Source organism: Mesorhizobium sp. PL10 (assembly GCF_053714315.1).
This window is the reverse complement of record NZ_JBSKBR010000001.1, coordinates 279138-333335: the sequence shown is the minus strand read 5'-3', so window position 1 is coordinate 333335 and position 54198 is coordinate 279138. Positions and strand designations below refer to the sequence as shown.

Genomic DNA, 54198 nt, shown 5'->3' with positions numbered 1-54198 from the left:
GAGCAGACCCGGTGAGCGAATTTTTCGGATTAAGGCCCTGGCCGATCCCCCACGGTCCGCGATGCGGTTGACTGGAGTCACTGAACCCGATGCCGCAAGAATTGAGGAGAGATTGCCAGGTGCCCCCATTGCTTGAGGGATTGCGAATTCTTGTCCTGGAGGATGAATTCCTGATCGCCATGGATGTCGAACAACTTTGCCGCGACCATGGCGCCGGCGACGTGGTGATCGCCCGCGACCTGGCAGAGATCGACGAGCAGTCGGTCGCCGACAAGTTCGACGGCGTTATCGTCGACCTGATGCTGAGTGGAACGTCGACGCTCGACTTCGCCGCGCAACTGCGCCAGGCGGGCATGCCCTTCGTCTTTGCCTCCGGCTATTCGGATGCCGACGAGATCAAGGCGTCTTTTCCCGGCGTCCGGCTGGTGACCAAGCCATATTCGGGCGACGATCTCGTCGAGGCGCTGGCGGTGGCCTGCGGCCGCGCGCCAGTCTGAAATGCCCTCCATCGGTACTTAGAGGGATTCCAGGAAAGTGTGTGCGGTTTTCCCCTTGGGAATTGCGCAAAAACAAAGAGATCGAGCCCGTGCCCGCAAACGGGTTCCACTGTCAGGCGGCGTTTGAGCCCGTGACCTGGGACGAGATGGCATCTGGCCCGTATTCGTCTTCGCCGGAGATTTTCAGGATCTCCTGCAACCGCGTACGGGCCCGGCTGACCCGGCTCTTGATCGTTCCGACCGCGCAGCCGCAGATCTCGGCGGCCTCCTCATAGGAAAAGCCGGAAGCGCCGATCAGGATGATGGCTTCGCGCTGGTCCTCGGGCAATTGCTCGAGCGCACCGCGAAAATCCTTGAGGTCGAGCTGGCCGTGCTGGGCCGGATGAACGGCGAGCCTGGCGGTCATGATGCCGTCGCTGTCCTGCACCTCGCGGCCGCGCTTGCGCATCTGCGAATAGAACTCATTGCGCAGGATGGTGAACAGCCATGCCTTGAGATTGGTGCCGGGCTGGAAGCTCTCATGCTTGTCCCAGGCCTTGACCAGCGTCTCCTGCACCAGGTCGTCGGCCTTGTCGGCATTCTGCGTCAGCGACACGGCAAAGGCCCTCAGGCTCGGGATCGAGCCGAGCAGATCGGTCTTGAACCCTTGTGAGACAGCTGCCATGCCTCAGTCCTTCTTCTGTGCGGGTTCGGCCTGTTCCAGTTGGCTGAGCAACTGGGCGAAGCGATCCGGCACATTGTCGGAGACCAGCTCGTCATAATATTGTTTGAGTTTGCGGCCGATTTCGGAATTCGCCCCAAGCGGGTCACCGGAATTGGCCCGGCGCCTGTCAGCGGCGCCAGCCAGTGTTGCTTTATCCATATCCTTCATTTCGCCCTTAATCCAGCGCCCCGAGCCGCCCTATTACACAACGCAAAGCGGCCCCCTCGTCTGGTTGCCCATCGCCCCACAAACGTGGCCCGTGGAGATTCGTTCCACAACCCTCGGAACTTTTTCACAAAACCCGCGTTTGTTTGCCGGGGCTTGCAATCAGCTTGACCTGGAATCTGCGCAATCACGTCATCTGAGGGAGACGTCTATCATGAGCCTTTCCGCAACCATTGCTCCGCACCTGCCGTTCCTGCGCCGCTTTTCGCGCGCCGTTTCGGGATCGCAGGAGAGCGGCGATGCGCTGGTCGCCGCGATGCTCGAAGCCATCATCGCCGACGTCGACATCTTCCCCGAATCGTCGAACGACCGCATCGCGATCTACAAGGTTTTCGCCAAGCTGTTCACCTCCATTGCCATCCGCGTTCCACAGGAACAGGCGCAATCGGCATGGGAGCAGCGCGCCGCCGCCAATCTCAACGCCATTGCGCCACGGCCACGCCAGGCCTTCCTGCTGGTTGCGGTCGAAGGCTTTAGCGAGGACGAGGCGGCTGAAATTCTCGATGTCGACGCCAACGAATTCTCCGAACTGCTTGCCCAGGCGAGCAACGAGATTTCCCGCCAGGTGGCGACCGACGTGCTGATCATCGAGGACGAGCCGCTGATCGCCATGGACATCGAGGAAATGGTCGAGAGCCTTGGTCACCGTGTTGTCGGCACCGCCCGCACCCATGCCGAGGCGGTGGCAATGTTTGGTAAGACAAGGCCGAAGATGGTGCTGGCCGACATCCAGCTTGCCGACGGCAGTTCTGGCATCGATGCGGTCAACGAGATCCTGTCGTCAACCTCGGTGCCCGTGATCTTCATCACCGCTTTCCCCGAGCGCCTGTTGACCGGCGAGCGGCCCGAACCCGCTTTCCTCGTCACCAAACCGTTCAACCCGGACATGGTCAAGGCGCTGATCAGCCAGGCGCTGTTCTTCGACCGGCAGGCCAAGGCCGCCGCCTGACATAGTCTCCAACGTTTCGCCGCCGCATCCCGCGGCGTTGCCAGTACTGGCGATCGTCACCCGGCGATCGCCAGTTGTCTTTGCCCATGCCGCCTTGCATGGCCGCGCTCGCGTGCCTGAATCAATTCGCGTCCGGGGCCCCTTCCAAAGGCTGTCTTTTTCGGCAAAGGGTGGAACAAACACCAACCACCAACGTTCTTATCCCAGCATCGGAAGGAGACAGATCATGCTTTACTGGGCGCTCGTATTTCTGGTCGTGGCGATCATCGCCGGCGCGCTTGGTTTCGGCGGCATCGCCGGCACCTCCGCCGGCATCGCGCAAATCCTGTTCTTCATCTTTCTCGCCTTCCTCGTCATCTCGCTTCTGGCCGGCCTGTTCAGAAGGGCGTCGTAAGACCCGTAGCGAGCCAACACTGGAAGCCGCACCCCTCAAACGGTTTCCAGCCACCGCCGGGCGGTGTCCTTTAACGGGACGCCGTCCGGCGGACCTGTTTTAGGGGCTTATTCAGGAACTGATTTCAGAGTGAGCCGTTCAGCTTGGGCGGTTGGACAGGTGACTGATGCGTTCCAAAAGCGGCGAGACAGGCGAAAACGGGCGGAGTGACGAAGTCATCGCCCTGCATCCCGCTGAAAGCGGCATGCAGCTCGGTCGCGCCTTGCTCCACGCGCTGCACAATGCCGGCATTTCCGTTCTCTACCAGGACCGCGAGATGAAGACCGTATGGGCGCGCAACATGCGTGAGCCATGGACTTCCGACACCGCGGACAGCAACGGCATACTGCCGCTGGCGCAGGCCGAGCACATCGATGCCGCCAAACGCCATGTCATCGCGTCCGGCAATCCCGAACGTCTCGAGCTCAGCGTTCCCACTGCCGAAGGCATCCGCTGGTTCCAGGTGTGGGTCGATGCCGATCACGGCGATGGCGGCGATGTTCAGGGCGTTGTCACCACAATGGTGGAGACAACCGAGCAGAAACGCCGCGAACAGACACTGAAGACGCTGTTGCGCGAGGTCAGCCACCGCTCGAAAAACCTGTTGGCCATCATCCAGAGCATCGCCACCCAGACTGGCCGCTATTCCGAGACATCGGACGATTTCCTGACGCGCTTTCGTGGCCGGCTGCAGTCACTGGCCTCCTCTCAGGATCTGGTCACGTCGTCGAACTGGCGGGGTGCTGCACTACGCGAGCTTGTCCGTGGCCAGGTCGTGCGCTACGGCGCCGATCCCGCACAGAGCCTGCGCTTCAATGGCGTCAATCCATATCTCAATCCCAACGCCGCGCTTCATATCGGCCTGGCCATGCACGAGCTCGCCGTCAATTCATTCAGTTACGGCGCCCTCGCGCGGCGGGATGGCTTTGTCGAGGTAACCGCAAATCTGTCCAGCATTACTGAGGCTGCTGACAAGCCGGCTTTGTCGCTGACCTGGGTCGAGGCCATTGTCGCCAATGATAACAGGCGCACTGAGAAACGCTTCGGCAGCGTTGCCCTCGAACGTGTCGTGCCGGCATCGCTGAACGGCACGGCGACACTGGAGATCACCGGCGACCGTCTCGAGTATCGGCTTGTCGTACCGCACGGCAATTTCGAAACCGAGTGAGCGGCCGGACTTGCCCTGAGCAATTCCAGGAAGTGGACGGTTTTTCCGGGAAAAGCGCGTAGCGCTCTCGTTGGGAATTGCGTCGAACCAGAGAACCAAAGCGCGGGATTCTTTAACCGGCTGTTCACCATAAAGTCCGATGCTGTGGTACCCAGAGATTGCTGGATCTTGACCGATTCAACCGACGTTTCGGCCGCAGCCTACACGCACCTATGGGAGGAATGATCTTGACGGTTGCCGATATGAACAGGCTGGAGCAGGCCGCCCGCGTGTCGATGAGCGGCTTTCAGGACCCTGATGCCTCCGCATCGCCTTTGCCGCACGCCTGGCATCCCTTGCTTCGCTTCGCCGCTGTCGCGTTCGTCGTCGCCATCGTGCTGATCGTGGCGTCGCAACTGGGCTGAGCCGGGATCGCTCCCGGTTCACGCTGCTCCAAAAATCAGGTTGAGCTGAGAGGACTGGTCTGGCTCCTGGCCATATCAACGCTCCCAACTTTCATCACAGGAACTTTGACGGGTGTCGACCGTTCTTATGGCGAGAGGATCTTTCGCCGTGGAACACATTGCCGCTTTGCTTCTGGTTATCGGCTGTTCGAACAGCATGACCGAATGCCGCGAACTGCCGGTGCCGGTCAGCGTGTTCGAGACTGCAGAGGCATGCACCGCCGAGCGGCCTTTCGCCATGGGTGACGTGCAGGGTCAGGCCCAGCATGTCGTTGCCAAGTGTCTTGCCGTCGATCCCGCCTTGGAGGACGACTACGACCAGATCGTCTGGAACGTGCGCCCGGATGGTTCGCTCGACGCATCCTTGCAGATTTCAAACATCGTGGTTGCGTCGAATGGGACGCGCCCCGAAAAAGACTATCTTCACCAACAATAAGTTCGAGCGGGCAAAAGCCGGTATTTCATGCTAAATGGCGGCTGGAGCTTACTAAAGTGAGGACGAAAGTGAGGAGAGACTCAATGCGGAAAGTGATTATTGCCATGGTTGCAGTGGTCGCCGTCAGCGGCTGCAGCACGACCGAGCAGGACGTTGGTGTCGGAACGTTGGTTGGCGCCGGCGTCGGCGGCCTGGTTGGCGGTGGCAAGGGTGCGCTCATCGGCGCAGCCGTTGGTGCCGGTTCCGGTCTGCTGGTGCGCAACCTGCGCAATGGCTATTGCCAGTATCGCGACAATCGCGGCCGGCTCTACACCGCTCGCTGCTGATCCGCTTCAAAAGCGTCAAACAATCGAGACGGAGACCGGTCAGCCGGTCTCCGTTTGTTTGCCTGTATCAGGCGGCGGAATCCTGATTTCCACCGTAAGCCCGTCGGCGCGAAAATTCCGGCTGATCGTGCCGCGTAATTCGCGCGTGACATTGAGATCGATCAGCTTGGTGCCGAAGCCGGTCTTGGCCGGCGCTTCGAGTTGCTTCTGCCCGGCCTCGCGCCAATTCAGCACCAGCATTCTGTCGGCCCCACGCCCCTGGAACGACCAGTCGACCTTCAGCGCGCCAACCGAATTGCCGGCCTCGCCATATTTCAGCGCATTCGTCGCCAGTTCATGGAAGGTAAGGCCAAGCGCCTGCGTCGTCGTCTCGTCGAGCAGCACCTGAGGCCCTGACAATATCCCGTCGGGAAGCTCCTTGCCGAACACCTGGCCAAGCTCGATGCGCAAGAGGTCGCCAAGGTCGGCCTTCTGCCAGCGCGAGCGCGTCAGCATGTCCTGGGAAGCCGCCATTGCCTGCAGGCGGGCCGAGAACGAGGACGAGAACTCCTTTACGTCGGTGGCGTGCGCCGCCGTCTGGCGCGCGATCGCCAGCACCCGCGTGATCGAATTCTTGATCCGGTGCTTCATCTCCTGCAGCATCAGATCCTTTTCGAGCAGGCTCTTTTCCGTCGTCTCGTGCAACAACGACTTGGCGTCATAGGCGCGCTCCTGGTAGCGGGCCACCAGAGCGATGGCGCCGGCCAGGAGCAACCCGAACAGGCCGAGCATCACCGGAATGGCGCGGGAAGACGGCTGCGAGAAAGCGCTGGTCGGCCGAAACAACACCGTCCACGACCGGCCGGCGACGATGATCTTGCGCGTCACCAACAGCCTGTCGCCAAAGCTCGCAACCGGCGGCGTTTCCGACTGGAACAGAAGATTGCCGGCGTCGACCTTGCCGTCATAGACCTCGGTGTTGACCGGCAGCAGCGGTGTGCGGCTGAGCGCGGTCTGGAACAAGTCGCGCGCGCGGAAAGCGGCGTAGAGAAGGCCTGATGTCGACGACCTGGAGGCGTTGATGCCATCCGGAGCGGTTTCGACATTGAGCCTGACGAAGACCAGGAAGCCGGTAAAGGTCTGCGCCGCGCCGGTGCCCTGGCCGAGTTGAACCAGGCCGCTTGCATGCTGTGCGTCATCGGCCATCGCCTTTTCGATCGCTTCGCGCCGCACCGGTTCGGTAAACATGTCGTAGCCGATGGTCGACTCGTTGGCAGGATCGAGCGGCTCGAACAGCACGACGGGCGTGCGCCAGGACTGCGCCGTGTCTGGATAGACAGTGTGGGGCACGCCGCGGTCGCGCAACATGTCGCGCTCGACCGCCGCTTCATCGCCGGCTTTGGCCAGCCTGAGATAACCGATGCCGCGCATGCCGGCGAAATTGGTGTCGAGGTCGAGCGCGGTGAAGAAGGCCTTGAACTCACTTCGCGAAATCTCGCCATTGCGAGCGTCGAACAGGGCCTGGGTCGAGCGCAGCAGCGAAAGATGCAGGTCGATGCGGCTTTCGATACGGTTGAGCGCATCGTCGGCCGTCGCCTCGAATTTGATCCGCGCCGCCTCCTGGGTGGCGAAGTAGGCGAAGCCCGCCATCGTCAGGCTGATAAGCGCGACGGCAATGAAGGCGACGATCGGGAAAAGCTTCTTCAAAGGATGCTGCGGCCCATGTATCTGGAACCCTTATGGCATGTCACCGCGCCAACACAATGGCGAGGCCAAACCATCGTGACAGCTGGCACATCGCGTCCACATATTAGCCGGCTTATCGATCGCACATCGAGAAGATGACCGTCCGCCGATGATGGCGCATGTCTCAGGCGGCGATCTTCAGCGCGCCCGGCCCGGGAATGGCGCCGGGTGGGCATTTGCCGAGGATGATCATGCCGAGCACTTCGTCCTGGGTGACATCGGTGGTGTGCGCAGTGCCGACGACCTGGCCGTTCTTCATCACGCAGACACGGTCGGCAAGCTCGAACACGTCATGGATGTCGTGGCTGATCAGGAAGATGCCGATACCGTCGGATTTGAGCTGCTTGACTAGCTCGCCGACCTGCGCCGTTTCCTGCGGCCCAAGTGCCGCCGTCGGTTCATCCATGATCAGGATGCGGGCGTTGAAGAGGATGGCGCGCGCGATCGCCACCGACTGGCGCTGGCCGCCCGACAGCTTGATCACCGGCTCCTTGAAGCGCTGGAAACGCGGATTGAGCCGGCCCATCACCTTGCGCGCCTCGGCTTCCATGGCGACATCGTCGAGCGTGCCCCAGCCGGTCATCAGCTCACGGCCGAGGAAGAGGTTGGCGGCAGCGTCGACATTGTCGGCCAGCGCCAGCGTCTGGTAGATCGTCTCGATGCCGTATTTCTTGGCGTCGCGCGGGTTGGAGATCGCCGCCTCCTGGCCGTTGACGAAGATCTGGCCCGCGTCGCGCTTGTAGGCGCCCGACAGGATCTTGATCAGCGTCGACTTGCCGGCGCCGTTATGGCCGAGCAGCGCCACGACCTCGCCCGGGAAAAGATCGATGGATGCATCGTCGACGGCGCGGATGCCGCCGAAGGCGATCGAGATGTTGCGCATGTCGATCAGCGCTGTGCCGGTGTTTGCGGAGGCAGTCTTTTCCATGATCGTTCTCCTCCTAAACGCGCTTGCGGTAGACGGTGTCGAGAAACACCGCGACGACCAGCACTGCGCCGACGACGATACTCTGCAGCGGCGAGTCGACGCCGAGAAGCACCATGCCGGACTGCAGCGACTGCATCAAAAGCGCGCCCAGCATGGCGCCGATAACGGTTCCCGAACCGCCGGCCAGCGACGTGCCGCCGATGACGGCGGCGGCGATGACCAGCAACTCGTCCAGCGTGCCCAGTGCGTTGGTCGCGGAATTCAGCCTGGCCGACGAGATGGCAGCGGCGATCGTAGCCAGCACGCCCATGATCATGAACACCTTCATGGTGACCCAGCGTGTGTTGATGCCGGCGAGGTTGGCGGCTTCCGGGTTGCCGCCAATGGCAAAGACATAGCGGCCGAAACGCGTGCGTTTGGTGATGAAGGTCATGACGATGCCCACCATCACAGCCATCAGCACCGGAATGGCGATGCCATGGGCGATGAACAGCCCGCCTTCGGGAATGGCGATGTTGTTGGCCTCCGCATATCGCTTCACGATACCGACCGGCCATGGATAGGAATTGGCAACCCACACCGCGCCCAGGATGACTGCGCAGGTCACAGTGCCTATCAGCGTCTCGGCCCAGATCGGTCGCAGCGGAAAGCGGAAACGCTTGCGCTGTCGGCGCCCGTTGAACAGCGCGAACACCACGGCAAGGCAGGCGACGATGCCGACGACCCAGCTCCAGGTCGCGCCGATCGATCCGGCGGGACCGCCACCCATCAGCTGGAAGGTGGCATCGAGCGGGGCCACGGTCTGGCCGCTGGTCACCCACCAGGCCGCACCGCGCCAGACCAGCAGGCCGCCGAGCGTGACGATGAAGGCCGGCACTTCGAGATAGGCGATGATAAAACCCTGGAAGGCGCCGATGAGAAGGCCGAGCGCCAGGCCGATCGCCAGCGCCAGCACCCAGATCCAGGGATTGCCAAGCTCAAGCCCGACAAAACGCACCAGGAAATGCACCTGCGCGAAGCCCATGACCATGCCGATCACCCCTTCGGCCGATCCAACCGACAGATCGATGTTGCGCATGACGATGACCAGCACCATGCCGGAGGCCATGATGGCGACTGCTGATGTCTGCACCGACAGGTTCCACAGATTTCGCGGTGTCAGAAAAAGACCGCCCGACAGGATGTGCAGGCCGACCCAGATGACCACCAGCGCGCCGACCATGCCGAGCATGCGGGTGTCGATCTCCGTCGCCTTCAGGAAGCGCGCGACCGCGCCGAGTTCCGACGCGCGCGCGGTGTCGGCCTGCGAAGTCGAGGTCGTGTCGGTCATGATGTCCTCCCAGCGGCTTGCCGTCTGACGCGGATGCCGAACCACAGCCTAGAAGTTAGCCGCCCGCGGCGGAAACACAAATTGCCTTGAAAAAACGCCGCGGCCTGTCAGCCGCGGCGTTACTCTACTTGAAGTCGGCAGATCAGTTGCAGGCAGCGACGCTGCCGGCGGCGACACCCGCGCAGACTTCGTCCTTCTTGATCCAGCCGGCGTCGATGACGACGTTGAGGTTGTCCTTGGTAATGGCAACCGGGGTCAGGAACAGCGACTTGACGGTGTTGCCGCCAGGCGTGGTGAAGTCCTTGGCGCCGGCAATGTCGCCGGTCTTCTTGCCGTCGGCCAGCTGCGAAGCGATCTCGGCGGCGTTCTTGCCGAGTTCGCGCGCGTCCTTCCACACCGACACGGTCTGCGTGCCGAGGGCGATGCGGTTCAGCGCGGCATGGTCGCCGTCCTGGCCCGAGACCGGAACCGTTCCGGCCAGGCCCTGCGCCGTCAGCGCCGCGACGACGCCGCCGGCGGTGCCGTCATTGGCCGCGACCACAGCATCGACCTTGTTGTCGTTGGCGGTCAGGAACTGTTCCATGTTCTTCTGGGCGTTGGCCGGCAGCCAGCCATCCGTGTAGGCCTCGCCGACATTCTTGACCTTGCCGGAATCGATGGCTTCCTTGAGCACTTCCATCGAGCCCGAGAACAGGAAATCGGCATTCGGGTCGGAACCCGACCCCTTGATGAAGACGTAGTTGCCTTCAGGCTTCGCCTTGAACACTTCGCGGGCCTGCATGCGGCCGACTTCCTTGTTGTCGAAGGTCAGGTAGAAGACGTCCTTGTTCTCGATCAGGCGATCATAGCCGACGACCGGGATGCCTTCATCCAGCGCCTTCTGCACCGCCGGGCCGATGGCCGAGGCGTCCTGCGCCAGGATGATCAGCGAGTTGGCGCCCTGCGAGATCAGGCTTTCGACGTCGGTCAACTGCTTGCCGGGATTGGACTGCGCGTCGGCGGAAATGTACTTGTCGCCGGCCGCCTCGATCGCCGCCTTCATCGCCGCTTCGTCGGTCTTCCAGCGCTCTTCCTGGAAGTTCGACCACGACACGCCGATGACCTTGTCCTTCGCCTGCGCGACCGACACCAGCGTCAGCGACATGGCGACACCCGCCAGCATGGCGGCTGCAAATCTGTTCATGATAATCCTCCCTGCGCCGCGCGCGGCGCGACAAAACTGGCCCGAAGGCCGGCACACAGAGGCTCTATTTTTTCGAGCCTCGAAAAAATACTGGTCCAACGGCGAGACGCTGTCAACATCGATTCTGATGGAATCTGATGGCCTCAGCGAATTTTTTCGAGGCTCGCAATAAACAATGACAGCGCGGCCTGCTTCTGCCAATATTTGCTGGTGTCACCGACCGCCGTCACTATCATGAGGCGGGAGGAGGACCGGGAGGAAAAAAGAAAGATGTCGGTTGGAATCCGCCACGACGATCTGCGCCGTCGCAACCGCGCGATGGTGATTTCGGCCGTGCGCCGGGCCGGCCAACCGTCGCGGACCGAGATCGCGGCGACCACCGGCCTCAGCCATTCGACCATATCGGCAATCTCGTCCGACCTGATTGCGGAAGGCATCCTGGCCGAGAGCAAGCCAGGCGAGACCGGCGCGCTGAAACGCGGCCGGCCGCAAGTCGGCCTTGGCCTCAATCCGGAAGCGGCGGCGGTGATGACCGTGGTGCTGTCGCTTAATTTCCTTTCCGTCACCGTCATCGACTATGCCGGCCAGGTGGTCGCCGAGGAGCAGCGCCGGCTGGATACGCTGACCATGCCGCGCGACGAGCTGATCGGCGAATGCACGGCAATCGTGCGGCGGCGGCTCGAGGACCCCGACCTCGATGTCCAGAGCATCGCCCGCATTGCCATGGGCATCCAGGGCATCACCGATTCGCAGGCGCGCGCCATGCTGTGGTCGCCGATCACGCCGCTGACCGACATTGCCTTCGCCGACATACTGGAAGCGGAATTCGGGATTCCGGCCACCATGGAAAACGATTGCAACATGATGGCAGTGGCGCTGCAATGGCGCCAGCCTGAGCGCTACCGCGACAATTTCATCGCCATCCTGCTCTCGCACGGCATCGGCATGGGGCTGGTGCTGAAGGGCGAACTGTTTACCGGCACGCATTCCTCCGGCGGCGAGTTCGGCCACATGATCCATCGGCCCGGCGGCGCGCTGTGCCGCTGCGGGCGGCGCGGCTGCGTCGAGGCTTATGCCGGCAACTACGCCATCTGGCGCAGCGCCAAAATGATGAGCGAGGATGCCGAACCGGTCGATGTCGGCGACGCCGACATGCGGGCGTTGGCTGCACGTGCCCGCGAGACCGATGGGCCCGAGCGCGAAGCCTATCGCAAGGCCGGCGAGGCGCTTGGCTTCGGCCTCGGCAGCCTCTTCGCGCTGATCGATCCAGCACCGGTCGCCATGGTCGGCGTCAGCGCCGCCGCGTTCGATCTGATCGAACCGGCATTGCGCGAAGCGATTGCCCAGACCGCCGGCGGCCAGCACTCGAAGTCGATCTCCTTCGACACCGAGCCCAACGAGCTGCCGCTGATCCGCGAAGGCTGCGCCATGCGCGCGCTGACCTTTGTCGACCAGGAGATTTTCGCGCCGGGCGTGCAGGCGCGAGCGGGCGCTGGAAAGAGCGTTGCCTGATCAGTCTTCCCTGATCGCATACCCCGCGCCACGGATGGTGCGGATCACATCCGGCATGCGGCCATTGTTGACCGCCTTGCGCAGGCGCCCGACATGCACGTCGACCGTGCGCTCGTCGATATAGATCGTCTCGCCCCAGACATTGTCGAGCAACTGGCTGCGCGAGAACACACGGCCGGGATGGCGCATCATGAATTCGAGCAGCCGGAACTCCGTCGGCCCGAGCCGGATCTCGCTCTTCTTGCGGTAGACCCGGTGCGACTCGCGGTCGAGCACGATGTCGCCGACCTTGAGCACGCTGGACAGAACTTCCGGCTTGGCGCGGCGCAGCAGCGCCTTCACCCGCGCCATGAACTCCGGCGTCGAGAACGGCTTGACCAGATAGTCGTCGGCGCCGGTCGACAGGCCGCGCACCCGGTCGCTCTCTTCGCCGCGCGCGGTCAGCATGATGATCGGCAGCCGTTCCGTCTCGGGCCGCATTCTGAGCCGCCGGCACAGCTCGATGCCGGACACCGCCGGTACCATCCAGTCGAGCACCAGCAGGTCGGGAACATTTTCCTGCAGCCGGATTTCGGCCTCGTCGCCGCGTGTCACCACCTCGACCTGGTAGCCTTCGGATTCGAGGTTGTAGCGGAGCAGCACGCCCAGCGGCTCCTCATCCTCCACGACCATGATGCGTGGCGCAATCATCAGCAGTTCACCTTTATCAGGGCGATGTGGCCATCGCCGTTTCGTCCTGCTTCGGGCGATTGGCGGGCAATTGCTGGCCGGTCAGCACATAATACGCATTTTCGGCGATGTTGGTGACATGATCGCCGATGCGCTCCAGGTTCTTGGCGCAGAACAGGAGATGCGTGCAGGCCGTGATGTTGCGCGGGTCTTCCATCATGTAGGTCAAGAGCTCGCGGAACACCGAGGTGTATTTGACGTCGATGCGCTCGTCGTCATTCCTGAGCTTCGCCAGCGCTGCCGCATCTGCGGCAGCATATTCCTCGACCACGCCCTGCACCTGGATCAGCACCAGCTGCGCCATCGCATCGATGGAATGCGACAGGTCGCGCGGCGTGACGCTCAAGCCGACGGTGCCGACACGCTTGGCGATGTTCTTGGCGAGGTCGCCGATGCGTTCAAGGTCGCCTGCCATGCGGATCGAGCCGACCACGGCGCGCAGATCGTTGGCCATCGGCTGGCGTTTGGCGATCAGCGTGATGGCGCGGTCGTCGAGCTCCCGCTGGCGCGCGTCCATGATGGCGTCGTCGGAAACCACCCGCTGCGCCAGCGCATTGTCCGAAGTGAGCAGCGCCTTGGTCGAGCCGCTGACCATCGAGCCGGCCAGATCGCCCATGTCGCGGATCAGCTTGCTGATCTGCCCCAGTTCTTCATCGAAGGAGGCGACGGTATGTTCACCCATGATCCTGGTCCTCGTGCCTGAAAATTCAACCGCTGGACGACTCAGCCGAAGCGGCCGGTAATATAATCCTGGGTGCGCTTGTCGTCGGGGTTGGTGAACATCTTGTCGGTGGCGCCCTCCTCGACCAGGTAGCCGAGATGGAACATCGCCGTGCGCTGCGACACGCGCGCCGCCTGCTGCATCGAGTGTGTGACGATGACGATCGTGTAGTTCTGGCGCAGTTCGTCGATCAGTTCCTCGACGCGGGCGGTGGCGATCGGGTCGAGCGCCGAGCAGGGCTCATCCATTAGGATCACTTCCGGCGACACAGCGATGGCGCGCGCGATGCACAGACGCTGCTGCTGGCCGCCGGACAGGCCGGTGCCGGGCTCCTGCAGGCGGTCCTTGACCTCGTTCCAGATCGCCGCCTTCTTCAGGCTGGATTCGACGATCTGGTCCATGTCGGACTTGCGCTTGGCAAGCCCATGGATGCGCGGACCGTAGGCGACGTTTTCGTAGATCGACTTCGGGAACGGATTGGGCTTCTGGAACACCATGCCGACACGGGCGCGCAGTTCGACCACGTCGATGTTCTTGTCGTAGATGTCGTCCTCGTCGAGCGTGATCTTGCCCGTCACCCGCGCCGAATCGATGGTGTCGTTCATGCGGTTGAGGCAGCGAAGGAAGGTCGACTTGCCGCAGCCGGACGGGCCGATCAGCGCCGTCACCTGGTTCTGTCGGACGTCGAGATTGACGTCGAACAGCGCCTGCTTCTCGCCGTAGAACACGCCGACCTTGTCGCCGCGCATCTTGATGACTTCGTTCGACTTGGCGTTCATTTTGTCGCCCACTGCGTTTTCAAGGGACTGTTCGGTCATGATGTTCATACCAAATTGCCTTTTTTCTACCAGCGCCGCTCGAACCGGCGCCGAAGCACGATCGCGGTGATGTTCATGGCCATGAGGAAGACGAGCAGGATGATGATGGCGCCGGACATGCGCTCGACAAAAGCGCGTTCAGCCTCGTTTGCCCACATGTAGATCTGCACCGGCAGCGCGGTCGCCGGATCGAAAGGCGTCTTCGGATAGTCGGCGACGAAGGCGACCATGCCGATCAGAAGCAGCGGCGCTGTTTCGCCGAGCGCACGCGCCAGGCCGATGATGGTGCCGGTCAGGATGCCGGGAGCGGCAAGCGGCAGTATGTGCTGGAACACCATCTGCATCTTCGAGGCGCCAAGGCCGAGTGCGGCCGAGCGGATCGACGGCGGCACAGCGGCAAGGGCGGCGCGCGTCGCGATGATGATGGTCGGCAGCGTCATCAAGGTCAGCACCAGGCCGCCGACGAAGGCGGCCGAGCGCGGCATGCCGAGGAAGTTGATGAACACCGCGAGGCCGAGCAGGCCGAAAACGATCGACGGCACCGCCGCCAGATTGTTGATGTTGACTTCGATCAGGTCGGTGAAGCGGTTCTTCTTGGCGAATTCCTCGAGATAGATCGAGGCGGCGACGCCGATCGGCAGTGCCAGGAGAAGCACGATCACCATCATGTAGAACGAGCCGATGATCGCCACGCCCATGCCCGACGTCTCAGGTCGGCTGGAGGCGCCATAGGTGAACAGGCCGGTGTTGAAATGTTCGGCCATCGCGCCGTCGGTCTTGAGTTTGTTCATCCACTCGATCTGCTGGTCGGAGACCTTGCGGCGCGCCTCCTCGACGCCGAGATCGATCTGGCCCTTGAAGGCCGAGTCGAGATTGGCCGCCGCCAGTATATTGACGTCGCGCGTCGTGCCGATCACTGACGGATCGGCCATGACGATGTCGCGCAGCTGGACGCGGGCGCCTTCCGACAGGAAGCCCTTGAGCTTCAGCATCATCGGCTTGTTGGCCGGATCGATGCCGAGCTTGGCGACCAGCGCGCTGTCGGCAAGCTTGGGATAGTTCGCCTTGATCAGCACGCTCGGATCGGTGGCGCGCTTGTTCGACGGGTCGATGACCTTCTCGTCGAAAGTGATCGGCAGCGTCACCGTCGTCTGCCAGAAGGCCGTGTAGCCTTTCGAGACGATGGTGATCAGCATGATGGCCAGGAAGGCCAGGCCGACCGAGATCGCAATCATACCGTAGATGCGGAACCGGCGTTCGGCGGCATAGCGCGCCTTCAGCCCGATGTCGCGGCGCGGACGCGCAACCGCACCCGCCATCGTGTCCAGGGGAATGTCGGTCATTCGTATTGCTCCCGGTACTTGCGCACGATGTAGAGGGCGACGATGTTCATCACCAGCGTCAGCGCGAACAGCGTCAGGCCGAGCGCGAAGGCGACCAGCGTCTGCGGCGAGTTGAACTCGAGGTCGCCGGTCAACTGGTTGACGATCTTGACGGTGATGGTCGTCATCGCCTCGAATGGATTGGCGGTGAGATTGGCGGCAACGCCGGCCGCCAGCACGACAATCATCGTCTCACCGATGGCGCGCGACGCCGTCAACAGGATGGCGCCGACGATGCCCGGAAGTGCGGCCGGCAGGATCACCCGCTTGATCGTCTCGGAGCGCGTCGCGCCGAGGCCGAGCGAGCCGTCACGCATGGCGCGCGGCACCGCGGTGATGATGTCGTCGGAAAGCGAGGACACCACCGGGATCAGCATCACGCCCATCACCAGGCCGGCGGTGAAGATGCTCTGGCCCTGGATGAAGGGCGAACCGCCGGTGAGTGCAGCCGACAGGTCGCGCAGGAACGGTCCGAGCGTGACCACCGCGAAGATGCCGTAGACGATGGTCGGGATGCCGGCCAGCAGTTCCAGCGCCGGCTTGACCACCGAGCGCACGCTGCGCGAGGCATATTCGGACATGTAGACCGCCGACATCAGCCCGACAGGCACGGCCACCACCAGGGCGACGGCGGCAATGTAGAGCGTGCCGGCGAGCAGCGGGATAAGGCCGAACTGGCCCTGGCTGCCGCCGGAGCCGGCGGCGGCGAAACGCGGATCCCACACGGTGCCGAAGAAGAAGCTCATCGGCGACACGCTTTCGAAGAAGGTGATGGTCTGGAACAGCATCGACAGCACGATGCCGACCGTGGTCAGGATGGCGATGGTCGACGCCGCAAGCAGCCCCCACAGCATCAGCCTCTCGACATTGTTGCGCGCCCTGGCGCGCGGCGCGATCTGCCGCAGCGCATAGAAGGCGCCGGCGACCGACAACGCCAAGGTAACGACGGAGCCGAACAGGCCGAGCCTGTCCTGGACCGTGTTCGCATCGGCGGCGATCGGGATCATGTAATCCTGGGTATCGCTGGCCAGCGCCACGCCCTTGGCGATGAGCAGCGGCTGCAATTCAGCGAACGTGGCGGGAAGCGGCGTACCGGCATCGAGCCGGCGCAGGCCCTTGGCGAGGCTCTTCACCAGGCTGACGTCGAGCGCTTCGCTGGCGACCTTGGAGTCGACAGTGCGCTCGGGCAGGGCGGCGTGGATGTGCCGGTCAAGATAAAAGGACGAGCCGATGTCCCAGACAGCGAGCAGCAGCACGGCAGGCAGGACGGCGAGCAGAAAGGCCCACCAGCCGTGATAGTGGGCGCGCGAATGCGGCTTTACCTTGCCGGTATCCTGCGCCGCGGCGCGCTGGCGGCCGATCACGAAGGCGACCACGCCGATGACAACGACTATGGCGAGTACGAGCAAGGACGACATCACCCACCCCTGGGAAAATTCAGATCGCCGCCGCCGTTGCGGCAAGCGGCGAAATCAGGGCGCGGATTTGGTCCGCGCCCTGATCCGGTCAGTTGATTACATCGTCTTTCCGGCGGCGAAGGCGTCGCGCTGGCTCTGACGCTCGGCGTCGGGAGCCGAAACCAGACCGTACTGGGCGAGCGGGCTTTCCGGGCCGATCATCTGGTCGTCAAGGAAAAACTCGACATATTCCTTGAGGCCGGGAACGACACCGAGATGCGCCTTCTTGACGTAGAAGAACAGCGGGCGCGAAACCGGGTACTTGCCGGTTGCGATCGTCTCGGTCGAAGGCACGATGCCTTCCACGGTGGCGACCTTCAGCTTGTCGGCATTGTTCTCGTAGAAGGCGAGGCCGAACACGCCGACGCCGGTCTTGTTGGAGTCGATGCGGGCGAGCGTCTCGGTGTAGTCGCCGTCAATGTCGACAGCCTTGCCGTCCTTGCGGATGGCGATGCAGGTCTTGCCGATTTCCTTGTCGTCGGCGATGCCGGTGGCCTTCAGGGCGGCCTTGTCGCAGCCGGCGTCGAGCAGCTTGGTCTCGAACACTTCGCGGGTGCCGTGCTTTTCACCGGGGATGTAGGCGGCGATATCCCAGTCGGGCAGCTTCGGGTTGACCTGGTTCCACTTGGTGTTCGGATTGTCGACGAGCTTGCCGTCAACGACCAGCTTGGCGGCGAGCGCCTTGTAGATGTCGGCGGGAACCAGCGCCCAATCCGGGCCCTTGATGTCGGTGGCGAAGACGATGCCGTCATAGCCGATGCGGACTTCCTGGACTTCCTTCACGCCGGCGTCGGCGCAGGACTTCAGTTCGTCCTTCTTGATCGGACGCGAGGAGTTGGCGATGTCGATGGTGTCTTCGCCGACGCCCTTGCAGAATTCCTTGATGCCGGCACCGCTGCCGCCGGACTCGACCACCGGGGTCTTGAAGTTGGTGAAGGTTTCGCCGAACTGCTCGGCGACGATCTTGGCGTAGGGTAGCACGGTCGACGAACCGGCGACCTGGATCTGGTCGCGCGCGGCGGCGACACCCGACGATGCGGCGAGCGCAAGCGCCACGGCCGACGCCGTAACGAGGAATTTCTTCATGTGGCCTGCTCCTGTTCGGAATATGGTCTCTCGGCGCCCTCTTCAGCCGGCGCCCGCTGAGGCCAATAGCCTTCGATTATTACAGTCGCATGACAGTTTCGTGTCAGCCCGGTAACGTCGGATGGACGCACCGAAGGCTGCAGCCGGCCGGTCTCTTCGCGAGAGCCGCAGTTTGCCGCTGGAATCATAAGCTTGCGGGATTTTGCGCCGGCATTTGTCCCGGCAGATCGCAGGCTGCGATGCCGAGAAAGAAAAACCGGACGGGAGCGCGTTGCCCGTGGCCAGAGCGTATCTTGGCCGAGCCATCGCCAAAAACAGGTCCGTTGGGGTAGATTTCGACGCTGTTTCTTTGTCGGCGGTCGCTTGCTCCCGCCCGTAACTGAATGAGCGGTTTCGTTGCCGCCATTTTCCCGACTGGGCGCAAGCTTTGATATGGTGCGATCGCACCATATCCCAGACCGCTGTGGCGCCGCCGAATCCCCGGCGCCGAGATTAGCTAGCCGGCGTCTCGTTGGGCTTCGTTCGCGATGCCGACCCAGCGTTCGACCTTTTCGAGCAGAGCATTCGGGCTGATCGGCTTGGGCAGATAGTCATCCATGCCGGCTTCCAGGCAGCGTTCGCGATCGCCCTTCAAGGCATGCGCGGTGACGCCGACGATCGGGATATGCGTGCCGCTCTCCTCCTCCAGCCGGCGAATCGCGGCAGTGGCTTCGAGCCCATTCATCTCCGGCATCGAGACGTCCATCAGGATCATGCGCGGATTGAGCCGGCCAAACGCGTCGAGCGCCTTGCGGCCATTGCCGACGATCTCGAAGCTATAGCCGGTTTCACCGAGGATCTGGGTGAACACCATCTGGTTCACCTCATTGTCCTCGGCAACGAGGATGTCGAGCCCGCGTTCGTTGCCGCCCGCCCGGGCGCGGGCGCGCACCGGCGGCGGATGCAACTGCGCCCGCTCGGATGCGGCTCGTGCCGGCGGCGCCGACACCGGCTGTACCATCGCCTGGCCGGAGCTGTCGCTTGCTGCGTGTTCCTCACGGCCATCTGTGGTGCCGTGGCGATGGCGCTGGATGGTCGCGACCAGCGTCTCCAGCAGCACCGAGGAGCGCGCCGGCTTGATCAGCTGCGCGTCGATGCCGAGGTCGCGGTAGCCGGTGTTGGCGAGCGACTGGTCGACCGAGGTCAGCATGATGATCGGCGTGTCGGCCAGCCCTGCGGTGTTGCGAACGATGCGCGCCATTTCGGCGCCGCTCATCCCCGGCATCTGGTAGTCGAGCACGACGCAGTCGACCGGCACGCCATAGGCAGCCGCGGCGACCAGCACCTTCAGCCCTTCGGCGCCGCTTTCGGCGGCGCAAGAATCGAACGTCCACGACACCATCTGCTCGGTCAGGATCGAGCGGTTGACGGCATTATCGTCGACGATCAGCACCCGCGCGCCGGTGACGTCCACCGGCATGATGCGCTGCCCCGTCTGCTGGCCGGCCCTGGGCAGCGTAACGGTGAACCAGAAGGTCGAGCCCTTGCCCTCGGCACTCTCGACGCCGATCTCGCCGCCCATCAGCTCGACAAGCCGCGAGGTGATGGCAAGGCCTAGGCCGGTGCCCTCATGGCGCCTGGTCGACGAGGTATCGACCTGATTGAACTTTTCGAAGACGGCCTTCAGCTTGTCCTCCGGAATGCCGATGCCGGTATCGGTGACCGAGATGGTGAGCCTGGTTCCGGTCGCAACCCTTGTTCCCGTGACATCGACCAGCACATGGCCTTCGTCGGTGAACTTCACCGCATTGCCGAGCAGATTGGTGACGATCTGCCTGAAGCGGCCGACATCGCCGATGAACAGGCTTTCCAGGCCCGGCTCGACGCGCACGATCAGTTCGAGATCCTTCTCCTTGGCGCGTGTCGACACCAATGTCGCCACATCCTCGATCGCCTCGGGCAGGTTGAACGGCGCCGGGTCGAGCACGAGCTGGCCGGCATCGATCTTGGAGAAATCCAGGATGTCGTTGATGATGGTCAAAAGCGCGTTGCCCGACTTGACGATGATGTCGGTGAACGTCTTCTGCTTGGGGTCGAGGTCGGATTTGGCGAGCAGCTCGGCCATGCCCAGCACGCCGTTCATCGGCGTGCGGATCTCGTGGCTCATATTGGCCAGGAATTCCGACTTGGCGCGGTCGGCGAGCACGGCGCGCTGGCGTGCCTCGCGCAGTTCGGCCTCGCGCATCTTCAATTCGGTGATGTCGGTGGTCGATCCGATGAGATAGAGCGAACCGTCGGAGGCGATCATTGCGCCCTTGCGCGCAAACTGGTGGCGCAAACTGCCGTCGGCAAGCGTCACCGTCTCCTCGATCTCCTGCGTCTCGCCGGTGCGCAGCACGGCCATATCGCCGGCGACGAAGGCCTCACCGTCCGCGCCGAAGATCTCGACGTCGGTCTTGCCGATCGCCTCCTCCTTGCTCAGGCCGGTCAGGTCGCACCATCCCTTGTTGACGTAGAATTGGCGCAGGTCCGAGCGCTTGGCGTAGATCGACACCGGAACGTTGTCGATGAGATTGCGGAACACCTCGTTCTCGCGCAAGCTTTCTTCCAGCGCCTGCTCGCGCGCCTTGACCTCGGTGATGTCGGTGCTGGAGCCGACCAGATGCACCGACCCGTCGAGCGCCACCAGGCGGCTCTTGCGCGTCATCAATTGCCGCACCGTGCCGTCGCGGTGGGTAATGGGCTCCTCGATCTCCTTGACGCTGCCGGTGACAACGACCTCGGTGTCGTCATGGCTAGAGCTTTCGGCATCGTCGGCGCCGAACAGCTGACGATCGGTGCGGCCGATGGCATCTTCCTTGGCCAGACCCGTGATCGCGCACCAGGCCTTGTTGACGAATTCGATGCTGAGGTCCTGCGCCTTGATGAAGGCCGCGACCGGCAATTCGTCCATGACATGGCGGAACAGGTCGATCTGGCGCATCGAATCCTGCAGCGCCTTTTCGCGGCTCTTGATGTCGGAAATGTCGACGCGCACGCCGATGAAGGTGCCGTCCTCGGTCCGCATGTCGTAGACCTGGTACCAGCGGCCGTCCGGATTGCGCCGTTCGTAGGACGAAGTGTGCAAATGGTAGCGGGCCAGGATGCCGTCGAGCCAGCGATCCTCATCGGTATCGTAGAGTGCGTCGAGTTCGCTGTCGCCGCTGGTGCGGAAATAGCCCACCGAATGGCCGAGCTCAAGCGCTTCGCGGAAGCTGCAGCCCGGCTTCCATACCGGTTCGAGCGCCGGCAGGGTGTCCTGCATCTTGCGGTTGGCGAAAACGAACTTGTCGTCGCGATCGTAGATAATGACGGCCGCCGGTAGCGATTCCAGCACGGTGGCAAGCTGCTTGCGCGCATCCTCCGCTTCCGTCTCGCGGCGCTTCATGTCGGAAATGTCGAACAGGAAGCCGGCGACATAGTTGCGGCCGCTGGGCATGCCGACCCGGTTCTTGCGCACGATGCGCGAGCGCCTGGCGCCCTCGACCTCGAAATTCTCCTCGATCTCATAAGGCGTGCCGGTGACCAGCACGGCGCGTTCGCTGTCCTCGAACAGCGCGGCATCCTTCCCCGGCATGAAGTCGCCGCCAAGCCTGCCCAGCATCGCTTGCGGCGTCTGTCCGAACAGCGCGGAGAACGCCTCGTTGACGAAGACAAAGCGCAGATTGTCGTCCTTGACGAAGATCGGGTCTTCGACGGCGTTGATCACCGCTTCGGCCAGCCGCGATTTTTCCAGCGCCTCGGCAAGTTCGGCCTCGCGGTCTTTCATGTCGGTGACATCGACATAGGAGATCAGCCGCTGGCCGCCGGCTAGCGGCGCCGTCGATGCAATGAGCGTGCGCCCGTCGTTGCGCGGCAATTGCCTGGAGCCGGCCACGCCGGCCATGATTTCAGCCTCGCGCTCTGCCATGTGGCGCTGCCATGTCGCGTCGTCGGTGCCGTAGGGGTCCATGTCGCGGCTGGCCTGCATCAGCTCGCGGAAGCCGCAGCCGATACCGGCGCGGTGCGGATCGATTTTCCAGAAATCATAGAAGGCACGGTTGATCACCTCCGCGCGCATGTCCGCATCGAGGACAAGCACGCCGATCGGCATCTGGTCGACCATCGTGCGCAGATTGGCAAAGGTTTCGGCGGCCCTTGCGTTGGCGCTTTCGATTGCCGCATCGCGAAGCTTGAGCTCGGTGACGTCATAGTAGGTCAGGAGCCGCTTGCCGCCGGACAGCGCCGTCACCGAGAACATCATCGTGCGGCCGTTGGCGTGGGTGAACTCGCGCGGCGCAACCGAGCCGGCGCGGATCTCCTCGATGCGGGTGGCGAGGTAATGCAGCCACTGCTGTTCATCGAGATCGCCATAGATGCCGTTGCGGCGGTTGAGCTCCATCAGGAGGCTGAACGGCGCGCCGATGGTGATGGCGCCGTCGGGAATCCTCGAGAGACCGCGATAGGCCTTGTTGACGATGAGCGTGCCGAGCTTGGCGTCGAGCAGCACGACGCCCATATGCATGGCATCCATCGTCCGCTCGAGGTCGGCAAGATGCTGCGTGCTCTCACCCGCCGCCGGCGGCACCTGCCGAAGGTCGTCCAATGCACCGGCCAGCGCCGTGACGTTGCGGCCAATGCCGCGATAGCCGGTAAACTCGCCCTCGCCGTCGAAACGTGGGGAGCCGGTGATCGAAACCCAGCGGCAGTCGGGACGGCCGCCCTTCAATTCATAGACGAAGTCGCGAAACGGCCGATGCGCCTGCAGATCCTCCAGATGCGCGGCGGCGTGTCTGTTACCATGCACCATCTGCTTGAGGAAATCGAAGCGGAAGCGGCCAAGAATGCTGGCAGGGTCGATGCCGGTGGCGGCCTGGTAATTCTCTGAAAGCCAGGAAAAGCGCAGCTCGGCGTCGGTCTCCCAGACCCAGTCGGCGTCGGCCTCGACCAGTTCGCGCAGCGCTTCGGGAGCCCCGATGGACGTATCCTCGCCCGTCACAGCCCCTCTTCGGGAACCGCGTCCGCCGCGTGCTCCAACAGTCCCGTCAGCCATTCCGTTTCCACCCCGAAAGCCAAGGCCGAACACCCTTGGTGGTTCGCCGGCGGAATGTGCCCGAGAAGCATTAATGATCCGCTAACCATAACGCATCCAGACTGCGGCCAGAGCCCACATTGCCCTGCGGTATTCCGCCGGTTGTCGGCGCAACCCCGGCCGGGCTATAAGTCGGCAGGGGTGTTGCGGATGACTGGTTGGATCGTGCCTTGTTTCCTGTGCTTGGCGCTGCTTGCGAGCAGCGGCTGCGCGCGCAGCTATGACGGCACTGTGGTGATCCCGAAGCCGCTGGATATCAGGCGGGTCTGGGATCCCGATCCGTCGCAGACCGAGGCCAGCAAGATGCAGGCGGCAGCAGGCGTGTTTCCGACCCCGCCGCAAGAGCCGTACCGGCCGGCGGCACGCCGAAAGACGACAATTGTTGCGCCGAGACGGCATGTCAGGTCCAGCCCGCCCAGCATGGCTTCCGAACCGGCCAACCCGCTCACCTGCAAGAATGTCAGCCAACCCGGCAAACGCTACAAGATGGTCTGCGAATAGCCTGACGCATGTCGACGAAGAAGCCGGGCATCGACAATGGTCGGGGCGCCGCCATGATCAGTCCCGCCTTATCGGCCCTTGCGGTTGAAACCTTTCTCCGCTGTCTCGCGTTGTGTCGGACAAAAGGAGACCGAAGATGTCTATTCACTTCACTGTCTCTGGCCTGACCAGGAACCTGTTCCACTCGCTGGGGCTGGACCATCAATGGGCGCCGAGACCTCTCGACCCCGAGCACAGCCTGCTGCTGGAATGCTACCTTGCGGGCCAGATTCCCGAATCCGCCTGGGCCGACTACGTTTTCGAGACACCGGACCTGCAGCGGCATGTCGACATAAGGCGCCGGCACAACTGAGTGACGCTCACCTATTGCTTGGGCGAGGCGAACTGCATGGTGAAGACATTGCCCGCGACGCCTTGGACAAGCTTGGGCGAGAAGCTCAGCGGCAGACATTCCTGCAGAGCAGTGGTTGCGGCGTCGACAAACGCTTTCTTGGCATTGGCGTCACCATCGACCTTGATCGCCGTCGGTCGCGGCGGACCGATCAGCGTGCCGTCGCGCTTGAAGCTGAAGCTCAGGGTGACGCTGGCATTTCCAGCATCGGTCGGCGGCGTCCAGCACGCCTGGATCGCATTGCCGACCTCCGTCATGGTGTCGAGCGGCGCGGCATTGGACGGGTAGCCTCCGGCCAACACGACACCGGCAACTGCAAACAATGTCGCCACGCCTTTCATGGCAAAGCTCCTCGTACCTCGGCCGCCAAGCATGATGGTAGGGTCGACGCCGGCAATGGCAATATGCCTGATGTCAGAGTTTATTGTGGAGCGCGGGGACGCGTCTTGTGGCGCATCGGCGAAAAGCAAAAGGCCGGCATTGCGCCGACCTTTCCTTCCACTTCGGCGCCAGTACATCCGTGGTCGCGCGGTGGATTGCCCTCAATAGACAGGGCTTTGGTTAACGAATCCTTAGCTTTGCGCGCTGGCCTGTGATTTCACATAGGCGATATAGCCTCTGACATCGCCTGCCGGATCGGCATAGGCCTTGCCGAGTTTCTTCTCGATCGCCGCGACATACTCCTTCGCCCATTTGGGCAGCGGGTAGTCGATGACGGCCAGGAATTCGAGCGTCGATGCCAGGCGGATGTCGGCGATCGACGGATGCTTGCCGCCGATGAACGGCTTGCCGTCCCGGAAGAAGGAGTGAAACACCTCCAGCGGCTCGGCAATCGCGGCCACGGCTGCCTTCTGCGCCTCGGATTTCTTCTCCGGATGCGCGTCGCTGTGGCCGACCTCGCCGGCATATTGCGGGAAGCCGAGCGCCGGATAGGTCGCGCGCGCCACATAGGGGTAGAGCGTGCCGATGAGATAGAACATGGCGCTGTCGACCATCGCCCGCTTGGCCGGCGCCTTGGGATAGAATTTCTCCAGCCCGTGCTTGTTGGCAAGATACTGCATGATGGCGCAGCTTTCCCACAGCACGCCTCTGGGAAGCCCCCTGTCCTCGATCATCGGCGTCAGATGCGCCGGATTGCGCGCCATATATTCGGGCGAGCGCGTATGGCCCCAGGCATCGGTCTCGGCGGCGTCGAACCCGGCCGCGCGCGCAAACACACGGACCGTCATGTTGTTGACGCTCGGCTTCAGCATGCTGATCTTCAGTGCCGGCTTCTTCGCCGCCTGGGCCTTGGCGACCTTTTGCGCGGCCTTTTTGACCGCCGCCTTTGCCACTGCTTTTGCAGCCGGCTTCGCGGCCGCTTTTGCCGCAGGCTTGGCGGCGGCTTTCGGCGTTGCCTTGGCTGCTGATTTCCCAGCGCTCTTCACTGTCTTTGCCATGTTGTTCTCCCCTTGTTTTGCTGGCTGTCAGTATGGATTCTTTGGCGTCCGGTCGTCCGACAAGGTCGCGCGTGACCACTCGACCAGCGTCTGGATCGCATCGGCAAGATGCACTTCGGCGATGTTGTAGTCGCCGCGCGCGACGCGCAGCTTGTGCGCCTGCATCAACACGTCGGCATGGGTGAAGCCGGTCGGCGGTTCGAACCGGTAGGACGCCAGCTCGATCAAAAGGCCGAGCGGATCCTCGAAATAGATCGAATCCATGAAGCCGCGATCCTTGACGCCGCTGTGCTTGATGGCGCGCTCGTCGAGCCGGGCAACCGCCTGCAGGAAGGTGACACGCGACACGGCAAAGGCGATGTGGTGGACGCAGCCCGGCTCGGTCGGCGTGCGCCGCGCCACCGCCGTGCGGCTCTCGTCGGTGAAGATGGTAATCAGCCTTCCGTCGCCCGGATCGAAATAGAGGTGGCTTTCCTTGGGCTTGTCGAGATTGGGCTGCTCGAAGATGAACGGCATGCCGAGCACGCCCTCCCAGAAATCGATGGAGGTCTGGCGCCCGGCGCCGACCAGCGTGATGTGATGGACGCCCTGCGATTGCAGTTTCTGCATTGGTCTCCTCCTCGCCGGCCCTCGCCTTCCTCGCGAGGTTAGATCCTGCCACGTAACGCCATCGCCGAACGCCATGCGTGCGGCGGATTGCATGCCTGGCGGCTTTTCCCAATCTGTTCCCCGGCGTTCTGCGCGCCGTAACGAGCCCTTTGGCAAGGGCTTCGCACAATGATGCTAGTGCAATTGGCAGCGACGCGCCAGAAGCGCCGATGTCGACCGGCGCATGGTGGTGGAGATGAAAAGAGCCAAGCCTTCAAGGTTGCGGATATTCGCTAGGCGACAGCTCTGAACTCGGCTTCCCCCAATGTGCCCAGGCCCGCGCATTCGGCGCATGCCATGGTCTGCCCCGGGCAGCCGGCCCGATGCGTCCCTTGCGGGCAGCAATGCCCTTTCGACGCATACCATCTGGAGCAATCGAAAATCTTCCCGCTGCCGTGGCAATGCGGGCATGTCATTTTCACCGAGGTCATTACCCACTCTACCCGACCCAAATCCGCGTTGCCGCAGATGCTATCCCGGACCGCAAGTAACAGAGATTGCTACGCTTTCAAGCGTCGCGGCCTGACTTAAATTGGGTGTATCCGTGTGCACGGACTGGCTAGCTTTCGCTGATGCCGCCGGCCCTGGCGGTCGAACGCGATCCGCGTGGGTGCCTGTCTGAAATTGTGGAGGGAACAAACGGCCCAGCCGTTGTTTGGAATCGAACAACTGTTCCCACCCTGGCAGAGAAACACTGCACGCATCTGGTGCTCTCGTACGTCGCGGACACGATCGGGCAGCTGGCGCCGGACATCTGAACCAACAGACTGGCCGAAGCTTCACAGAATAGTCGCTCTCAAAGGTGGGAATGATCCGATGGCTGAAACTTCAATCGAATGGACGGACGCGACGTGCCGGGCGCGGGCATTCGTGCACATCCTCACGTGGCCTTCCACGACTGTCGTTGAAAGACAGTTAAAAGAAGGGCAATGAGAGGCACCGCCAAAGCTAGTGAGATTGGATGAGTCCTATGACGCAGAGTATTCTCGAAAAGACGTTGGCAGGCGCGCAGAAGGATCAGGAGACGGTTCGATCCGGCAAGCCGATTGCCAAGGTTCCCGATGGCCTGTCGTTCCACGACATGACCGCTCACCTCGACGACAGGGGAAGCGTAACCGAAATCTACGACACCCGCTGGAATTGGCACCCCGATCCGCTGGTCTTTTGCTACATGTTTACTATCCGACCGGGAACGGTGAAGGGTTGGGGGCTGCATAAGCTTCACGAGGATCGATACTTCGTAGTCGATGGCGAAATGGAGGTCGTCCTGTATGACCCAAGGCCCGAGTCGAGCACTTGCGGACAGGTATTTCGGATTGTTCTGTCTGCAGCCAGGCCACGCCTGATGAACATCCCCAGATTCGTCTGGCACGCGGACCACAACATCGGCACGAGGGACGTTAGAGCAATCAATTTTCCTACAATGCAATATGACCATGCCAATCCCGACAAATACCGGCTGCCGCTGGATACCGATTTGATCCCGGTCGACTTTGGCGGCCTCAAGGGATGGTAGACGCTCCGCCACTCTTCAGCGTCCTGATGCCGACCCATAATCGTCCCGACTCTCTTGCCTATGCCATCCAGTCGGTGCTGGCGCAGACGGAGCAATCGTTCGAGCTTCTGGTCGTTGGCGACGGCGCAGCACCCGAGACCGACGCGGTCGTGAAAAGCTTTTCCGACCCGCGCATTCGTTGGTTTGATTTCCCCAAGGCGCCTCACTTTGGCTATGCCAATCGAAATCTGGCGCTTCGATCGTCACGCGGGGAATTGATAGCCTTCGCCGCCGACGATGACCTGATGATGCCGGATCATCTTGCCCTCATGCGCGGCCAGTTCGTCGATCCGTCGGTGGCACTTGTCTACGGCCAGGTCCTCTGGGTCTCGACCGACGGCATTTGCGGTCCTGATCTTACCAACCTGTTTTTTCCCGAAGAGCGGCGTCAATTCATGGCGAGAGGGAACACGATAGCGGCCTCAGGCGTCGTATATCGCGCCAGCGCTCTTGCGGAGCGGACGGTGTGGCCAGAAGATGTGAACGGGGCGGGAGACTGGGAGATCTGGCGTCGCATCGTGCTCACCAAGGGCTTCGCCGCCGTGCGCTACCTTCGCCTTCCGACGTGCCTGCATTTCTCCGCCAAGTGGAAAAACCTCAGAGACTCCGGGAATCCGAGGCTGACGGGATTTATCAACGCGTGTGAGAAATCGATCTGGTATCCAGCGCCGCTGCGGGTCGCCATTCCGACAGGACACCTGGAACAAAAGGTCTTCTGGGACATCATGTCTGTCGATCCCGACGGCTGGACCGCAATCATTCGCGAAGCAGCAGCCGACGCCGTTAACCGACTTGCGGTCGACCGTCTCGAAAACCTGGTTAGACCCGACCCGCCGCCCACACCACCTCCGCCCGCTGCCCCAGATAACGGCCGAGCGGAGGCTCTTGCGGCAGAAATACAGGCTCTCGCGATAGAAAGGGACGCTTTGAAGGTGGAGATGGAGGCGCTCAAGCGCTCGAAGAGTTGGCGTTGGACTGCCCCTCTAAGGCAATTGCGAAGGCGTATCGGCCGATAGGGGCCGGCGCCAAAGGGCATGAGGCGGGGTATGAAGCGGCCGGATGATCCTATTCGTCCCCGTCGCCGAGGTACGCCTTCACACGTTCGAAATCGCGGTACATTCCGCCGTCCGGGTGTTTCTTCTCATGGCAGGTGATCGCCCAATAGCCGGTGTCCTGAAGACCTTCCATGACCAACACCCGATCGCGGTCGGCCGGGAAATGCTCCTTGAGAAGATCGTTGACGGCATTCAAACCGCCGTCCCGGTAGGCTTGTACATAGACATCGTCGTCCATCATATGTTTCCCCTTTTAGGGCTGCCCGCTGCACCGGCAGCAGCAGCTTTCGGTACTCGGCATGCCTACCGCTTTCACGGCTTCCTCAACCTCGCCCCGGCGCCGCCGCCGTTCTCGGGAATGAACTCGACACCGGCAGATTCGAAAGCCTTTTGAACGGCGGCGATTGAATGCCCCGCCGTTGTCGCCTCAGTCTCGATTCTCGTTACGGTATTCCTGTGCACGCCTGACTTCTCAGCAAGATCTCCGACTGTCCAATTGAGCAGCCCGCGAGCCGCCCTCACTTGTGCACTTGTCACAATGAAATGGCGGCAGTGCTCTGGGCTCGCCGACGCCATAGGGTCGGGGCTCAAGCCGGCATAGGCCTTGCTGGAACCCGTCCACGAAACTCTTTCAGGGCCGGGGCTGATCATTCCGTAGCCGAAACAATCAGCCCGCCGCGTCAGGGTGGCGGACCCCGCCGGCGACCGCAAGCCAAGTGCCGTCGAGCTTTGCAAACGGGCCGAACTCATACCCATTTAAGATGAGGACGGGAGGCGCCGGAGATGAGCCATGTCCGTCCCTGCTTTGCGGTTAACCCGAGTGCGGACTGAAGAAGGCTGACCAGGTGTTCCATTGCTGGGACTCATGTTGCGTTCGTGTCGCACGGCCGATAGTCGCAGGAACGCGGGCGAAATCAATCAGGTTGCGTTCATGCAAATTCGCGGGCGTTTATTCGTCCGACATTCGACGCAATATGGCAAAAGCCGCTAAGTGATTGAAATCCCTGGTACGCCCAAGGGGAATCGAACCCCTGTTCCCGCCGTGAGAGGGCGGTGTCCTGACCGCTAGACGATGGGCGCGTTCAAGAACCGGCGATATAGGCTGACACTTCGGAAAAAGCAACTGGGCTTGGAGCACTTCGGTCGTGTCGTGAAATTGTTCCCCTCAAGCCTGGCGTTTCGGCTCGATCAGGTCCCAGAGATTGCCGTAGAGATCGGCGAAAACCGCCACCGTGCCATAGGGCTCATGGCGCGGCGTCTCGCGAAAGTCGACGCCGTTTTCGAGCATCGCCGCATGGTCTTTGGCAAAATCATCGGTTTCGAGGAAGAAAGCCACCCGGCCGCCGGTCTGGTCGCCGATGCGGCTTTTCTGCAAATCGTCCGACGCTTCAGCCAGAAGCAGCCGCGGACCTTGCCCGGCCGTCGGCGTTACCGTCACCCAGCGCTTGCCGTCACCGAGATCGATGTCGTCGCAGAGCGCAAAGCCAAGCTTGCCGACATACCAGGCAATCGCCTCGTCATAGTTGGCGACCACGAGCGTGACGGTGGCAATGCGACGGCTTTCAGCAAACCCGGTCATATCAGCGGCAAACTTGTTTGTCCGCACGGCGAACGTGGTTGCTGCATCAGCCGGCTCATTTGTTGCGGATGGCGAAGCGGCCGATGATGCGGCGTTCGGCGATGTCGTAGATGAAAATGGCGCGGCTGCCGTCGCTGAGTTCGGCGTCGATCGAGATGCGATTGCCCGACAGCGCCTGGCTGATCACCTTGGCTCCCACCGGCAGCACGATGTCGGCCGCGAGCGGCTCGCCGGGCGGTACTGGAATGTCGTTGGCGAGCGGCGGGTTCGTGGGCGGCGCTTTGCGCGATTTGTAGACAATGGCCGCGATCACCACCATAAGGGCCAGCAATAGCAGGCCGAGATTGATGGCCATGAAGCGGATGAGCCTGCCGCGCACCTTTTCGATCTCGGGGTCGAGCGGCTTTTCCTGATCTTCGTCGTCGGCGGGCCGGGCCATGGCAGAACATTCCGGAACGGTTTCGATGAGCGCTCATAACGAAGAGACCAGACAATTCATAGAGGCGGAGCCAACCGTGCTCGAAGCCAGCGCGGAAGCGGCCGGCCAGCGCCTTGACCAGTGGCTGGCGACCGCCCTTGGCCCCGATATGTCGCGCAGCCGGGTGCAGATGCTGATCCGGCAGGGCGCTGTCACGATCGACGGCAAGCTGGTCGATGAGACCAAGCGCAAGATGTCAGCCGGCGAGCGCGTATCGATCGTCATGCCCGAGCCGGAACCGGCCGAGCCGCAAGGCGAGAACATCGCGCTCGACGTGCTCTATGAAGACGATGAGCTGATCGTCATCAACAAGCCGGCCGGCCTCGTCGTCCATCCCGGCGCCGGCAACTGGACCGGCACGCTGGTCAACGCCCTGATCCACCATTGCGGCGACAGTCTTTCCGGCATTGGCGGCGTCAGGCGCCCGGGCATCGTCCACCGCCTCGACAAGGAGACCAGCGGCGTCATGGTGGTGGCCAAGACCGACCGCGCCCATAAGGCGCTGTCGGAAGCCTTTGCCGACCACGGCCGCACCGGCGATCTCGAACGCGCCTATCTGGCGCTGGTCTGGGACATCCCGCCGCGGCCGACAGGAACGGTAGACGCGCCGCTCGGCCGCGCCGCCGACCGCGTTCGCCGCGCCGTGGTGCCGGAAGGCCGCGACGACGCCCGCCACGCCGTCACCCATTTCACCGTCAAGGAGCGTTTCGGCGAGGACCAGCAGGAGTTCGCCACCGCCAGCCTGGTCGAATGCCGGCTCGAGACCGGCCGTACCCACCAGATCCGCGTCCACATGGCCCATATCGGCCATCCCGTCATCGGCGACCCCGATTACGGCCAGGCCTTCCGCACCAAAGCCAACCGGCTGCCCGAACCGCTGAAAAGCCAGGTCAAGGCCTTTTCTCGCCAGGCTTTGCATGCCTGGCTCCTTGCATTTCGTCACCCGGCTACCCATCTATCGATGAGGTTCGAGGCGTCGATACCGGGGGACATGGAGGAACTCGTCGGCGGCTTTCGCAAGCTCTGAACCGGCCAGCTAAAACCTGAGCGGCATTGTTCACTTTAGCGTGACACACTGTTTCGTGTTGAACAAATGCCTGTCTTTTCTGGTTTTGTTCCTGTATAAAACACCTGTCGCGGGCGAGCCTTTTGGTGCTCGCGTCACATGCCCGCCGCGTTTCGGGGGCATCACTCCAATAGAGAGGGGGCGCTATCATGGCCCAGTCACTACCCAGTATCGTTTCCGGCGAAGGCGGCCTCAGCCGCTACCTGGAAGAAATCCGTCGCTTTCCCATGCTTCAGCCGCAGGAAGAGTACATGCTCGCCAAGCGTTACGCCGAGCATGAAGACACTTCCGCCGCGCACAAGCTCGTCACCAGCCACCTTCGGCTCGTCGCCAAGATCGCCATGGGCTATCGCGGCTACGGCCTGCCGATCGGCGAAGTGATCTCGGAAGGCAATGTCGGCCTGATGCAGGCCGTCAAGAAATTCGAACCCGAGCGTGGCTTCCGCCTCGCGACCTACGCCATGTGGTGGATCAAGGCCTCGATCCAGGAGTACATCCTGCGCTCGTGGAGCCTGGTCAAGATGGGCACGACCGCCAACCAGAAGCGCCTGTTCTTCAACCTGCGCAAGGTGAAGGGCAAGATCCAGGCGCTCGACGATGGCGATTTGAAGCCCGATCAGATCACCGAGATCGCCACTCGGTTGAACGTCTCCGAAGCCGAAGTCGTGTCGATGAACCGCCGCCTGTCGGGCGACGCTTCGCTCAACGCGCCGATCCGCGCCAGCGAAGGCGAATCCGGCGAATGGCAGGACTGGCTGGTCGACGACCACGAAAGCCAGGAAGACATGCTGATCGAGCAGGACGAGCTGGAAAACCGGCGCGGCATGCTGTCGGGCGCGCTTGCCGTGCTCAACGATCGTGAACGGCGCATCTTCGAGGCGCGTCGCCTCGCCGAAGAGCCGCTGACCCTGGAAGAGCTGTCGGCCGAGTTCGACATCAGCCGCGAGCGCGTGCGCCAGATCGAGGTGCGCGCCTTCGAGAAGGTGCAGGACGCGGTCAAGGCCGCCGCCAAACGCCAGATGCAGGCCCTGCGCACGATTGAAGCGCAGCCCGCGGCCTAAGGCCAGGTTCGGTTACGAAACAACAGGCGGCGTCGGGAAACTGGCGCCGCTTTTTTGTGTTCGGCCTTCGCGATTGGCGGTTCCCCGCCCCCGCAAAGCGGGCCTACTGCGTGGGGATAGGAACCAAGATTTGGATCCCTCAAAACCCATCCAGCGGAAACTTCAGATAGCGCCTGCCATTGGCTTCCGGCTCCGGCAGTCGCCCGCCATTCATGTTGACCTGCAGCGCATGCAGGATGAGCCGCGGCATCGGCAGGGTCCGGTCGCGCGCCTCGCGCAAGGCGACGAACTCGGCCTCGGTGCGCGCCGCAACCAGGTGGGTATTCTTCGCCTTCTGCTCCGCCACCGTACTCTCCCAACGCGGCTCGCGGCCACCCTCCTGGTAGTCGTGGCCAACGAAGACGCGCGTGTCGTCCGGTAATGCCAGGATGCCCTGGATCGAGCGCCACAGCCGCGCAGCACTGCCGCCGGGAAAATCTGCCCTTGCCGTGCCGCTATCGGGTATGAACAGCGTATCGTGGATGAAGGCGGCGTCACCTATGACATAGGTGATCGAAGCCAGCGTGTGGCCGGGCGAAAACAGCACCTTGACCGGAAGGCCGCCGATCCGAAAGGTATCGCCTTCGCCAAACAGCCGGTCCCACTGCGAGCCGTCGGCGGGAAAATCCGGCCAGTTGTAGATCGCCTTCCACAGTTTCTGGACCTCGACCACCCTGTCGCCGATCGCCGTCGGCGCGCCGGTCTTCTCATGAAGATGATGTGCCGCCGAGAAATGATCGGCATGCGGATGGGTATCGAGGATCCACTCGAGTTCCAGTCCGTTTGCCTGGATGAAGTCCAGCAAGGCATCGGCGCTTTTCGTCGCCGTCGCGCCGGACCTCTCGTCGAAATCGAGGATCGGGTCGATGATGGCGCAGCGCTTCGTCGCCGGATCGGCAACGACATACTGTATGGCTCCGGTCGGCTTGTCGTAAAAGCCGCTGACCAGCGGCTTGGCCAAAGCTGCGTCCAATTTCCGACCCCCTGCCCTGGCTCCGGCAGGAATGATTTTTTCTGCCGGAATGAACCAAGAGCATGGTCATCTAGCAAGGCACACTCGTCAAGCACGCCTTGCCAGAAACAGAACAAAAATCGAAAACCTAGGCGGACGGCTGCTTGGTCTTCCTGAGATAGGGCAGGATCGTGTCAAAAGCGCCGAAGCGCTTGATTGCATCCTCGTTGGAGACGGCGGCGGTGATGATCACGTCCTCGCCCTGCTTCCAGTTGGCCGGCGTTGCCACCTGGTGCTTGGCGGTGAGCTGCATGGAATCGACGGCGCGCAGGATCTCGTCGAAGTTGCGGCCGGTGGTCATCGGATAGGTCAGCACCAGCTTGATCTTCTTGTCCGGCCCGATGACATAGACCGAGCGCACCGTGGCGTTGTCGGCCGGCGTGCGGCCTTCCGACGTCTCACCGGCGCCGGCCGGCAGCATGTCATAGAGCTTGGCCACCTTGAGGTCCTTGTCGCCGATCAGCGGGTAGTTCACCGTCTGGCCGGTCGCCGTCTTGATGTCGGCCTGCCACTTGTCGTGGCTCGCAACCGGATCGACGGAAATGCCGATGACCTTGACGTTGCGCTTTTTGAACTCGCCCTCGAGCCCGGCCATCGTGCCAAGCTCGGTCGTGCAGACCGGAGTAAAATTCTTCGGATGGCTGAACAGGATCGCCCAGCCGTCGCCGATCCAGTCATGAAAATTGATCGTCCCTTGCGTCGTTTCGGCGGTGAAGTCCGGCGCGATGTCGTTGATACGAAGGCTCATGGCACATTTCCCCTGCAACAGATTTCGTAAGGAGCGGCACCAAGGCGGCAGCCACGCTCCGGCATTGCCACATCTTAACGCATAAATCGCGGCTGCGAGACAATAGGAAACTCTTGCCGGCGACGGAACGGGCACTTTCGTTCTAGGGACCCGGCATCGGCCCCGACAAATCTTTCGTTTCTACGGGAAAAGGCTGCGCTCAGGCCTTGTTGACCGCGAGCGACGTGGCCAGATCTTCCATGCGCTGGGCGAGCGCGCCGAGCGCGCTGGTCAACACCGTGTCGTTCTTGTCGGCCTTGGTCAACGCTTCGTCGCGCGTCTTGCGCAGCGTCTGCACCTCGGTTTCCATGCCCTTGACGCGCTTCTGCAGTTCCGACAGCTCGTCCATCACCATGATGCCGGCCATCACCGTCAGCCGCTGGTCGCCGATCTCGCCGAACGAATCCTTCAGATGCGAGACATAACGATCGAAGCGTTCGGCCAGATCGATCAGATGCTCTTCCTGGCCTTCGTCGCAGGCCATGCGGTACTGCTTGCCGTCGATGGAAACCGTGACCTGTGCCATGGCCTGCAGCTCCTATCTGTCCAGCACCGCGCGGATGGTTTCCATGGCGGTCACCAGGCGGCGCGACACTTCCTTGTTGGCATCTTCCAGCCGTTCGGCGCGGGCTTCGGAATTGTCGAGTTCCTGCGCCAGCCGGGAACGGTCAGCGTTCATCCGCTGCACTTCGGCCTCGGCTTCGGAGTAGTCGCGCTCATGCTCAAGCTTGGCCGCGACGGCATTTTCCAGGCCCTCGATGGCCTTGCCCAGCCTGTGGATGACTTCCTTGAGTGTGGTTTCCCCGGTCATGGCCTTCGTCCTGCCCTGCCCATCACCGAATCGCTCGCGTTCAGAACGCGTTATCCCGGAAACATTAGGCACCGGGTGAAGGCAACGTCAACAAAGCTCTCGCGACTGTCCCCCGCTAACGCTAATGCAGGCCTCCCCCCGCCATCACAAGACCGGCAAATGTGAAGCCGATTTGTTGACTAAAAGCCCGCGCCTGCTATGTGTCGCGCACCCTTTCCAGGGCTCTGCCAAGCCCGCAAATCCCCACCCCGGAGGTACCATGACGTCGCGTGAACAACATGACCGGATGGCCAATGCGATCCGTTTTCTCGCCATGGACGCTGTCGAAAAGGCCCAGTCCGGCCACCCCGGCCTGCCCATGGGCTGCGCCGACATCGCCACCGTGCTGTTCACGAAGTTCCTGAAATACGATCCGAAGAACCCCCATTGGCCCGACCGCGACCGTTTCATCCTGTCGGCCGGCCACGGCTCGATGCTGCTCTATTCGCTGCTGCACCTGACCGGCTACGAGGACATGACGATCGACCAGATCAAGCATTTCCGCCAGCTCGGTTCCAAGACCGCGGGCCATCCAGAATACGGCCATGCCACCGGCATCGAGACGACGACCGGCCCGCTCGGCCAGGGTCTTGCCAATTCAGTCGGCTTCGCGCTCGGCGAGCGCATCATGAACGCCGCCTTCGGCAACGACCTCGTCGACCACTACACCTATGTACTGGCCGGCGACGGCTGCCTGATGGAAGGCGTGTCGCAGGAAGCCATCGCGCTGGCTGGCCACCTCAAACTGAACAAGCTGATCGTCTTCTGGGACAACAACAACATCTCGATCGACGGCCCGGTCTCGCTCGCCGACAACACCGACCAGGTCGCCCGCTTCCAGGCCTCCGGCTGGAACGCCAGCCACATTGACGGCACCGATCCCGAAGCCATCGCCTACGCCATCGAGGCGGCGCGCCATTCCGACAAGCCGACGATGATTGCCTGCAAGACGACCATCGGCTTCGGCGCACCGACCAAGGCCGGCACCAACAAGGCGCACGGCTCGCCGCTCGGCGCCGACGAGATCGCCGGCGCGCGCAAGTTCTTCAAGTGGGACTCGCCGCCTTTCGAGATTCCGGCCGACATCCTCGACGCCTGGCGCACCGCGGGCAAGGCCGGCGCCAAGCCGCGCACCGACTGGGAAGGCCGCCTGGCCAAGGCCGACGCCAAGCTCAAGGCAGAGTTCGAGCGCCGCCTCGCCGGCAAGCTGCCCTCCAACTTCGATGCCGTCATCGCCGACTACAAGAAGAAGCTGTCGGCCGACAAGCCGAAGGTCGCCACCCGCAAGTCCTCGGAAATGGCGCTGGAAATCATCAACGGCGCCGTGCCCGAGACCATCGGCGGCTCGGCCGACCTGACCGGCTCCAACAACACCAAGACCAGCCAGACTAAGAACATCACGCCCGACGATTACGGCCAGCGTTATGTCCACTACGGCATCCGCGAGCATGGCATGGCCGCCGCGCTCAACGGCCTGACGCTGCATGGCGGCCTGATCGCCTATGGCGGCACCTTCATGTGCTTCTCCGACTATGCCCGCCCGTCGATGCGCCTGGCTTCGCTGATGGGCATCCGCTCGATCTTCGTCATGACCCATGATTCCATTGGTCTGGGCGAAGACGGCCCGACCCACCAGCCGGTCGAGCATCTGGCGGCCCTGCGCGCCATCCCGAACCACAATGTCTTCCGTCCGGCCGACGCGGTGGAAACCGCGGAATGCTGGCAGATCGCCATTGAGACGGAAAAGACGCCGTCGACCCTGGCGCTGACCCGCCAGAACCTGCCGACGGTGCGCACCGAATTCTCGGCCAAGAACCTGAGCAGCCAGGGCGCCTATGAACTGGCCGCGGCCAGCGGCGAGGCGGCGGTGACGATCTTCGCCACCGGCTCCGAGGTCGAGATCGCGCTCGGCGCCCGTGACCTGCTTGAAAAGCACGGCCACCCGACCCGCGTCGTGTCGGTGCCTTGCTTCGAGCTGTTCGACCAGCAGAGCGACGCCTATCGCAAGAAGACCATCGGCAGCGCGCCGATCAAGATGGCGATCGAAGCCGGCATCCGCCAGGGCTGGGATCACCTGATCGGCTCCGACGGCATCTTCATCGGCATGCACGGCTTCGGCGCCTCCGGCACCATCGAACAGCTCTACCCGCATTTCGGCATCACCGCCGATGCTGCGGCCAAGGCGGCGGAAGCCCGCCTGCATAGCAAGTAGTGTCAGGGTCAGTCCCGCGAACCGCTTAAGGCGATTTTGCGGGACTGGACCAACCTAATCGATTTAAATTCGGCCTTCTGCGGCTGGATTCTTGTGCCATCCGCCGCTATGAAGCTGCGGACCCATCTGCCGCCTTCCAGCTCCCAGGGAGAGTAAAATGACCGTCAGAGTTGCCATCAACGGATTTGGCCGCATCGGCCGCAACATCCTGCGCGCCATCCACGAATCCGGCCGCAAGGATATCGACGTCGTCGCTGTCAACGATCTCGGCCCGGTCGAGACCAACGCGCATCTGCTGCGCTATGACAGCGTGCACGGCCGCTTCCCGCATGAAGTCTCGGTGTCCGGCGACCAGATCACGGTCGGCAAGGAGACTTTCAAGGTCACCGCGATCAAGGACCCGACGCAGTTGCCGTGGAAGGAACTGGGCGTCGACATCGCGCTCGAATGCACCGGCATTTTCACCGCCCGCGATAAGGCCGCCGCGCACCTGACCGCCGGCGCCAAGCGCGTGCTGGTCTCGGCGCCTGCCGAAGGCGCCGACCTCACCGTCGTCTACGGCATCAACCACGACAAGTTGAACAAGGACCACATCGTCATCTCGAATGCGTCCTGCACCACCAACTGCCTTGCGCCGCTGGCTGCCGTGCTGCACGAGACCGTCGGCATCGAAAAGGGCATGATGACGACGATCCACTCTTACACGGGCGACCAGCCGACGCTGGACACCATGCACAAGGATCTCTACCGCGCCCGCGCCGCAGCACTCTCGCAGATCCCGACCTCGACCGGCGCCGCCAAGGCGATCGGCCTCGTCCTGCCCGATCTCAAGGGCAAGCTCGACGGCATCTCGATCCGCGTGCCGACGCCGAATGTCTCGGTCGTCGACTTCAAGTTCATCGCCAAGCGCGCCACCACCGTGCAGGAGATCAACGAAGCGGTGATCGCCGCCTCCAACGGCAAGCTCAAGGGCATTCTCGGCGTCACCCATCACCCGAATGTCTCGATCGACTTCAACCACGATCCGCGCTCCTCGATCATGGCGCTCGACCAGACCAAGGTCATGGACGGCAACTTCGTTTCGGTGCTGTCCTGGTACGACAATGAGTGGGGCTTCTCGAACCGCATGGGCGACACCGCGGTCGCCTTCGGCAAGACCATCGCCTGATTGCAGGCTCTGGTCTCTTAGCTTCAAACGCCCGGCCTTGTCCGGGCGTTTTTCGTCAGAGCGCCCGGCAAGGCCCACCGAGCCGCCAAATGCCGGAAAATCAGCGGCATAGGGCAAAAAGCCACCCTTGCGCCTTGCGCTGGCCATGCCTTCGCCCCACTCTCCCGTAAATCGGAAGAAGAGGAATTCGAGGGGAAAGATCACGGATGGAGCATGCGATCTATCTCGTCACGCTGGTCGGCACAGCGCTTGTTGTCGCCGCAGCGTTCTCGAGCCTGATCGCCTTCCGCTTCGGCGCTCCGCTGCTCCTCCTGTTCCTCTGCATCGGCCTCGCCGCCGGCGCCGACGGTCTCGGCATCGAATTCGACAATGCGCGCCTGGCTTATTTTGCCGGCTCATTGGCGCTGGCGGTCATCCTGTTCGATTCCGGTTTCGGCACACCGCTCAATGCATTGCGCCAGGCGGCCGGGCCGGCGCTGTCGCTGGCGACCTTCGGCGTGCTTTTGACCACCGGCCTGTTCGGCGCCGCCGCCTACTATCTGCTCGACCTCAGCTGGCTGGAATCCTTTCTGCTTGGTGCTGCCGTCGCCTCGACCGACGCGGCCGCGGTGTTCTTCCTGCTGCGCGCCGGCGAGATCAATCTGCGCGAGCGCGTGCGTGCGACACTCGAAGTCGAATCCGGCACCAACGACCCGATCGCCATCTTCCTGACCATCACGCTGGTCGAGATCATCGCGGCCCACGCCAATCCCGAGACCCATATGCTGGTCACCGACCTGATCCTCGGCTTCCTGCTCAATATGGGCCTCGGCGCCATTGTCGGCGTGCTTGGCGGCCTCGGCATAGTGCGCCTCGTCGACCGGCTCAATCTCGACCACGGCCTGCTGCCGATCTTCGTGCTGACCTTGTCCCTGATGGTGTTCGCCGCCGCCGGCGCCATCGGCGGGTCGGGTTTTCTGGCGGTCTATCTCGCTGGTCTGATTGCCGGCAATTCCGACATCCGCGCCGTCACCATCCTGAAGCGATTCCAGGACGGCATGTCATGGCTGGCGCAGATCATCATGTTCCTGATCTTGGGGCTGTTCGCGACGCCCTCGCAATTCCCGGCGATCCTGGTGCCGGCAGTGCTGCTTGGCCTGTTCCTGATCTTTGTCGCGCGGCCGGTCGCCGTCTGGCTCTGCCTGATCCCGTTCCGTCTGCCTCGCCCCGAGGTCGCTTTCGTGTCCTGGGTCGGCCTGCGCGGCGCGGTCTCCATCCTGCTTGCGATCACGCCGCTGCTCGGCGGACTGGAGAACGGCCGCGTCATCTTCAACACCGCCTTCATCATCGTGCTGGTGTCTCTGGTCGTTCAGGGTTGGACGGTCGGGCCACTGGCGCGCCGGCTCGGCCTGATCGTGCCGGCGAGGCTCGGGCCGCTGGACAAGGTCGAGCTCGAACTGCCGGGCTCGGCCCATCACGAGTTGCTCGCCTACCGTGTCGCACCCGGCAGCCCGGTGGCGCGCGGCGAGCGCATTCCGCGCTGGGCACGGCCCTCGCTGGTGCTGCGCGACGGCCGCTCGATGCGCTTCCAGGACATGGGCCGGCTCGCCGCCGGCGACCAGGTCTACATCTTCGTACCCGACCGCTATCCGCGCCTGCTCGACAAGCTGTTCGCCAGCCGTGCGGTGGTCGACCCCGAGGATGCCGATTTCTTCGGCGCCTTCGCCGTCGATCCTGCCCGTTCGGCCGAGGAACTGGAGGCCGCCTATGGGCCGGGCCTGAGCGAAGCCGAGCGCAGGCTGACTGTCGGCGCCCTGGTCACGGCGCGTCTCGGCGGCCATGCCGAATATGCCGACCGTGTGCTGATCGGCCCGATCGAGCTGATCGTCCGCGACGTCGACGACAAGGGCAAGATCACAGGCCTCGGCCTGTCCTTCGAGCCGACCGCCCCGGTGGCACGGGTGCCGGTGTTCCTCAGTGCCGGCGAGATCGGCGACCGTGTCGTTGCCTTCATCCGCAACTGGCGCAGGCCGATGGAGACGCATGTCGCGGAGGCTCCGGCTGAGGAGAAGCCGCCCTCGGAGCCTGCCGCGGAAAAGGCAGCGACCGAGAGCTGACCACGATCCGTCTGGCCGCCAACCAAAGCAAGTTCGTCGCCAGCATCACCGCTACCTTCGCCCTGACTTCAAAATTTAACGCGCGCCGCGGCTCAAGCCTTGCATCGTCATTGATGCGAGGTATGGTCCCGGCGATTTTCACGGAAAGGAACCAGCATGGCCGCCTTCAAGACACTCGACGATATCGGCAATATCAGCGGCAAGCGCGTGCTGGTGCGGGTCGACCTCAACGTGCCGGTCGCTGACGGCAAGGTCACCGACGCCACCCGCATCGAGCGCATCGCGCCGACCATCGCCGAGCTGTCCGGCAAGGGCGCCAAGGTCATCCTGCTCGCACATTTCGGCCGGCCGAAGGATGGCCCCTCGCCGGAATTCTCGCTGGAGCCGATCGCGAAAGCCACCGCCGAGGTGCTTGGCCGTCCCGTCGGCTTTGCCTCGGATTGCGTCGGCGATACGGCCGGAAGCGCCGTCGCCGGCATGAACAAGGGCGACGTGCTGCTGCTCGAAAACACCCGCTTCTACAAGACCGAGGAAAAGAACGATCCGGCCTTCACCGAAAGGCTCGCCGCCAATGGCGACATTTTCGTCAACGACGCCTTTTCCGCCGCCCACCGCGCCCACTCCTCGACCGAAGGCCTGGCGCGGCTGTTGCCGTCCTATGCCGGCCGCACCATGCAGGCTGAGCTCGAGGCGCTGGAGAAGGGGCTCGGCAATCCGCTTCGTCCTGTGGTTGCCATTGTCGGCGGCGCCAAGGTCTCGACCAAGATCGACCTTCTGATGAACCTCGTGAAGAAGGTCGACGCGCTGGTGATCGGCGGCGGCATGGCCAACACCTTCCTCGCCGCGCGCGGCACCGCTGTCGGCAAGTCGCTGTGCGAGCATGACCTTGCTCCGACCGCCAAGCAGATCATGATCGAGGCGGCCGAGGCCGGCTGCGCCATCGTGCTGCCGGTCGACGGCGTCGTCGCAAAAGAGTTCAAGGCGGGCGCCGCCTGCGAGACCGTCGCCATCTCGGACGTGCCCGCCGACGGCATGATCCTCGATGTCGGCGAAAAGACCGTGAAGGCGATCGGCGAGTGGATCGACCGCGCCGCGACGCTGGTCTGGAACGGCCCGCTCGGCGCCTTCGAGATCGAGCCTTTCGACCACGCCACGGTGGCAGCGGCCAGGCACGCGGCAGCCCGGACCAACGCCGGCAAGCTGGTCTCCGTCGCCGGTGGCGGCGATACGGTCGCCGCACTCAATCATGCAGGCGTCGCCGACGACTTCACCTATGTCTCGACTGCAGGCGGCGCTTTCCTGGAATGGATGGAAGGCAAGCCGCTGCCAGGCGTCGACGTACTGAAAAAGCAGGCCTGACGGGAACACCGGCGCCAAATGACGCGCCGGGAACTTTCAATCGATTCGAGCTTTCCGATGCCATTCCTTTGGCGGTAGACTTCCGTTAGAGCAATTCCAGGAAAAGTGTGAGCGGGTTTTCCGTCCGGAATTGCGTAAAAACAAAAGACATAGAGCGGCTCGCCGTTTCCGTGAAACGGTGAACCGCTCTGTGTGCGGAACAGACCCCTTCAGGAGAAGCAACAATGAGCGAACGTCTCGAAGATATTGCCGCCGCGATCGTGGGCGGCGGCAAGGGCCTGCTGGCCGCCGATGAAAGCTCCGGCACCATAAAGAAGCGCTTCGACGTCATCGGCGTCGAATCGACCGCCGACAGCCGCCGCGACTACCGCGAGATGATGTTTCGCGCCAAGGACGCGATGACGAAATACATTTCCGGCGTCATCCTCTATGACGAGACGATCCGCCAGAAGGCCGCCGACGGCACGCCGCTGGTCGACATCATCAAGGCAGCGGGCGCCATTCCCGGCATCAAGGTCGATGCCGGCGCCAAGCCGCTGGCCGGCTTTCCCGGCGACACCATTACCGAGGGGCTCGATGGCCTGCGCGAACGCCTTGCCGACTATTACAAGCTCGGTGCCCGCTTCGCCAAATGGCGCGCGGTGATCGACATCGACACCGGCAAGGGCGTGCCCTCGGCCAATTCGATTGCCTCCAATACCCATGCGCTCGCCCGCTATGCAGCACTTTGCCAGGAAACCGGCATCGTGCCGATCGTCGAGCCGGAAGTGCTGATGGACGGTGCCCACGACATCGACACCTGCTACGCGGTCTCGAAGGCGACGCTGATCAAGCTCTATGACGAGCTTCATGCGGCGCGCGTCGTGCTCGAAGGCACCATCCTGAAGCCGAACATGGTCATTGCCGGCAAGAAATCCGGCAAGACGAACAGCCCCGAGGAGATCGCAGAAAAGACGATCAGGCTTTTCCGCGAGACCGTGCCGGTTGCGGTGCCCGGCATCGCTTTCCTCTCGGGTGGACAGTCGGACGAGGAAGCAACCGCAAACCTCAATGCCATCAACGCCATCGGCCCGCACCCGTGGAAGCTGACCTTCTCCTACGGCCGTGCGTTGCAGGCCGCCCCGCAAAAAGCCTGGAGCGGCAAGGCGTCGAACGTCGCTGCCGGCCAGGCCGCCTTCACCCACCGCGCCTATATGAACCATCTGGCGGCGCTTGGAAAATGGAAGGCGAGCCTCGAACAGGCTGCCTGAGCGCAGTCCTCCCGTTGTCATACAAACCCGGGCCGATGCGCCCGGGTTTTTTGTTTGCGGCGTGCGGGCTTGGGATGGAGCCTGTCCATCCTTATCTCCCCTTCGGCAAAAGCTGACGGCGATGTCGGGTCCTGCCCATCCCGAACGTCCTTGGGATGACAGACAGGGAGAGGTTCATGCCTAGCAACAAGGTGGTTTCGCGCGACGACTGGTTCCAGGCGCACAAGGCGCATCTGGCGCGCGAGAAGGAACTGACGCGGTTTCGCGAGCGCATCGCCGCCGAGCGGCGTGAACTGCCATGGCTGAAGATCAGGAAGGATTACGTCTTCGAGACCGAGCAAGGGCCGAAGAACCTGGCGGAGCTGTTCGCCAACCGCAGCCAGCTTATCGTCTATCACTTCATGATGACGCCAGGGTCGGATCACCGTTGCGAAGGCTGTTCGTTCCTTGCCGACCACATAGACGGCGCCAACCAGCATCTCAGGCATCACGACGTATCTTTGGTCGTGGTTGCGCGCGCGCCGCTGGCGGAGCTGTTGCCCTACAAGCAGCGCATGGGCTGGAAATTCGACTGGGTGTCGTCCTACGCCTCGGATTTCAACTTCGACATGCAGGTTTCGTTCACCGACAAGCAGATCGCGGCCGGCGACACCACCTACAATTTCGAGACGCGTCCGCGCACGTCAAAGGATCTTCCCGGCACCAGCGTTTTCTACAAGGACCAGAATGGCGACATCTTCCTCACCTTCACGTCGCGCGCCCGCGGCGGCGAGGCGCAGATCGGCACCTATGATTATCTCGACATGACACCGAAGGGCCGTGACGAAACCGGCCCTTATCAAAGCCTGATGGATTGGGTGCGGCTGCACGACGAATATTAGGACAGGCAGGCGGACAAGCCGAACTGCTGCGACGACTGAGGCCGTTCACGGCGACGCGGACATGCGCTAAGCCTATCGCATGCCGTTCCCAACTGCTCTCACCTGGCTCGCCTACCCCGTCTATGTCTGGCAGGGGCTCGGCGTGCGCCGCCGCACCACCCGCATGCTGCCGGCGCAAGGGCCGGTAATGCACGAAAAATCGGGCAAGGCGCCGGCGATCTCGCTGCTGGTGCTTGGCGATTCCTCGGCCGCCTCGGTCGGCATCGGCAATTCCGAGGACGGGCTGGCCGCGCAGCTTGCCGTCATGATCGCAAAGCGCACCGGCAGCGCTGTGCGGTGGCGCGCCGCCGGCTTCAACTCGGCCACCTCGGGCCAGATCCGTGACCATGTGCTGCCCAATCTGTCGGCCGATCCATGGACGCATATCGTGCTCGCCATCGGCACCAACGACACCAAGAATTTCCACTCGGTGCCGCGCTTCAAGAAAGAGTTCGGCGGCCTGCTTTACGCGCTGCGCGCCAAATGGCCGGAAGCCCGCGTGGTCTGGTCGCCGGTGCTGGAGTTCACCCGTGCGCCGGCCATGCCGCCACTGCTCGGCAAGATCCTGGAGATCCGCGCCACCGCTATGAACCGGATGGGCGAGCGCCTTTGCTTCGAGCGCGGCGCGGTGCCGGCGCCGCGCCTGCCGATCACCAACCCCGAACAGGGTTTTGCCTCCGACGGCTTTCATGCCTCGGAAGCCGGCTACCGCGCCTGGGCCGAACATCTGGTCGGGTGCGTGCTCGGCGACAACTGACAGGTCTGTGAGATTGAGGTCAGGCCGGGAGCTATGTCCAGTGCCCCAGCACGCCGGCCAGCGAGATGGCAGCCATGGCGAGCAGCGCCAGTTTCCAGAAATCGCCGCGCCGCCTCAAGCCAGGCCAGCCGAGCGGCTTGATGATCTGGATGAGCATGATGCCGATGAAGACAAGGGCGAGAAGCTTCGACATGCCGCCTTTGAGCAGTATCGCAACCGACTGTCAAAGCGCCGTTGCGTTCGTCCGGTAACTCTATGCCAGCGGAGGTCGCCGCCCTTATCCCACCGGCGATCCGCAGGTGGCATGCACGAACGTGCCGGTCATGGCGCCGACAGGGTGGGATGCCATCATCGCCGCGACTTCAGCCACTTCAGCCAGCAGCGGCAGCCGCTTCTGCAGCGGAGAGCAGAATGTTTTTTACGCCTCTCGTTTTTGCAGTCGGCTCACGCGGAGCGGAGACGGTCAAGACTTTCGCCAAGCACCACGACCGCAATGCCGAGCAAGGCAACATCCTTGATCAGAAACGACCCGAGCGGGCCAAGCGCCGGGAAGCCCAGCGCAGGGTCCCAGATCGGCAGTGCCAACATGATCGAACAGGTGGTGAGAAAGGTCAGTGTCGCCAGCGCTCCTGCCGCAACACCTGCTCTTGCCGCCCACGGCGAGGTCACGAGCAGCAAAGCCGTCGCGATCTCCACCACGCCGAGAAAATACGACGCACCGGCCTCACCGAACACCGGATAGAGCCAAGCGAGCCAAGGTGTTCCGCCGATCAGCGGCTTGAGCGCTTCAACCTCTGTCTGGGTGAATTTGAGACCGCCGATCAAAAGCAGCGGCAGCACGACCCCGGCCAAGGCGATGAAGCGGCCGATTTTCAGGATGTTTGTGCCGGCATCACGCATTGCCCAGATACTCCTTCAGCATGTCGAAACTCTCGCCCCAGCCCTGCAGATGGCCGTCACGGCTTTCGATTGTCAGGAACTCGGCCTGGTGGAAAACCATGATCGTCTTGTCGCCGTCGTCTGCGAACGTCACCGTCACCAGAGTTTCATGGCCAAGACTGCCATCGTCTTCTTCCCAGGCGTGGGTGAAGACCAGCCGCTCGGCCTCGACGATCTGGCGAAACACACCCTGTTCGGCCACCTCCGTGCCATCGTATTTGCGTGAATGGACCCGCCAGAAGCCTCCCAACCGCATATCCACCTGAGCCGACAGGGTGGTGTAGCCGCGCGGACCCCACCAGCGTTTCATATGGTGCGGCTCGGTCCACATTTTGTAGACAAGCGCCCGTGGCGCCTCGAAGATTCGAGTGATCGTCAGCGCCCGCTGGCGTGCATCGCGCCTTTCAGTTGCCGGGTCCGTCATTTGTCCTCCCCTTTTGCAGCGCTCGCAAATAGTCATCCATCTGGTCGAAGCGGCCGTCCCAGAGCTGCCGGTAATGCTGGAGCCATTGGTCGACGTCTTGCAGCCGGTCGACTTCGAGCCGGCAGGGCCGCCACTGCGCATCGCGGCCGCGGCTTATCAGGCCTGCATGTGCCAACACCTTGAGATGTCTCGATATGGCCGGGCCGCTGATATCGAACGGTTCGGCCAGCTCGGTCACGGTCGCCTCGCCTGTCGCCAGCCTTGCCAGGATGGCGCGGCGGGTCGGATCGGCAAGGGCCGCGAACGTTGCGGTAAGCGGGTCGGTTCGCATCTATCTAACCATCTTGTTATTTAACATTTCTGTTAGATAAAGAAGGATGTTCATGCTGTCAACAAACCAGGGAGCGATCTCCTTTTTGACGCCGACGCTGGCCGATGATTCCGGGGTGAATAAAGTCACGGGATGCCGACATCCTCCTGACAGACTGCTGTCAGTAGGGGTGTGCGATAGTGTCTCTGTCAGCAACGAGGAGACTGGTCATGAACGGCTTTGGTATTTTGAACAACGTACAGCACTATGTCGGCAAGATCCGCACGATGCGCAACGAAGTCCGCACCCAGCGCTTCCTGAACTCCTTGCCGGCGGACATCCGCAAGGACATTGGCTGGCCCGATATGTATGAGGGCCGCGGCCGCATTCGTGAGGTCTGAGGCGATTTTTCATGGCAATGCTTGGATTTAGCCACTGCCACGCCCAGATCAATCACATGACGCGCGGGCCAGCGATGTCTGCGGGCCGGCGCAAAACATTTCGGCGCTCGCCACGGACAATGCTGAAGGCTCCTGACAGAATGCTGTCAGGAGCACCATGCCATAAACGTGTCAGGAGACATGAATGGTGAAGAGCTGGAACGACAGGCTGAACACGCCAGGCATCAATGGCGTCAAGCCGACGCCGCGCACGATGGGCGATGTCGTCGAGGGCCAGCCGATGCTGGTGCCGACGGCCCGCCAGGTCGATGATTTCATCCGCTCCATACCCAAAGGCGTCGAGATGGACGTCCGCGCCTTGCGCGCCGCGCTCGCCATCGAGCACGGGGCGCAAGTGACATGTCCGGTCACCATCGGCTATCATCTGCGCACCGTCGCGGAAGCCGCCAATGAGGATCTCGAGCGCGGCATGGAGCCGAGCGCAATTGCGCCATTCTGGCGTGTGCTCGACACCAACGCGCGGACGACGAAGAAACTGTCCTTCGGCGCGGAATTCGTCGCCGCGCAGCGCAAGCGCGAAGGATTGAAGCCATAATGCCTGCCGCCCAAAAGTGTTTAGCGGTTTTTGGGGCAAGGGCAGGCATGAAACAGGAAATGGATGTCGCCCGGAACCGGTTTGGGGACCACGACATTCATGGAAACGCAGCCGAGGGACCATACGATGCGCCGTGCCGACAGGCTGTTCCAGATCGTGCAGCATCTGCGCGGTGGCCGGCTGGTCACCGCTCAGAAGCTCGGCACCTGGCTCGAGGTTTCCGAACGAACCATCTACCGCGACATTGCCGACCTGCAGTCGACCGGGGTGCCGATCGACGGCGAGGCGGGGGTTGGCTACATGATGAGGGAGGGTTTCGACCTTCCGCCGCTGATGTTCACGCGTGACGAGATCGTGGCGCTGGTTGCCGGCGCGCGCATGGTGCGCGCCTTTGGTGGTGCCGCCATGGCGCGTGCCGCCGACGAGGCGCTGGTCAAGATCGGCGCCGTGTTGCCCGACGCCGAGAAAGACCGCATCGCCCGCACCGAGATCCACACGCCGATGTGGGTGGTGAGCGATGCCGCGCGCGAGGCTATCGACCTGATCGAGCGCGCGGTCGAGAAGCGGCAGGTGCTGACCATCGACTATCGCGACGAGGCCGGCCGCGGCACCGGGCGCGATATCCGCCCACTCGGCCTGTGGTTCTGGGGCAAGGTGTGGACGCTGGTCGCCTGGTGCGAGATGCGCGACGATTTCCGCGCCTTCCGCATCGACCGCATCGCCTCGGTGGTCATCGCCGGCCGCATCTTCAAGCCGGAACGCGGCAAGCAGCTCGCCGACTTCTACCGCGCGGTCGAACGCTCGGAGGATTACGGCATGACGCCGGACCGGGCAGCGAGAAGCTGAGTTCGCAACAAAAAAGCCCGCTCGAAGCGGGCTTTTTTATTGGCCTGCCGCAGACCTTATTCCTCGTCGTCGGAATCTTCTTTCTTCGACTTGAGCGCCGAGAGCTTGGCGAACACTGCGTTGGCGTCGAGCTCGGCATCCTCGTCCTTCGGCTTCTCCGGCGCTGGCACCAGGCGCTCGGTCAGCGCCGCCGGCAGCAGCGTGTCACCGACCGGCTGTGCCTGCTCGCGGCCGCGCGAGGCGCGGTTGACTTCCATGTCGAGGTCGATCTGCGAGGCGAGACCCAGCGTCACCGGGTCCATCGGCTGCAGATTGGCCGAGTTCCAGTGCTTGCGCTCACGGATCTGTTCGATCGTCGATTTGGTCGTGCCGACCAGGCGCGAAATCTGCGCGTCCTTCAATTCCGGGTGGTTACGCACCAGCCACAGTATGGCATTGGGCCGGTCCTGACGCTTCGACAGCGGCGTGTATCGCGGGCCCTTGCGCTTGGATTCCGGCACCCGCACCTTGGGGTCGGACAGTTTCAGGCGCTGGTTCGGATCCTTCTCGGCGCGCGCAATCTCGTCGCGGGTCAGCTGGCCGGTCATGATCGGGTCCATGCCCTTGATGCCTTGCGCCGATTCGCCGTCGGCGATCGCCTTGACCTCAAGCGGATGCAGCCCGCAGAACTGCGCGATCTGCTCGAAGGAGAGCGCGGTGTTGTCGACCAGCCAGACGGCGGTCGCCTTGGGCATCAGCAGCGTATTGGCCATTTCAAAAATCCTTCTCGTTCGCCCGCGTTCCCGCGCGGGCGGTGGTTTAGAGCCACCAAAATGGGAAATTCGCGGCCTGTATAACCGCTCCGCTGCCGTTTCGCAATGTTTTTGGCGCAGGGCCAGCCGTTGGGCGCCAGAGTGCGTGGAGGCCAGAAGGAGCCTTGGCCTCGGCGATCGTCGATGCCGAGACGTAAAAAGGCCCTAAAACGACAAAACCCGCCGGACAGGGTCCAGCGGGCTCGGAACCGGCGACGGGAAACGTCTGCTGGCGGCTCTTGCTTCTAGCACATGGCCAGGCCTTACGGCCGGCCATGTTTCGAGTTAGATGGCCTTGCGGGCAATCCGCTCGATGTCGCCGCGGTTGATGCCGAGGTCGCTGAGCTGACGGGCGTTGAGCTTGTTCAGCTCGCGCACGGTTTCGTTGTACATACGCCAGTTACGGAAAGCGCGGATCGGGTTCATGGTAGTCCTCCAGTTGTTGGATCAAATCGTTTCGATGACGCTTAGATAGGCAGCGCTGCCCACGAATTGAACAGACGTCTTTGCATAGCCGCAATGCAAATGCTGCATTGCACCATTAAGGTTCTATTCAGCTTATTGGCGGGAGGACGCACGCCCAGGGCGGGTCGAGATTCAGGTCAGGCTGAATCGAAAATGGTGGCTCCCGAGAACCGGAGCGGAGCGTACCTCAGTACGTGAGCACCGGAAGCGCAGGAAGCCATCATTTGCAGACCGGCCTCACCTGAATATCGATACGCCCTAGCCGACGTCGAGAACGATCTTGCCGATATGCTCGCCCTCTTCCATGCGCTCATGCGCGCGCCAGGCGTCGGCCAGTGGGAAGATCATGTCCATCACCGGCGACACCTTGCGGGTGCCGAGCAGCGGCCACACCTGCGCTTCCAGCGCCGCGGCGATCGCTGCCTTGAACTCGACCGTGCGTGGCCGCAGTGTCGAGCCGGTATGGGTCAGCCGCTTGACCATGATCTTGGAAAAATCGGCACTCGCCACCGCCCCGGCCTGGACGGCGATCTGGACGATCCGGCCCTCGACCGCCGCCGCCTCGTAGTTGCGTTGGACGTAGTCGCCGCCGACCATGTCGAGGATGACGTCGGCGCCCTTGCCGCCGGTGGCGTCCTTGACCGCGGTGACAAAATCCTCCTCGCGGTAGTTGATTGCCCGGTCGGCACCGAGCTTCAGGCAGGCGTCGCACTTCTCCTTGCTGCCGGCGGTAGTGATGACGGTGGCGCCAAAGGCCGACGCCAGCTGGATCGCCGTGGTGCCGATGCCCGACGAGCCGCCATGGACGAGCAGCGTCTCGCCCTTCTTCAGGCCGCCGCGCTCGAACACATTGTGCCAGACGGTGAAATAGTTTTCCGGCACCGCGGCCGCTTCCGTATGGGTGAAGCCGGCAGGCAGCGGCAGCACGCTGCCGGCATGAACCTTGACATATTCGGCATAGCCGCCGCCCGGCGTCAGCGCGCAGACCCGGTCGCCGATGCGCCAACGCGATATCTCGTCGCCAAGCGCTGCCACCTCGCCCGATGCCTCGAGGCCCGGCAGGTCGGAGGCACCGGGCGGCGCCGGATAGGCGCCCTTGCGCTGCTGCACGTCGGGCCGGTTGACGCCGGCGGCGCGCACCCGGATCAGGATTTCACCGGGGCCGGGCATCGGCACGTCGCGCGTTTCCGGCTTCAGCACCCGCGGCCCGCCGGGTTGCGAGATTGCAATGGCCGTCATCGTCGCCGGAATTTTATGTCCGCTTCCCATGAAAATTTCCCGTCTCGATCGGGCCGGTCTGTCGCCGGCTGTTTGCATCAGCACCCTTGCCCTATGTATGCTGATTGCCGGATCAGGCAAATGCTCAAATCAGGCCAATACCGGTTCGGTCCAAATGCTGAATCAGGGAGGAGCGACGATGGCGATCTTCGACGACGAACCCAAAAAGAAATCCAGGCCGCATGAGATCGGACAGGATCTGTCGCTGCTTTCGGTCGGTGACCTGACCGAGCGGATAGGCATATTGCGCGACGAGATTGCCCGGCTGGAAGCTGAGCTCCAGGCCAAGGGCAGCACCAAATCGGCGGCCGAAGCGCTGTTTCGCCGCGGCTAGCTTTTGCGCTGGCTTTCGACGCCGAGACATTCGCCGCCGAAAAGCCCGAATGCGCCTATTTTCAGAGCTAACACACCTTCAGAGCTGCTCCCGTCCTCAGAACCGACAAGCCCCTCCAGCCGGATCAAACAATGTTTGCAAGCTACAGACCAATCCTCTCGCTGCTTCGCGGCACTGCTTTCCTGCTTGCGGCATCGGGACTGCATGGCCTGCTGCTGCCGCTGCGCGGTCAAATCGAAGGGTTTTCGACCGCATCGCTCGGCCTGATGGGCACTGCCTGGGCCGGTGGCTTCGTCACCGGCTGCTTCTTCGCACCGCGCCTCGTGCGCCGCGCCGGCCATGTCAGGGCGTTCGGCGCCTTTGCCGCGTCGGGCGCCATCGTCGCCCTGCTCACCGGCCTGATCATCGACGAATATGTCTGGATCCTGCTGCGCGCCTTCACCGGCTTCACCATGGCCGGCGCCTTCATGGTCATCGAAAGCTGGCTGAACGAAAAGGCCACCAATGAGAACCGCGGCACCGTCTTCGGCCTCTACATGATGGTCACCTATGCCTCGATCATGGGCGGCCAGATGATCGTTGCCGGCGGCGACGTCAAATCGGCGTCGCTGTTCATGATCACCGGCATATTGTTTTGCCTGTCGCTGATCCCGACCGCCGTCTCGTCGGCTTCGTCGCCCAAGCCATTGCAGGACGTCAAGCTCGACGTCAAAGGGCTTTACGCAAATTCGCCGGTATCCGCGATCGCCTGCCTCTTGATCGGCATCGCCAATGGCGCCTGGGGTACCCTGGGTGCGGTCTATGGTGCCCGTATCGGCATTTCCACCGCCGAGATCGCGCTGATGATGAGCCTTGTCGTCGTTGCCGGCGCAGCCATGCAGCTTCCGGCCGGCCGCCTCTCCGACAAGACCGACCGCCGTTTCGTGCTGGCGGGTGCGGCTTTCGGCGCAGCGCTGTTCGCCATCCTGATCTTCCTCTTCGAACCGCGTTCCTCCATCTTCGTCATCGTCTTCACCGCCGCCTACGGCGCCTTCGCCTACACGCTCTATTCGATCGCCGTGGCGCATGCCAACGACCACGCGCGCGCCGAGGATTTCGTCAAGGTCTCGGGCGGCCTGCTGCTTCTGTACGGGTTCGGAACCATGATCGGGCCCTTGCTGGCCGCCGCCCTGATGGGCTGGTTCCGCCCCGAAGGCCTGTTCCTGGCCACCGCGCTGGCGCATCTGTGCCTTGCCGCCTACACGCTGCTGCGCATAAGCCGCCGCGCGCCGGTGCCGATCGAAAACCGCGACGCCTTCAAGACCCAGCCCGCCGATCGCTCGGTCACCCCTGAAGCATTGCGGCTCAGAAAAGCGGAAACTGACGGTTGAGATTTGAAAAACTTTGCCCCACAAGTATAGGCATGATCTTTTCTGACGCCTTCATGGCGATTGCCGATCCCAACCGGCGCTATCTCCTGGAAGAGCTCCGGCGCGGCCCGAAAACCGTCAACGAGCTGGCTTCGGGCCTGCCAGTCTCTCGCCCGGCCGTGTCCCAGCATTTGAAAGTGTTGCTGGACGCCGGTCTGGTTCAGGCCAAGGCCGAAGGCACGAGGCGGGTCTATACGGTCAGCACCGCCGGCTTCCTCCAGCTCAATATTTGGCTAGACCAGTTCTGGGAAGCATAGGCCAAAATCCAGGAAATTGAGGCCAGGCGGAAACTACGCTTTCCAAGCTTCAAGTGCCCGCCGCCAGTGCCTTGCCCAGCGCATCGAGCAGAAACCCGGTTCCATGCTCGCGCGTCGAGGGCATGTCGTGGCCATCGAGAAACGCGCCCTGCTCGGTCAGCACCAGCCGCGTTCCGGTGCCTTCCGGCCGCAATTCGATCGTCGCCAGCGATACCGAAATGCGGGTCTCGCCGAACATCATGTCGTAACTGTAGACGATGCGCTCGTTGGGCACGATGTCCAGATAGGTGGCGGTGTAGGTGTGGATCGGCCCGTCCTTTGGCCCGCCGGCATTGACCTCCTGGCCGCCGACCCGGAAGTCCATCTCGTGCCTGTGGGCCATCGGATTGTCGGGGTCGGCGAACCAGCGCCCTTTGGCGGTCGGATCGCTGAGTGCGAAGTAGACTTTCGCCGGCGTCGCCGGATAGACGCGTTCAAGCACGAAGGTGGAGTGGACGACGGATCGTTCGGTCAAAATGGCCTCCTTCAGTTTTCTCAGTCTTCGGTCTCGGCGAGAAAATCGCCCAGCCGGTCGAGCCGGCGTTCCCACGTCAGCCGCCGCTCATTGATCCAGTGTTCGGCGCTGCGCAGCGCTTGCGGCGCGATCTGGCAGGTGCGCACGCGGCCGAGCTTTTCCGAGCGCACAAGCCCGCTTGCTTCGAGCACGTTGAGATGCTGGACGACGGCCGACAGCGACATTGCCAGCGGTTCGGCCAACTGGCTGACCGAGGCCGGACCGCGCGACAG

General features: G+C 62.9%; 60 protein-coding genes and 1 tRNA gene (1 of these 61 cut by a window edge). 27 read left to right on the top strand and 34 right to left on the bottom strand.

Going from position 1 to position 54198, the window contains the following annotated elements; translation table 11 throughout:
* Nucleotides 1-179: 179 nt before the first annotated feature.
* Nucleotides 180-497: a response regulator gene (locus tag ACWGTO_RS01690; protein ID WP_454573502.1), complete on the top strand. Its 318-nt coding sequence runs from the start codon at nt 180-182 to the stop codon at nt 495-497.
* Between the two features lie 112 nt (nt 498-609).
* Here ACWGTO_RS01690 and ACWGTO_RS01685 read toward each other — a convergent pair whose 3' ends face one another.
* The gene (locus ACWGTO_RS01685; protein ID WP_023670095.1) at nt 610-1161 is read right to left on the bottom strand and encodes a sigma-70 family RNA polymerase sigma factor; all 552 of its coding nucleotides are present in this window, start codon (nt 1159-1161) and stop codon (nt 610-612) included.
* Between the two features lie 3 nt (nt 1162-1164).
* On the bottom strand, nt 1165-1368 hold the full coding sequence (locus tag ACWGTO_RS01680; protein WP_454573133.1) for a NepR family anti-sigma factor: 204 nt from the start codon (nt 1366-1368) through the stop codon (nt 1165-1167).
* A gap of 211 nt (nt 1369-1579) precedes the next feature.
* On the opposite strand from ACWGTO_RS01680, the gene ACWGTO_RS01675 reads away from it, so the two are divergent.
* The 6 genes from ACWGTO_RS01675 to ACWGTO_RS01650 all read left to right on the top strand — a co-directional run bounded on the left by ACWGTO_RS01675 (nt 1580) and on the right by ACWGTO_RS01650 (nt 5180).
* The gene (locus ACWGTO_RS01675) at nt 1580-2374 is read left to right on the top strand and encodes a response regulator (RefSeq protein WP_454573132.1); all 795 of its coding nucleotides are present in this window, start codon (nt 1580-1582) and stop codon (nt 2372-2374) included.
* Between the two features lie 226 nt (nt 2375-2600).
* On the top strand, nt 2601-2768 hold the full coding sequence (locus ACWGTO_RS01670; protein WP_023670098.1) for a DUF1328 domain-containing protein: 168 nt from the start codon (nt 2601-2603) through the stop codon (nt 2766-2768).
* 166 nt (nt 2769-2934) lie between these two features.
* Complete coding sequence (locus tag ACWGTO_RS01665) at nt 2935-3975, top strand: sensor histidine kinase (protein WP_454573131.1); 1041 nt, start codon at nt 2935-2937, stop codon at nt 3973-3975.
* A gap of 221 nt (nt 3976-4196) precedes the next feature.
* On the top strand, nt 4197-4379 hold the full coding sequence (locus ACWGTO_RS01660) for a hypothetical protein (protein WP_454573501.1): 183 nt from the start codon (nt 4197-4199) through the stop codon (nt 4377-4379).
* A 148-nt stretch (nt 4380-4527) separates the two neighbouring features.
* Nucleotides 4528-4854 (top strand): hypothetical protein, encoded by a 327-nt coding sequence (locus ACWGTO_RS01655; RefSeq protein ID WP_454573130.1) that lies wholly within the window; start codon nt 4528-4530, stop codon nt 4852-4854.
* Between the two features lie 83 nt (nt 4855-4937).
* Nucleotides 4938-5180: a YMGG-like glycine zipper-containing protein gene (locus ACWGTO_RS01650; protein ID WP_454573129.1), complete on the top strand. Its 243-nt coding sequence runs from the start codon at nt 4938-4940 to the stop codon at nt 5178-5180.
* Nucleotides 5181-5219: 39 nt separating this feature from the next.
* Here the strand turns inward: ACWGTO_RS01650 and ACWGTO_RS01645 are convergent, their stop codons facing one another.
* The 4 genes from ACWGTO_RS01645 to xylF form a co-directional block, all read right to left on the bottom strand.
* A complete protein-coding gene (locus ACWGTO_RS01645) occupies nt 5220-6866 on the bottom strand; it encodes a CHASE domain-containing protein (RefSeq protein WP_454573128.1) in 1647 nt (548 codons plus the stop codon).
* A 163-nt stretch (nt 6867-7029) separates the two neighbouring features.
* The gene (locus ACWGTO_RS01640; protein WP_454573127.1) at nt 7030-7833 is read right to left on the bottom strand and encodes an ATP-binding cassette domain-containing protein; all 804 of its coding nucleotides are present in this window, start codon (nt 7831-7833) and stop codon (nt 7030-7032) included.
* A 13-nt stretch (nt 7834-7846) separates the two neighbouring features.
* On the bottom strand, nt 7847-9163 hold the full coding sequence (locus ACWGTO_RS01635) for a sugar ABC transporter permease (protein WP_454573126.1): 1317 nt from the start codon (nt 9161-9163) through the stop codon (nt 7847-7849).
* 142 nt (nt 9164-9305) lie between these two features.
* The gene (gene xylF, locus ACWGTO_RS01630; protein ID WP_454573125.1) at nt 9306-10346 is read right to left on the bottom strand and encodes a D-xylose ABC transporter substrate-binding protein; all 1041 of its coding nucleotides are present in this window, start codon (nt 10344-10346) and stop codon (nt 9306-9308) included.
* A 270-nt stretch (nt 10347-10616) separates the two neighbouring features.
* Between xylF and ACWGTO_RS01625 the strand changes: the two genes are divergently transcribed.
* Entirely contained in the window at nt 10617-11858 is a 1242-nt protein-coding gene (locus tag ACWGTO_RS01625; RefSeq protein ID WP_454573124.1) for an ROK family protein, read from the top strand.
* Here the strand turns inward: ACWGTO_RS01625 and phoB are convergent, their stop codons facing one another.
* From phoB to ACWGTO_RS01590, 7 genes are all read right to left on the bottom strand, one after another.
* The gene (phoB, locus tag ACWGTO_RS01620) at nt 11859-12548 is read right to left on the bottom strand and encodes a phosphate regulon transcriptional regulator PhoB (RefSeq protein WP_010911896.1); all 690 of its coding nucleotides are present in this window, start codon (nt 12546-12548) and stop codon (nt 11859-11861) included.
* Nucleotides 12549-12564: 16 nt separating this feature from the next.
* Entirely contained in the window at nt 12565-13269 is a 705-nt protein-coding gene (gene phoU, locus ACWGTO_RS01615; RefSeq protein WP_454573123.1) for a phosphate signaling complex protein PhoU, read from the bottom strand.
* A 41-nt stretch (nt 13270-13310) separates the two neighbouring features.
* Nucleotides 13311-14135: a phosphate ABC transporter ATP-binding protein PstB gene (pstB, locus tag ACWGTO_RS01610; RefSeq protein ID WP_112559514.1), complete on the bottom strand. Its 825-nt coding sequence runs from the start codon at nt 14133-14135 to the stop codon at nt 13311-13313.
* Nucleotides 14136-14152: 17 nt separating this feature from the next.
* The gene (gene pstA, locus ACWGTO_RS01605) at nt 14153-15469 is read right to left on the bottom strand and encodes a phosphate ABC transporter permease PstA (RefSeq protein WP_454573122.1); all 1317 of its coding nucleotides are present in this window, start codon (nt 15467-15469) and stop codon (nt 14153-14155) included.
* Nucleotides 15466-16926, bottom strand: coding sequence for a phosphate ABC transporter permease subunit PstC (pstC, locus tag ACWGTO_RS01600; protein WP_454573121.1), 1461 nt, complete (start codon nt 16924-16926; stop codon nt 15466-15468). The genes pstA and pstC overlap by 4 nt, the downstream gene beginning before the upstream one ends.
* 96 nt (nt 16927-17022) lie before the next feature.
* Nucleotides 17023-18051 carry a substrate-binding domain-containing protein gene (locus ACWGTO_RS01595; protein ID WP_454573120.1) on the bottom strand — a complete coding sequence of 343 codons (1029 nt, stop codon included), beginning with the start codon at nt 18049-18051 and terminating at the stop codon, nt 17023-17025.
* A gap of 496 nt (nt 18052-18547) precedes the next feature.
* On the bottom strand, nt 18548-23101 hold the full coding sequence (locus tag ACWGTO_RS01590; protein ID WP_454573119.1) for a PAS domain-containing protein: 4554 nt from the start codon (nt 23099-23101) through the stop codon (nt 18548-18550).
* Nucleotides 23102-23290: 189 nt separating this feature from the next.
* On the opposite strand from ACWGTO_RS01590, the gene ACWGTO_RS01585 reads away from it, so the two are divergent.
* Nucleotides 23291-23641 (top strand): hypothetical protein, encoded by a 351-nt coding sequence (locus ACWGTO_RS01585; RefSeq protein ID WP_454573118.1) that lies wholly within the window; start codon nt 23291-23293, stop codon nt 23639-23641.
* Nucleotides 23642-23777: 136 nt separating this feature from the next.
* A complete protein-coding gene (locus ACWGTO_RS01580; protein ID WP_454573117.1) occupies nt 23778-23993 on the top strand; it encodes a hypothetical protein in 216 nt (71 codons plus the stop codon).
* 11 nt (nt 23994-24004) lie between these two features.
* Here the strand turns inward: ACWGTO_RS01580 and ACWGTO_RS01575 are convergent, their stop codons facing one another.
* From ACWGTO_RS01575 to ACWGTO_RS01565, 3 genes are all read right to left on the bottom strand, one after another.
* Nucleotides 24005-24373, bottom strand: coding sequence for a hypothetical protein (locus ACWGTO_RS01575; RefSeq protein WP_454573116.1), 369 nt, complete (start codon nt 24371-24373; stop codon nt 24005-24007).
* Nucleotides 24374-24604: 231 nt separating this feature from the next.
* Nucleotides 24605-25471 (bottom strand): glutathione S-transferase family protein, encoded by an 867-nt coding sequence (locus tag ACWGTO_RS01570; RefSeq protein ID WP_454573115.1) that lies wholly within the window; start codon nt 25469-25471, stop codon nt 24605-24607.
* A gap of 27 nt (nt 25472-25498) precedes the next feature.
* Nucleotides 25499-26080 (bottom strand): VOC family protein, encoded by a 582-nt coding sequence (locus tag ACWGTO_RS01565; protein WP_454573114.1) that lies wholly within the window; start codon nt 26078-26080, stop codon nt 25499-25501.
* Nucleotides 26081-27089: 1009 nt separating this feature from the next.
* Here ACWGTO_RS01565 and ACWGTO_RS01560 point away from each other — a divergent pair.
* Together ACWGTO_RS01560 and ACWGTO_RS01555 are read left to right on the top strand one after the other, a co-directional pair.
* Nucleotides 27090-27635 (top strand): cupin domain-containing protein, encoded by a 546-nt coding sequence (locus tag ACWGTO_RS01560; RefSeq protein ID WP_454573113.1) that lies wholly within the window; start codon nt 27090-27092, stop codon nt 27633-27635.
* Nucleotides 27629-28690, top strand: coding sequence for a glycosyltransferase family 2 protein (locus tag ACWGTO_RS01555; protein ID WP_454573112.1), 1062 nt, complete (start codon nt 27629-27631; stop codon nt 28688-28690). The genes ACWGTO_RS01560 and ACWGTO_RS01555 overlap by 7 nt, the downstream gene beginning before the upstream one ends.
* Nucleotides 28691-28739: 49 nt before the next feature.
* Here ACWGTO_RS01555 and ACWGTO_RS01550 read toward each other — a convergent pair whose 3' ends face one another.
* The 5 genes from ACWGTO_RS01550 to ACWGTO_RS01530 form a co-directional block, all read right to left on the bottom strand.
* A complete protein-coding gene (locus ACWGTO_RS01550) occupies nt 28740-28970 on the bottom strand; it encodes a hypothetical protein (protein ID WP_454573111.1) in 231 nt (76 codons plus the stop codon).
* 71 nt (nt 28971-29041) lie between these two features.
* The gene (locus ACWGTO_RS01545) at nt 29042-29305 is read right to left on the bottom strand and encodes a helix-turn-helix domain-containing protein (protein ID WP_454573500.1); all 264 of its coding nucleotides are present in this window, start codon (nt 29303-29305) and stop codon (nt 29042-29044) included.
* Between the two features lie 429 nt (nt 29306-29734).
* Nucleotides 29735-29809: transfer RNA gene (locus ACWGTO_RS01540), tRNA-Glu, on the bottom strand.
* A gap of 85 nt (nt 29810-29894) precedes the next feature.
* Complete coding sequence (locus ACWGTO_RS01535; RefSeq protein ID WP_454573110.1) at nt 29895-30308, bottom strand: VOC family protein; 414 nt, start codon at nt 30306-30308, stop codon at nt 29895-29897.
* Nucleotides 30309-30363: 55 nt separating this feature from the next.
* Nucleotides 30364-30747, bottom strand: a complete 384-nt coding sequence (locus ACWGTO_RS01530) for a fimbrial protein (RefSeq protein WP_454573109.1) — start codon at nt 30745-30747, stop codon at nt 30364-30366.
* Nucleotides 30748-30772: 25 nt separating this feature from the next.
* Here ACWGTO_RS01530 and ACWGTO_RS01525 point away from each other — a divergent pair, with 25 nt between their 5' ends.
* Together ACWGTO_RS01525 and rpoH are read left to right on the top strand one after the other, a co-directional pair.
* Nucleotides 30773-31813 carry an RluA family pseudouridine synthase gene (locus ACWGTO_RS01525; RefSeq protein ID WP_454573108.1) on the top strand — a complete coding sequence of 347 codons (1041 nt, stop codon included), beginning with the start codon at nt 30773-30775 and terminating at the stop codon, nt 31811-31813.
* Between the two features lie 188 nt (nt 31814-32001).
* Nucleotides 32002-32913, top strand: coding sequence for an RNA polymerase sigma factor RpoH (gene rpoH, locus ACWGTO_RS01520; RefSeq protein ID WP_142869964.1), 912 nt, complete (start codon nt 32002-32004; stop codon nt 32911-32913).
* Between the two features lie 139 nt (nt 32914-33052).
* Here the strand turns inward: rpoH and ACWGTO_RS01515 are convergent, their stop codons facing one another.
* From ACWGTO_RS01515 to ACWGTO_RS01500, 4 genes are all read right to left on the bottom strand, one after another.
* Nucleotides 33053-33925 (bottom strand): MBL fold metallo-hydrolase, encoded by an 873-nt coding sequence (locus tag ACWGTO_RS01515; protein ID WP_454573107.1) that lies wholly within the window; start codon nt 33923-33925, stop codon nt 33053-33055.
* Nucleotides 33926-34052: 127 nt separating this feature from the next.
* Nucleotides 34053-34712, bottom strand: coding sequence for a peroxiredoxin (locus tag ACWGTO_RS01510; RefSeq protein WP_112559528.1), 660 nt, complete (start codon nt 34710-34712; stop codon nt 34053-34055).
* Nucleotides 34713-34911: 199 nt separating this feature from the next.
* Nucleotides 34912-35277, bottom strand: coding sequence for a cell division protein ZapA (locus tag ACWGTO_RS01505; protein ID WP_023670127.1), 366 nt, complete (start codon nt 35275-35277; stop codon nt 34912-34914).
* A 12-nt stretch (nt 35278-35289) separates the two neighbouring features.
* Nucleotides 35290-35562 carry a DUF4164 domain-containing protein gene (locus tag ACWGTO_RS01500; protein ID WP_023670128.1) on the bottom strand — a complete coding sequence of 91 codons (273 nt, stop codon included), beginning with the start codon at nt 35560-35562 and terminating at the stop codon, nt 35290-35292.
* 259 nt (nt 35563-35821) lie between these two features.
* On the opposite strand from ACWGTO_RS01500, the gene tkt reads away from it, so the two are divergent.
* From tkt to ACWGTO_RS01465, 7 genes are all read left to right on the top strand, one after another.
* Nucleotides 35822-37813, top strand: coding sequence for a transketolase (gene tkt, locus ACWGTO_RS01495; protein WP_454573106.1), 1992 nt, complete (start codon nt 35822-35824; stop codon nt 37811-37813).
* A 157-nt stretch (nt 37814-37970) separates the two neighbouring features.
* Nucleotides 37971-38981, top strand: a complete 1011-nt coding sequence (gap, locus tag ACWGTO_RS01490; protein ID WP_454573105.1) for a type I glyceraldehyde-3-phosphate dehydrogenase — start codon at nt 37971-37973, stop codon at nt 38979-38981.
* A 206-nt stretch (nt 38982-39187) separates the two neighbouring features.
* Nucleotides 39188-41077, top strand: a complete 1890-nt coding sequence (locus ACWGTO_RS01485; RefSeq protein WP_454573104.1) for a potassium/proton antiporter — start codon at nt 39188-39190, stop codon at nt 41075-41077.
* 156 nt (nt 41078-41233) lie between these two features.
* Complete coding sequence (locus ACWGTO_RS01480; RefSeq protein WP_454573103.1) at nt 41234-42436, top strand: phosphoglycerate kinase; 1203 nt, start codon at nt 41234-41236, stop codon at nt 42434-42436.
* A 224-nt stretch (nt 42437-42660) separates the two neighbouring features.
* Entirely contained in the window at nt 42661-43686 is a 1026-nt protein-coding gene (locus tag ACWGTO_RS01475; protein ID WP_454573102.1) for a class I fructose-bisphosphate aldolase, read from the top strand.
* Between the two features lie 176 nt (nt 43687-43862).
* Complete coding sequence (locus tag ACWGTO_RS01470; protein WP_454573101.1) at nt 43863-44567, top strand: DUF899 domain-containing protein; 705 nt, start codon at nt 43863-43865, stop codon at nt 44565-44567.
* 79 nt (nt 44568-44646) lie between these two features.
* Entirely contained in the window at nt 44647-45363 is a 717-nt protein-coding gene (locus ACWGTO_RS01465) for an SGNH/GDSL hydrolase family protein (RefSeq protein WP_454573100.1), read from the top strand.
* A 31-nt stretch (nt 45364-45394) separates the two neighbouring features.
* Here the strand turns inward: ACWGTO_RS01465 and ACWGTO_RS01460 are convergent, their stop codons facing one another.
* The 4 genes from ACWGTO_RS01460 to ACWGTO_RS01445 form a co-directional block, all read right to left on the bottom strand.
* Nucleotides 45395-45556 (bottom strand): hypothetical protein, encoded by a 162-nt coding sequence (locus tag ACWGTO_RS01460; protein WP_181057993.1) that lies wholly within the window; start codon nt 45554-45556, stop codon nt 45395-45397.
* A 251-nt stretch (nt 45557-45807) separates the two neighbouring features.
* Complete coding sequence (locus tag ACWGTO_RS01455; RefSeq protein ID WP_454573099.1) at nt 45808-46263, bottom strand: DUF417 family protein; 456 nt, start codon at nt 46261-46263, stop codon at nt 45808-45810.
* Nucleotides 46256-46726, bottom strand: coding sequence for an SRPBCC domain-containing protein (locus ACWGTO_RS01450; RefSeq protein WP_454573098.1), 471 nt, complete (start codon nt 46724-46726; stop codon nt 46256-46258). Before ACWGTO_RS01450 ends, ACWGTO_RS01455 begins: the two co-directional genes overlap by 8 nt.
* Complete coding sequence (locus tag ACWGTO_RS01445; RefSeq protein WP_454573097.1) at nt 46707-47057, bottom strand: ArsR/SmtB family transcription factor; 351 nt, start codon at nt 47055-47057, stop codon at nt 46707-46709. Before ACWGTO_RS01445 ends, ACWGTO_RS01450 begins: the two co-directional genes overlap by 20 nt.
* A 209-nt stretch (nt 47058-47266) precedes the next feature.
* On the opposite strand from ACWGTO_RS01445, the gene ACWGTO_RS01440 reads away from it, so the two are divergent.
* From ACWGTO_RS01440 to ACWGTO_RS01430, 3 genes are all read left to right on the top strand, one after another.
* The gene (locus ACWGTO_RS01440; protein WP_454573096.1) at nt 47267-47437 is read left to right on the top strand and encodes a hypothetical protein; all 171 of its coding nucleotides are present in this window, start codon (nt 47267-47269) and stop codon (nt 47435-47437) included.
* Between the two features lie 184 nt (nt 47438-47621).
* Nucleotides 47622-48032 carry a hypothetical protein gene (locus ACWGTO_RS01435; RefSeq protein WP_454573095.1) on the top strand — a complete coding sequence of 137 codons (411 nt, stop codon included), beginning with the start codon at nt 47622-47624 and terminating at the stop codon, nt 48030-48032.
* Nucleotides 48033-48158: 126 nt separating this feature from the next.
* Complete coding sequence (locus tag ACWGTO_RS01430) at nt 48159-48878, top strand: helix-turn-helix transcriptional regulator (protein ID WP_454573499.1); 720 nt, start codon at nt 48159-48161, stop codon at nt 48876-48878.
* Between the two features lie 56 nt (nt 48879-48934).
* Here the strand turns inward: ACWGTO_RS01430 and ACWGTO_RS01425 are convergent, their stop codons facing one another.
* From ACWGTO_RS01425 to ACWGTO_RS01415, 3 genes are all read right to left on the bottom strand, one after another.
* Nucleotides 48935-49630: a DUF1013 domain-containing protein gene (locus tag ACWGTO_RS01425; protein ID WP_454573094.1), complete on the bottom strand. Its 696-nt coding sequence runs from the start codon at nt 49628-49630 to the stop codon at nt 48935-48937.
* 324 nt (nt 49631-49954) lie between these two features.
* Nucleotides 49955-50095, bottom strand: coding sequence for a DUF1127 domain-containing protein (locus ACWGTO_RS01420; RefSeq protein WP_454573093.1), 141 nt, complete (start codon nt 50093-50095; stop codon nt 49955-49957).
* A 297-nt stretch (nt 50096-50392) separates the two neighbouring features.
* Complete coding sequence (locus ACWGTO_RS01415) at nt 50393-51403, bottom strand: NAD(P)H-quinone oxidoreductase (protein WP_454573092.1); 1011 nt, start codon at nt 51401-51403, stop codon at nt 50393-50395.
* Between the two features lie 148 nt (nt 51404-51551).
* Here ACWGTO_RS01415 and ACWGTO_RS01410 point away from each other — a divergent pair, with 148 nt between their 5' ends.
* From ACWGTO_RS01410 to ACWGTO_RS01400, 3 genes are all read left to right on the top strand, one after another.
* A complete protein-coding gene (locus tag ACWGTO_RS01410; protein ID WP_454573498.1) occupies nt 51552-51746 on the top strand; it encodes a DUF1192 domain-containing protein in 195 nt (64 codons plus the stop codon).
* Between the two features lie 131 nt (nt 51747-51877).
* A complete protein-coding gene (locus ACWGTO_RS01405) occupies nt 51878-53116 on the top strand; it encodes an MFS transporter (RefSeq protein WP_454573091.1) in 1239 nt (412 codons plus the stop codon).
* Between the two features lie 32 nt (nt 53117-53148).
* Nucleotides 53149-53412: an ArsR/SmtB family transcription factor gene (locus ACWGTO_RS01400; protein WP_454573090.1), complete on the top strand. Its 264-nt coding sequence runs from the start codon at nt 53149-53151 to the stop codon at nt 53410-53412.
* A gap of 49 nt (nt 53413-53461) precedes the next feature.
* Here the strand turns inward: ACWGTO_RS01400 and ACWGTO_RS01395 are convergent, their stop codons facing one another.
* Nucleotides 53462-53926 carry an SRPBCC family protein gene (locus ACWGTO_RS01395; protein ID WP_454573089.1) on the bottom strand — a complete coding sequence of 155 codons (465 nt, stop codon included), beginning with the start codon at nt 53924-53926 and terminating at the stop codon, nt 53462-53464.
* Between the two features lie 20 nt (nt 53927-53946).
* Nucleotides 53947-54198, bottom strand: the 3' portion of a protein-coding gene (locus ACWGTO_RS01390) for an ArsR/SmtB family transcription factor (protein WP_454573088.1). The gene runs 78 nt beyond the window's last position; only the last 252 of its 330 coding nucleotides appear in the window; its start codon lies off the right edge, out of view; it ends in the stop codon at nt 53947-53949.

Bases quoted from the DNA above. Each gene is read 5' to 3' on its own strand.
- ACWGTO_RS01690 (WP_454573502.1), top strand. From the start codon at position 180: ATGGATGTCGAACAACTTTGCCGCGACCATGGCGCCGGCGACGTGGTG.
- ACWGTO_RS01685 (WP_023670095.1), bottom strand. From the start codon at position 1,161: ATGGCAGCTGTCTCACAAGGGTTCAAGACCGATCTGCTCGGCTCGATC.
- ACWGTO_RS01680 (WP_454573133.1), bottom strand. From the start codon at position 1,368: ATGAAGGATATGGATAAAGCAACACTGGCTGGCGCCGCTGACAGGCGC.
- ACWGTO_RS01675 (WP_454573132.1), top strand. From the start codon at position 1,580: ATGAGCCTTTCCGCAACCATTGCTCCGCACCTGCCGTTCCTGCGCCGC.
- ACWGTO_RS01670 (WP_023670098.1), top strand. From the start codon at position 2,601: ATGCTTTACTGGGCGCTCGTATTTCTGGTCGTGGCGATCATCGCCGGC.
- ACWGTO_RS01665 (WP_454573131.1), top strand. From the start codon at position 2,935: ATGCGTTCCAAAAGCGGCGAGACAGGCGAAAACGGGCGGAGTGACGAA.
- ACWGTO_RS01660 (WP_454573501.1), top strand. From the start codon at position 4,197: ATGATCTTGACGGTTGCCGATATGAACAGGCTGGAGCAGGCCGCCCGC.
- ACWGTO_RS01650 (WP_454573129.1), top strand. From the start codon at position 4,938: ATGCGGAAAGTGATTATTGCCATGGTTGCAGTGGTCGCCGTCAGCGGC.
- ACWGTO_RS01640 (WP_454573127.1), bottom strand. From the start codon at position 7,833: ATGGAAAAGACTGCCTCCGCAAACACCGGCACAGCGCTGATCGACATG.
- ACWGTO_RS01635 (WP_454573126.1), bottom strand. From the start codon at position 9,163: ATGACCGACACGACCTCGACTTCGCAGGCCGACACCGCGCGCGCGTCG.
- xylF (WP_454573125.1), bottom strand. From the start codon at position 10,346: ATGAACAGATTTGCAGCCGCCATGCTGGCGGGTGTCGCCATGTCGCTG.
- ACWGTO_RS01625 (WP_454573124.1), top strand. From the start codon at position 10,617: ATGTCGGTTGGAATCCGCCACGACGATCTGCGCCGTCGCAACCGCGCG.
- phoB (WP_010911896.1), bottom strand. From the start codon at position 12,548: ATGATTGCGCCACGCATCATGGTCGTGGAGGATGAGGAGCCGCTGGGC.
- phoU (WP_454573123.1), bottom strand. From the start codon at position 13,269: ATGGGTGAACATACCGTCGCCTCCTTCGATGAAGAACTGGGGCAGATC.
- pstB (WP_112559514.1), bottom strand. From the start codon at position 14,135: ATGAACATCATGACCGAACAGTCCCTTGAAAACGCAGTGGGCGACAAA.
- pstA (WP_454573122.1), bottom strand. From the start codon at position 15,469: ATGACCGACATTCCCCTGGACACGATGGCGGGTGCGGTTGCGCGTCCG.
- pstC (WP_454573121.1), bottom strand. From the start codon at position 16,926: ATGTCGTCCTTGCTCGTACTCGCCATAGTCGTTGTCATCGGCGTGGTC.
- ACWGTO_RS01595 (WP_454573120.1), bottom strand. From the start codon at position 18,051: ATGAAGAAATTCCTCGTTACGGCGTCGGCCGTGGCGCTTGCGCTCGCC.
- ACWGTO_RS01590 (WP_454573119.1), bottom strand. From the start codon at position 23,101: ATGGCTGACGGGACTGTTGGAGCACGCGGCGGACGCGGTTCCCGAAGA.
- ACWGTO_RS01585 (WP_454573118.1), top strand. From the start codon at position 23,291: ATGACTGGTTGGATCGTGCCTTGTTTCCTGTGCTTGGCGCTGCTTGCG.
- ACWGTO_RS01580 (WP_454573117.1), top strand. From the start codon at position 23,778: ATGTCTATTCACTTCACTGTCTCTGGCCTGACCAGGAACCTGTTCCAC.
- ACWGTO_RS01575 (WP_454573116.1), bottom strand. From the start codon at position 24,373: ATGAAAGGCGTGGCGACATTGTTTGCAGTTGCCGGTGTCGTGTTGGCC.
- ACWGTO_RS01570 (WP_454573115.1), bottom strand. From the start codon at position 25,471: ATGGCAAAGACAGTGAAGAGCGCTGGGAAATCAGCAGCCAAGGCAACG.
- ACWGTO_RS01565 (WP_454573114.1), bottom strand. From the start codon at position 26,080: ATGCAGAAACTGCAATCGCAGGGCGTCCATCACATCACGCTGGTCGGC.
- ACWGTO_RS01560 (WP_454573113.1), top strand. From the start codon at position 27,090: ATGACGCAGAGTATTCTCGAAAAGACGTTGGCAGGCGCGCAGAAGGAT.
- ACWGTO_RS01555 (WP_454573112.1), top strand. From the start codon at position 27,629: ATGGTAGACGCTCCGCCACTCTTCAGCGTCCTGATGCCGACCCATAAT.
- ACWGTO_RS01550 (WP_454573111.1), bottom strand. From the start codon at position 28,970: ATGATGGACGACGATGTCTATGTACAAGCCTACCGGGACGGCGGTTTG.
- ACWGTO_RS01545 (WP_454573500.1), bottom strand. From the start codon at position 29,305: ATGGCGTCGGCGAGCCCAGAGCACTGCCGCCATTTCATTGTGACAAGT.
- ACWGTO_RS01535 (WP_454573110.1), bottom strand. From the start codon at position 30,308: ATGACCGGGTTTGCTGAAAGCCGTCGCATTGCCACCGTCACGCTCGTG.
- ACWGTO_RS01530 (WP_454573109.1), bottom strand. From the start codon at position 30,747: ATGGCCCGGCCCGCCGACGACGAAGATCAGGAAAAGCCGCTCGACCCC.
- ACWGTO_RS01525 (WP_454573108.1), top strand. From the start codon at position 30,773: ATGAGCGCTCATAACGAAGAGACCAGACAATTCATAGAGGCGGAGCCA.
- rpoH (WP_142869964.1), top strand. From the start codon at position 32,002: ATGGCCCAGTCACTACCCAGTATCGTTTCCGGCGAAGGCGGCCTCAGC.
- ACWGTO_RS01510 (WP_112559528.1), bottom strand. From the start codon at position 34,712: ATGAGCCTTCGTATCAACGACATCGCGCCGGACTTCACCGCCGAAACG.
- ACWGTO_RS01505 (WP_023670127.1), bottom strand. From the start codon at position 35,277: ATGGCACAGGTCACGGTTTCCATCGACGGCAAGCAGTACCGCATGGCC.
- ACWGTO_RS01500 (WP_023670128.1), bottom strand. From the start codon at position 35,562: ATGACCGGGGAAACCACACTCAAGGAAGTCATCCACAGGCTGGGCAAG.
- tkt (WP_454573106.1), top strand. From the start codon at position 35,822: ATGACGTCGCGTGAACAACATGACCGGATGGCCAATGCGATCCGTTTT.
- gap (WP_454573105.1), top strand. From the start codon at position 37,971: ATGACCGTCAGAGTTGCCATCAACGGATTTGGCCGCATCGGCCGCAAC.
- ACWGTO_RS01485 (WP_454573104.1), top strand. From the start codon at position 39,188: ATGGAGCATGCGATCTATCTCGTCACGCTGGTCGGCACAGCGCTTGTT.
- ACWGTO_RS01480 (WP_454573103.1), top strand. From the start codon at position 41,234: ATGGCCGCCTTCAAGACACTCGACGATATCGGCAATATCAGCGGCAAG.
- ACWGTO_RS01475 (WP_454573102.1), top strand. From the start codon at position 42,661: ATGAGCGAACGTCTCGAAGATATTGCCGCCGCGATCGTGGGCGGCGGC.
- ACWGTO_RS01470 (WP_454573101.1), top strand. From the start codon at position 43,863: ATGCCTAGCAACAAGGTGGTTTCGCGCGACGACTGGTTCCAGGCGCAC.
- ACWGTO_RS01465 (WP_454573100.1), top strand. From the start codon at position 44,647: ATGCCGTTCCCAACTGCTCTCACCTGGCTCGCCTACCCCGTCTATGTC.
- ACWGTO_RS01460 (WP_181057993.1), bottom strand. From the start codon at position 45,556: ATGTCGAAGCTTCTCGCCCTTGTCTTCATCGGCATCATGCTCATCCAG.
- ACWGTO_RS01455 (WP_454573099.1), bottom strand. From the start codon at position 46,263: ATGCGTGATGCCGGCACAAACATCCTGAAAATCGGCCGCTTCATCGCC.
- ACWGTO_RS01450 (WP_454573098.1), bottom strand. From the start codon at position 46,726: ATGACGGACCCGGCAACTGAAAGGCGCGATGCACGCCAGCGGGCGCTG.
- ACWGTO_RS01445 (WP_454573097.1), bottom strand. From the start codon at position 47,057: ATGCGAACCGACCCGCTTACCGCAACGTTCGCGGCCCTTGCCGATCCG.
- ACWGTO_RS01440 (WP_454573096.1), top strand. From the start codon at position 47,267: ATGAACGGCTTTGGTATTTTGAACAACGTACAGCACTATGTCGGCAAG.
- ACWGTO_RS01435 (WP_454573095.1), top strand. From the start codon at position 47,622: ATGGTGAAGAGCTGGAACGACAGGCTGAACACGCCAGGCATCAATGGC.
- ACWGTO_RS01430 (WP_454573499.1), top strand. From the start codon at position 48,159: ATGCGCCGTGCCGACAGGCTGTTCCAGATCGTGCAGCATCTGCGCGGT.
- ACWGTO_RS01425 (WP_454573094.1), bottom strand. From the start codon at position 49,630: ATGGCCAATACGCTGCTGATGCCCAAGGCGACCGCCGTCTGGCTGGTC.
- ACWGTO_RS01420 (WP_454573093.1), bottom strand. From the start codon at position 50,095: ATGAACCCGATCCGCGCTTTCCGTAACTGGCGTATGTACAACGAAACC.
- ACWGTO_RS01415 (WP_454573092.1), bottom strand. From the start codon at position 51,403: ATGGGAAGCGGACATAAAATTCCGGCGACGATGACGGCCATTGCAATC.
- ACWGTO_RS01410 (WP_454573498.1), top strand. From the start codon at position 51,552: ATGGCGATCTTCGACGACGAACCCAAAAAGAAATCCAGGCCGCATGAG.
- ACWGTO_RS01405 (WP_454573091.1), top strand. From the start codon at position 51,878: ATGTTTGCAAGCTACAGACCAATCCTCTCGCTGCTTCGCGGCACTGCT.
- ACWGTO_RS01400 (WP_454573090.1), top strand. From the start codon at position 53,149: ATGATCTTTTCTGACGCCTTCATGGCGATTGCCGATCCCAACCGGCGC.